Consider the following 56,772-nt stretch of genomic DNA (forward strand, 5'->3'; position numbering starts at 1 on the left):
GTGTAACCGGGAACAACCCGGCTTTCCCTGCGCGATGGGTTACGGCTTATACGTGCTCTCCCCGGCGAGACTGGGCTGTTTTGTCACCGCTTTCGCAAAGATGCTTGCGCACGCTTCACGAGAGGACACCTGCCACCAGGGCGTCAGGCCTGCACGATTTCGCCGTCCGCCACATGCGCTCTCGTCAGCCACGCATGCAACGTCCACCGCATCCCACCACCACGTTCGTGACGATCGCGAGCGCCCCTCGAGCGGGTGAGACGGGAAACTCTATACACTGATCTGACGTTACGATAAACCGAAATATTTTTGCGTGAGAGGCTTGCGCCGTCGGGCAAATCAGTGCTTGGCAGGTGAGGGACGCACTAGCGCGAGGGTTCCCTCCCCCCTTGCGGGGGAGGGTTAGGGAGAGGGGTGCCACACGCCGTACACTCTCCGTACGCATTGCGAAGACAAGCGATGAAAGATTGAAGGAGCGATGCACTCATCGACCATCTCGACCGGGCCCCCCCTCTCCCCACCCTCTCCCGCAAGGGGAGAGGGAGCCTGAGATACGTGCTCACCTGACGCACGATACGGAGGGAGGCATCTTCGCTATTTCGACCGCGCCACCGCCGTGCCGTCCCATTCCGCGTCGGTGGGATTGGCGAGCTGGTGCTGACAGCGGGCAATCATCAGCGTGGACGCGGCGTCGCCGCCGCGCAGCGCCGACGTCTTCTCGAACGCCGAGATCGCCGCGGTGAAATCGCCGGCGCGCCAGGCGGCGAGGCCGGCCTCGTAGGACTGCACCCAATCGGGCGATGCCGCGCCCTCCTCCGCCAGGCCGAGCAGCTCATAGATCTGCAGGCCGCCGGCGCGGCCGTAGACTGCGAGGCGGTCGAGCTCGCGCACGGCGATGCGACTTCCGGCGAGGCGCCGCGTCGCCTCGCCGATGATGATGGTCGAGCCATAGGTCTTGTTGGTGCTCTCGAGCCGGCTTGCGATGTTCACGGCATCGCCGATCACGGTGTAGTTCAGCCGCACCTCCGAGCCGATATTGCCGACCAGCATGTCGCCGGAGTTGATGCCGATGCGGATCCTGACCGCCTCGCCCGTGTCGTCGACCAGGCCGGCGTCCGCGACTGCGCGCTGGCAGGCGAGCGCCGCGCGGCAGCAATCCAGCGCATGATCGGGGTCGGCCGCGGGCGCGCCCCAGAACGCCATCACCGCATCGCCGATGAACTTGTCGATGGTGCCGCCGTCATTCTGGATCGCCGCCGAGACGCCGTCGAAATAGCGCGACAACAGCGGGATGATGCGGTCGCCCATCCGCTCCGACATGCCGGTGAAGCCGGCAAGATCGATGAACATCACGCTCATCGGCCGCACCGCGCCGCCGAGCCGCGCGCCATTGCCGTCGCTGACCAGCCGCCGGACCAGATCGGCGGGGATGTATTTGCGGAACGCGGCGAGCCCCTGCGCCATGTCGCCGATCGCGCTGGAGAGGTTCTCGATCTCCGCGAGATGCGACGGATACCGCGCGACCTTGTCGAGGTCGAAGCGCTCGACATGCCTGATCTCGCCGACCACCTTGATCAGGGGCTGGGCGATCAGGCGCTGCGCCAGCCAGGCCGACAGCAGCCCGGCGCCCACGATCAGCACGGCAAGCCCGATCAGGAGATTGCGGATCGTCATCTTCACCGGGCCCAGGAATTCGGATTCCGGAACCACCGTCACCAGCGACCATCCGGGGAACGAGATCGGCGTCAGCACGGCCTGATAGGCCAGGCCATCACGCGTGACCTGGGAGCGGAACACCTCGCCGTCACCGGGATTGTAGGCCGGGCCCGCCTGCCTGATGGCGTCGACCGCGACCGGCAGCAGCGGATGGTCGGTCTTCAGCGCGGTGATCTCATCGGCATTCGGATCGGGCGAGGCGATCACGCCGCCGTCGCGATCGAGCAGGAACGCGCCGGCGGACTTGCCGACCGTGAGTTGCGACAGGAAGTTCGAGACCCGCGTCAGCTCGATGATGATCGCGAGCACGCCGGTGCGCTTGCCGTCGACGTCGATCGGCACCGCCAGCATCGCCGCCAGCCGCTCGCCGCGGGGCAGCGTGGTCAGCGTCGACCAGTGCTCGTTATTGGCCGCGATCGCATCGCGGAACCAGGGCTGGTCGGTGACGAGGTACTTGCTGTCCTCGACCTTGCTGCTCCTGAGCTTGATATCGTCGCCGGCATAGTCGTACTGGTCGTCCCTGAGCTTGCGGTCGGGCGTGATCGTCAGCATCTCGACGCCGGACTCGCCGAGCTTGTGGCCGGCGAAGAATGCGCCGTCCGGCCAGCCGAACGCGACCCAGGAGATGGTCGGCTGCGATTGCAGCTGCGACAGGAACACGAATTCCCGCTTCCTTGGGTCGTGGGCGTCCAGCACCTTCTCGGTCAGCAGCGTCCGCACCGCCGTCATCGAGGAGCGCGCTTCCGTCGTGATCGATTGCAGCTCGTCGTCGACCGCGGAGACGATCTGGTCGTTGATGGTGTTGGCCAGCGTCTGGCTCACCATTTGTGCGGTGCGCCACCAGAGCAGATGCACGCCGACGGCGCTGACCACGATCGAGGTCAGCACGAGGGCGGAGATGGCGCTGCGGATGCCGATACGCATCGGGAGGGTCCGGATTTCCAGGTTTCCTAACCGCACTACGGAACATATCTGCGTTTGTTTCACCAGCCGGTCCGTTGGACGGCGCCCGGACACGGGCCTGTGACCATAGTTGAAGACGGAGACGACGAAACTTCTGGATTGTTGGCTGCGTACACGCCAAGACAGAGCAGATATCCTCAAAGGTCCATTGATGCACGACGTCTCGATCCCGGCAGCCCTGATCGCCGGTCTTGTCAGCTTCCTGTCGCCCTGCGTGCTGCCGCTGGTGCCGCCCTATCTGATCTACCTGACCGGCGCGACCATCGAGCAGGTCAACCAGGACGGCGCGACCGCAGCGTCCAAGCGCGCTGTGATGGCTGCGGCGCTGATGTTCGTGCTCGGCTTCTCCACCGTGTTCGTCGCGCTCGGCGCCAGCGCGTCCCTGGTCGGCGCCCTGGTGCGCGCCTGGTCGGCCCAGCTCTCGATCCTGGCCGGCGTCGTCATCATCATCATGGGCCTGCACTTCCTCGGCGTGACCCGGATCGGCCTCCTGATGCGCGAGGGACGGATGACGGCGCCGAAGCCGGTCGGGCTGTGGGGCGCCTATGTTATGGGACTTGCGTTCGCCTTCGGCTGGACGCCGTGCATCGGCCCGATCCTGGCGGCGATCTTGTCGATCGCGGCGGCCGAAGCGACCGTGACCCACGGCGCCGCCCTGCTCGCGGTCTATTCGGCTGGACTCGGCATCCCGTTCCTGCTCGCGGCCTTCATGATCAAGCATTTCTCCTCGCTGTTCGCGCGGATGAAGCACCATCTCGACACGGTCGAGCGGGTGATGGGCGTGCTGATGGTGATCACCGGAATCGGCTTCCTCACCGGCGCCGTGTCCAGCGTCAGCATCTGGCTGCTGGATACCTTCCCGGCGCTGCAAAATATCGGCTAGGCTCGCGTAACAAGCGGGCCGCATCAATCGAAACTCCTGCCAGGACGCCGCCGTATCTTTCGGTTCGTGCCTTTGCGCGTTCGCGCTGAACGCCGGCCGCGTCGCGAGATGTTCGGGAGGGGTTTCGCATGAATTTCATCATCAACCTGCTGATTCTGCTGCCGGCGCGGATCGCCTCCTATTTCGCCTGGGCCGGCCCCCTGATCATGCGGATCATCGTCGGCTACACCTTCATGCTCGCCGGCTGGGGCAAGCTCACCAACCTCGCGCAGGTGACCCAGAACTTCGTCGAGTGGGGCATCCCCTTCCCCAACATCCTCACCCCCTTCGTATCAGGCGTCGAATGCTTCGGCGGCATCATGCTGATCCTCGGCCTGTTCACCCGCATTCCCGCCGCGATGCTCGCGGTGGTGATGATCGTCGCGATCAAGTCGGCGAAATGGGGCGACGTCGATTCGCTGGAGACGCTGCTCGGCTTCGAGGAGGCGACCTATTTCGCCGCCTTCATGTGGCTGGCAATTGCCGGTCCCGGCGACGCCTCGCTGGATCGCCTGCTGGTCAATGCGTCAGGGCATCCGAAGGAATCGACATAAGACCGCACCTCACATTCCCGTGACATCGCGAGCCGCGAGCGCAGGCAGCGCGTAGCTCACCGCAATCACGCGATCTTCGGGGGTTGTCATGAAGCTTGTCCGCACCGTCGCCGTCCTCGCTGCGCTCTCGGCGTCATCGGCGCTGGCGGCTGACGGGCCGGCTTGGCGCAACTGGAGCGGCGACCTGTTCGCGCGCGCCGCGTCGGAAAACCGCTTCGTCATCCTCGATCTCGAGGCGGTGTGGTGCCATTGGTGCCACGTGATGGAGACGACGACCTACGCCGACCCCGCGGTGCAGCAACTGCTGGCCGCAAAATACATTCCCGTCCGTGTCGACCAGGACGCCAATCCCGATCTGTCGAGCCGCTACGGCGACTGGGGCTGGCCCGCGACCATCGTGTTCGCCGCCGACGGCACCGAGATCGCGAAGATCAGGGGCTATATCGAGCCGGAACGGATGCAGGCGCTGCTCAAGGCCGTGATCGACGATCCTTCGCCGGGCCCCTCCGTCGGCGAGGCCTTCGAGATCAAGCCCGCGACGTCGGCCTTCCTCTCGAAGCAACAGCGCACCGGGTTGACAAAGGCTGTCGACGAATCCTGGGACGACAAGCTCGGCGGCTGGGGCGAGAACCAGAAATATATCGACGCCGACAGCCTCGACCTCTCGATCTCGCACGCCGAGGTCGGCGACGCTCAGGGCGCGACGCGCGCGCGGCAGACGCTCGATGCGGCGATCGCGCTGATCGATCCGGTCTGGGGCGGCGTGTTCCAGTATTCGGAGGCAGGCTCGTGGAGCCATCCGCATTTCGAGAAGATCATGTCGTTCCAGTCGCAATATCTGCGGCAGTACAGCCAGGCCTATGCAAGATGGAAGGACGCCAGATATCTCGCGGCCGCGCGCGCCATCGAAGGCTACCTCACGGCATTCCTGCTGAGCCCGGATGGCGCCTTCCACGTCAGCCAGGACGCCGATCTCAGCCGCGAGGTCGACGGCCACGAATATTACGCGTTGCCTGACGCCGAGCGCCGCAAGCTCGGCCTGCCCCGCATCGACACCAACCTCTATGCGCGCGAGAACGGCTGGGCGATCTCGGGCCTTGCGGCCTACTACGATGTCACCAACGATCCGAGGGTTCTGGCGATCGCGGAGCGCGCGGCACGATGGGTGCTCGCCAACCGCGCGCGGCCGGACGGCGGCTTCAGTCATGGTGTCAACGATCGCGGCGGCCCGTTCCTCGGCGATACCGTGGCGATGGGGCAGGCCCTGCTCGACCTCTACGCCGCGACCGGCAATCGCGACTGGCTGACGGCGGCGATGAAGGCCGGCGATTCAGTCGCAGGCTTCCGCGACGAGGCCGGCGGTTTCGTCACCTCGAAGATTTCGGAAGGGTCATCGGGCGTGTTCGCGAGGCCGGCGAAACTGATCGACGACCAGGTCCAGGTCGCACGCTTCATGAACATGCTCAACCGCTACGACGGCAACGCTGGTCACCGCGACCAGGCTGCGCACGCGATGCGCTATCTCAGCGCAGCGTCATCAGACATGGCGCGTCCGCTGCCGGGCGTGCTGCTCGCCGACGAGGAACTCGCGGTCGAGCCGACCCACATCACGATCGTCGGGCACAAGGACGACAGCCGCGCCCGGGCCCTGCACGCGATCGCCCGCGCCCTGCCTGCCCGCTACAAGCGGCTCGAATGGCTCGATCTGCGCGAAGGCAAGCTGCCCAACGCCGACGTCGAATACCCCGATCTCGGCGAGCCCGCGGCGTTCGCCTGCTCGAACCGCATCTGCTCGTTCCCCGCTTTCGATGCCGGGGAGTTGCAGGCCAATGTCGAGCAGATGGCCAGGCTGATGCCCGCTGGTGCCGCGCAGAACTGATCCTGGTCAGGCGTTTGTGCGACGCAGCGCGGGCCGCGCCTCGCGCAATGAAATACTCAGGGCATCGTGCGGCTCAACATGGATGGAATGTCCGACGATCAAGAACAAAATTTTCTTTGCAGCCTCTGTAACCAATTCACCCTACGTCCCGTAACTGTCCCCGGATGAGCATTCATATCGCGGCAGCACTGCCCCGGCAGCGCCGCTGCGCGGTGATTGATTGTCCGGCTGTCCATTCTCTGTGCCGCCTGTGATCGCGTGGTCACCGGACGCTCACGGCATGTCTTTTGTTGTCACACAATCATCGAGGAGATCGTCATGAAGCTCAATTCCAAGTCCGGTGCGACGCTCGCAGCTGCTGCCGCCACCCTGTTCCTCGCCGGCGCCGTGGTCTCGACCACATCGACACAGGCGAACGCGGCCATGGGCAAGTGCATGGCCGGCAACGCCTGCAAGGGTCAAAGCGCCTGCAAGGGCGGCGCCAATGCCTGCAAGGGCCTCAATGCCTGCAAGGGCACCGGCTTCTCGATGACGACCGAGAAGAAGTGCGTCGCGGCCGGCGGCTCCTACGTCAAGGGCTGATCGTCCCGCATTTGAGGCAAAGGCCCGGCGTCACCGCCGGGCCTTCGTGCATCCGATGGCCTCAAAAAAACTCGCTTGCCGGTGTAACCAGAGCCGGTCGTTCCCGTATCTAGTCGTTGGGTGCAGCCTTCGGCCGCTGGTGTTGCGGCTGGCGCACCTTCAACCATCGTCCACAAGGAGACGCTCATGAAGGTTACGACCAAGTCCGGAGCCGCACTTGCCGCCGCTGCAGCCACTCTCTTCCTGGCGGGCGCTGTCGTGTCGACCTCGTCCTACGCCGCCGGCGAAGGCAAGTGCATCGGCGCCAACGCCTGCAAGGGCCAGAGCGCCTGCAAGGGCGGCAACCATTCCTGCAAGGGCCAGAACGCCTGCAAGGGCCAGGGCTTCTCGGCCATGACCAAGGACCAGTGCACCGCCGCCAAGGGCAAGTACGAGCCGGCCTGAGCCGAATCGGGTCACGCGGGCCCGGTGTAGGCCGGGCCCCGTTTCCATGATAGTTTCAGTGCGTGCCGTTATCGCGGCGCCAGTAGCGCGGAGACGCCATGAACGTCGCAAGCCGATTGCCCGCTTCCCCGACGGCGCATGCGGAGCGGCCGCAGCAATCGGCCAGGCCGCCCTTCCTCGGTTTCGGCCTCGGCCTGCGCGCACAGCATTACGACGATATCCTCAACGGCAATCCGCCGATCGACTGGTTCGAGGTGATCAGCGAGAACTACATGCTGCCCGGCGGCCAGCCGCTGCGCATCCTCGACAGGATCTGCGAGCGCTACCCCGTGGTGATGCACGGCGTCTCGCTGTCGATCGCCTCCACCGCGCCGCCGAATTTCGAGTATCTGCAGGCCCTGAAGGATCTCGCCAGGCGCGTGCAGCCGAAATGGGTGTCGGACCATCTGTGCTGGACCGGCGTGCACGGCAAGAATCTGCACGATCTGCTGCCGATCCCCTACACCGGGGAGGCGCTCGACCATGTCGTCGGCCGCGTGCAGCTGGTGCAGGATTTTCTCGGCCGCGCCATCGTGCTCGAGAACGTCTCGACCTATGTGCAGTTCAACAATTCCGAGATGACCGAATGGGAGTTCCTCTCCGAGCTGTCGCGCCGCTCGGGCTGCTGGCTGTTGTTCGACATCAACAACGTCTATGTCAGCGCCTTCAACCACGGCTACGATCCACTGGCCTTCCTCAACGGCATTCCCGCCGATCGCGTGGTGCAATTCCACATGGCCGGCCACAGCCACATGGGCACCCACATCATCGACACCCATGACCATCCGGTGTGCGAGGACGTCTGGGACCTCTATGTCGCGGCGCTGAAGCGGTTCGGCCGGGTCTCCACCATGATCGAGCGCGACGACAACATCCCGCCGCTCGACGAGCTGATGGTCGAGGTCAACAGGACCCGCGAGATCGCGGACAGGGTGCTGCCCTCGGGCGCGCTTTCGCGATGAGCGACTTCGCGCGGCAGCAGAGCGAATTCCAGCGCGGCATCCTGGCCGGCGACGATGCGATCCTGGCCGAAATCCTCGACAGCCCCAGGGAGACGCGCGCGACCCTGTTCGGCGTGTATCGCCATGCCTACGGTTCGCGGCTGGTCGAGGCCATGCGCAACGATCACGAGCTGCTGCACCGCTATCTCGGCGACAACACGTTCGACGAGATGGGGCACGCCTATGTCAAGGCGCGGCCGTCGGAGCATCCCAACCTGCGCTGGTTCTCGCAGGGCTTGCCGGATTTCCTGCGGTCCAGCGAGCCCTACAGCAATCACCCCGTGCTGGCCGACCTCGCCGCGCTGGAGCAGGCGCTGAACGACGCCTTCGATGCGCCGGAAGGCGCGGTGCTGGCGCTGGAGGCGATGGCCGGCTTTGCCCCCGAACGATGGAACGGCCTCGTGTTCACGCCGCATCCGAGCGCGCGGCGGATCGAACTGTCGACCAACGCCGCCGCGATCTGGATGGCGCTGAAGGACGAGGAGACTCCGCCTGAGGCGGAAACGCTCACCGAGCCGTCCCGCCTGCTGATCTGGCGCCAGGACACCACGCCGATGTTCCGCGAGCTGCCGGTCGAGGAAGCCATGATGTGGGACGAGGCCGGCAACGGCATTCCGTTCGGCGTGCTCTGCGAGATGCTTGCGACCTATGACGATCCAGATGGCGCCGCGGCGCGCGGCGCGACCTATCTGCACGGCTGGATCATGGCAGGACTTCTGACGGCAGCGTCCGTCCACCCATAAGGGACCCGCGGCATGGGCGCAGGTCACGACAGCCATTTCATCGCGCGCCTCGCCTGGGACGCGGTCGCGCGGCGGGTTGCGGCAGGCAGCCCGGCGATCCTGCCGATCGGCGCGGCGGCCAAGCAGCACGGCTTCCATCTCCCGCTCGACACCGATCGCCGGCAGGCCGAATGGTTCGCAGCTGAAATCGCCGAGCGCATCGATGCGCTGATCTGGCCGACCGTGACTTACGGATACTATCCCGCCTTCGTCGAATATCCCGGCAGCACCAGCCTGTCGTCATCGACCTTCGAGGCTGTCATCCACGAGATCGCCAGCGGGATCCTCGATGCCGGCTGCACCACGCTGTTCGTGCTCAACACCGGCATCAGCACCGAAGCCCCGGTCGAACGGGCCCTGATCCGGCTGGATACATGGAAGGTCCACCATCTGCGCGCCTATGGCGGTCCGCGCTACATCAGCGCCGCCGAGACGCTGAGCCGGCAGAGCCATGGCAGCCATGCCGACGAGCTGGAGACCTCGCTGATGCTGGCGATCGCCCCTGACATGGTCGACATGGCGCGCGCCGAGGCCAGCCCCGCGATGGTGCGTGAGGTGCCCGGCCGCCTGACGCCGACGGACACGCGCTCGCCGAACTTCAGCCGCTCCGGCAGCTATGGCGATCCGACGCTGGCGACTGCGGCCAAGGGCGAGGTGCTGCTGACGGCGCTGCTCGACGACCTGCACAAGCAGGCGGCCGCTGCCATGGACGCGTCGCGATGAGGGGCATCTCGACATATCGCCTGATCGCGGCGGCAATGCTGATCGCGGTCGTGCTGCTCGCCATCTCGTCCTGCCATGTCGTGGCACAGTCCGAGTTCATGCGCGCCGGCGGCATGCCCTACGACGCCTTCGACAAGCTGCCGAAGACTGATCTCGAGATCGGAGGCGCAACCATCCATGTCGGCTTCGCGCCCGGCGAGATGGCATTGCCGAAGGAGACGATTCTCGACTGGGTGAAGACTTCCGCGCGCGCCGTCTCGACCTATTACGGACATTTCCCGGTGCAGTCGCTGCGCCTGCTGCTGGTGCCGGTCGACGGCCCGCGGGTGCGCGGCGGCACCACCTGGGGCTATCGCGGCGCCGCGATCCGCGTGCTGATCGGTCGCTCGTCCAGCGACGACGATCTCAGGCGCGACTGGGTGATGGTGCACGAGATGGTGCACACCGCCCTGCCCGACCTCGACGACCGCTACGCCTGGCTCTCCGAGGGCCTCGCGGTCTATATCGAGCCGGTGGCTCGCGTGCAGGCCGGCGACCTCACCGCGCGCGAGATCTGGCAGGCGATGGTGCGCGACATGCCGAAGGGCCTGCCGCAGGCCGGCGACGAAGGGCTCGACAACACCGACACCTGGGGCCGCAAATATTGGGGCGGCGCGATGTTCTGCCTGCTGGCCGACATCGAGATCCGCAAGCGGACCGGCAACAGGCTCGGGCTGCAGGATGCAATGCGCGGCGTGCTGGCCGCGGGCGGCAATCACGAGAAGGACTGGCCGATCGCGCGCGTGCTCTCGACCGCCGACAAGTCCGTCGGCGTCGACGTGCTGGAGCACCTGCACGACGAGATGGGGCCAAAGCCGGTGACGCCGGATCTCGCCGCGCTGTGGCGCGACCTCGGCGTGAGGATGCAGGGCGAGACGGTCGATTTTGACGACGGCGCGCCGCTGGCCGCGATCCGCAAGGCGATCACCGAACCGCGGTCGCGATAGAACTTCGCGGCGGCACGGGCGCAACTCTGCTGGCTTTTGTCCGCGCGATGGCGGACTATTTCCGCCCCCCGCAGGCACCAGGAGAGATTCGCAGGCGATGGCCAATGATCATGCACCGCACGCCGGCTGGCCGATCTTCCGCTCGCTCGCGAACTTTCAGCCGGGCAACCTGCCGGGCGACCTGATCGCAGGCCTCACGCTTGCCGCGATCGCGATCCCCGAGCAGATGGCGACCGCGCGGCTCGGCGGCTTCTCGCCGCAGATCGGTTTTTTCGCCTTCATGGCGGGATCGCTCGGCTTTGCGATGTTCGGCGCCAACCGCTTCCTGTCCTGCGGCGCGGATTCCACGATCACGCCGATCTTCGCCGGCGGGCTGGCGCTGATGGCGACGGCAGGCACACCGGACTATCAGTCGCTCGCGATGGCACTGGCGCTATTGGTCGGCGCGATCATGGTGGCCGGCAGCCTGTTCAAGCTCGGCTGGATCGCGAACCTGCTGTCGACGCCGGTAACCGTCGGCTTCCTTGCCGGCATCTCCGTGCACATCCTGGTCTCGCAGCTATCAGGCGTGCTCGGCCTCGCATCGCCGGACGGGCCGACGCTCTACAAGCTCGGCGTTCTCGCAAGCGAGTTCGACAAGGCCAACCCCTACACGCTGGTGATCGGTCTCGGCGTGCTGGCGCTGGTCGCCGGCTGCGAGAAGATCAGCGCGCGGATTCCGGGCGCGCTGATCGGCCTGGTCGCGGCCACCATCGCGGTCATCGCCGGCCATCTGGAAGCCAAGGGCGTCAAGGTGGTCGGCACGGTGCCGGGGACACTGCCGACGCCGTCGCTTCCCGACATCGCGCCGGAGCGATGGGTCAAGCTGTCGTCGCTGGCGATCCTGATCGCCGTCGTCGTGATGGTGCAGACTGCGGCGACGACGCGCTCGTTCCTGTCCGATCCCGACAAGCCCGCCGACGTCGACCGCGACTTCCTGGGCGCCGGCGCCGGCAGCCTCATCGCCGGCCTGTTCGGCGCATTCCCGGTCAATGCCTCGCCGCCGCGTACGGGCATCGTATCGGAGACCGGCGGCCGGACGCAGGTCGCGGGCCTGTTCGCTGCGGCGATCGTGCTGGCGCTGCTCGCCTTCGGCGCCACGCTGTTGCAGCACGTGCCGGATGCCGCGCTCGGCGGCGTGCTGCTGTTCGTGGCACTGCGCATCATCCGCGCCAGGCAGATCGCGATGATCTTCCGCCAGTCATTCTACGAATTCCTGCTGGTGGTGGCGACAGCCGCCGCGATCATCGTGCTGCCGATCGAGCAAGGCGTCGCCGTCGGCATCGCGCTGTCGCTGCTGCACGGCATCTGGACCACGACGCGCGGCCGCCTGGTGCAATTCGTCCAGGTGCGCGGCACCACGATCTGGTGGCCGGCGGGCCGCAACGTTGCCGCCGAACCAAGACCGGACATCGCCGTGGTCGGCCTGCAGGCGCCGCTGTCCTTCCTCAACGCCGCGAGCTTCCACAGCGACGTGCTCAAGGTGGTATCGGCCTCGACGCCGAAGCCGAAACTGCTGGTGATCGAGGCCAGCGGCGTGGTCGAGATCGATTTCACCGCCGCGCAGGCCCTGCACGATCTGTTCCGCGAGTGCCGCGACAACGGCGTGACGGTGGCGATCGCGCGGCTGGAATCGACCCGCGCGCAGGACGCCTTCGAGCGCTTCGGGCTCTACGAGATTCTGCCAAGGGACCACGTCTTCCACAGCGTCTACGAAGCGGTGCACGCGCTGGGCGGGCAGGCATAGACAGTGTGTTTCAGAAACAGAGCGGACGTGCCCCGCCCGCCTGACTTGACGATTTAGTACGGTCGTACTAATCTTAGTACATGCGTACTAAGATCAAATCTGCTCCCGCAGAGAACCGGTCGTTGGCCGAGGCTGCTCGCCGCTCGCAGATCATCGATTGTGCGATCGACGCCATCGCCGAGATGGGGTTTGCCAAGGCCTCGGTTGATCAGATCGCCAGGCTGGCTGGCGTCAGCAAGGGCGTCATCACCTATCACTTCCCGAACAAGCAGGAGATTGTGGACGCAATCATCGAGAAGGTGATGGCCGCGGGCCGCGCCCATATGGAGCCGCGCATCATGGCCGAGACGTCGGCGGCCGGACGATTGCGCGCCTATATCGAATCCGATCTGGAATTCATCAACGCCCAACGCAAGCCACTGATCGCCCTCGTCGAGATTGCGATGAGTGCGCGCCGTGCCGACGGTAGCCTGGTCATCGGTCCCGACTCGCTCGCCCAGCGCGCCGCGAACCTCGAAGAGCTGTTGCGCGCCGGTCAGCGGTCCGGTGAATTCCGCCGTTTCAACACGCGCGTGATGGCGCTGACAATCATCCGGGCCATCGACGGCGTACCGCCCTTGTTGGCGCGAGAACCCCACCTTGACGTCAAGCTGCACGCGAAGGAGTTGGCAACGATATTCGCCCTCGCCACCCGGAAGCAATCATGACGACCCCGTCCGCCGCGCTCCATGCCCAGCTTCGGCCCGTGATTCGCGCACAATGGATCAATCTCGGACTTTGCGTGGCGCTCCTTTCGGTGGCCTTCGCTTTACGGCATGGCATTTCGCCGGCGGTCTGGATCCGCTCGACAATTATCCTGGCTGTAAGCCTGTTCATGTTGTTGTGCGGCAATGAGATGCGCCGCGGCCGGCGTTGGGCCTATGTGCGCGCGAAGTGGATTGCGGCCCTTGGCAGCATCGGCTTTGTCGGCGTCGCGGTGCTGCCCGGCCCATTTCCCGCCTGGATGCGCATCGAACAGGGCGCCCAGGCACTGGTGTTCCTGGCGCTCACCTGGATGATGACGCGGCCCGCGCTTGCGTTGTTCTTTCCGCGCGTCAAAGCCCCGATCCATTCCGGCACGGTCAATCCTGTCGCCGACGCGAGCGCTCGCGATGCGAGCTTCGACTATCTGCGCGCCTTCATCGTCCTCCTCGTGCTGCTGCATCATTCGGTGCTGGCATATGCGGTGATGTGGCCGGCGCAACCGAGCACGTTCAACATCTTGCCTGCGCCGATCGTTGATTCCCAGCGCTGGGCCGGGTTTGACCTCCTCGCCGTCTTCAACGACACGTTCTTCATGGCGCTGATGTTCCTGCTCTCAGGCCTTTTCGTTTGGCCAGGCCTCGCGCGCAAGGGAAGCGCGAGGTTCCTGCGCGATCGATTCTTGCGACTGGGCGTCCCCTTCGCAGTCGCCGCGGGAATCCTGATGCCGCTTGCTTACTATCCATCCTATGCGGTCACCGGCGCCGATCCAGGCCTCCTCGCCTATGCTCGCGCCTGGTCATCGCTCGGTTTTTGGCCGGGCGGGCCCACCTGGTTCATCGGGCTGCTGCTCGTCTTCGATGTGGTCGCAGCCGGAGCTTTCATGCTGTGGCATCGCTGGACGGCGAATACGAAGGCTGCGCTGCATGTCGGCCCATATGGCTCCCCGACTGCCTTCGTTGCCATACTCCTTGTCGTGTCAGCGCTGGTCTATGTCCCAATGGAATTGGTGTTCGGTGCGGACCGCTGGCTCGCACTCGGTCCCTTTTCGCTTCAAGCCAGCCGTCCGTTGCTCTATGCGACCTATTTTCTGGTCGGGTTGGGGATCGGCGCCGCCGGCACAGAGGGCGGCTTTCTTGCGCGCAATGCCGGGTTGGCGCAGCGATGGCCGATCTGGGTTTCAGCCGGGCTTGCCGCCTATGCGTTACGGCTCGCCATCATCATTATGCTCGTCCTGCCGGCAGTTCGCGCTCATCAGCCCTTGCCTCTCACCGTGCGCCTTCTCAGTGACCTCACGGTGGTCCTGTGCTGCGGCACAATCAGCTTTGCCTTCATCGCGCTCTTCCGTCGGTTCGCCATCGCGCATCACCCGGTCTTCGACAGCCTCAGCGCCAGTTCCTACGGCATGTACCTCATTCACTACCCGGTCGTCGTCTGGCTTCAGTTCGCGCTGCTTGCGGTCGCGGCAGGTCCACTGGCCAAGGGCTGCCTGGTTTTTGTCGGCTCGGTCGGCCTGAGCTGGGGAATGGTTGTGGCGCTCCGCCGCATTCCGGTGATCGCGCGACTGCTCTGACCTATTCGAGGAGCTCGGCGTCATGCCTCGATGGGTGATCGCATCGGTTTTTGGAGTGTTGGCTTTGGCTGCGGTGGGGCATCTACTCGGCTTTGTCCACCGGGATCACCCGGGGCGAGGTCTGGCAGTATGAGGCTGACCGCAACCCGGTTGGCTTCTTCATGGTTGTGCTCGGCAAATTCCTCGTCCTCTGCTTCTGTATTGCCATCGTCCTCCACGCGGCCGGCATTTTGGCCATGAACCCAGTTGCGGAAATCAAGCGGATGCTTCCATGGTTGCCGGACCGCCATTTCTAAATCGATGCCGGCCACAACGTTCGCTCTCGAAGGCAAAGCGAACGGCACCTTGATCGAGCCCGCGAGGTACAGCGCGCGCACCGTCTCGATGTTTTTCACCTTCATTACGACCTCAGGCGGAACATCTCTCCGCCGAGTGACGACGCAGTAACGCTTCGATTGAGGCGACGGCGTGGTACCCCCTTAAGCTGTGGCCGCGCCGGGCGCCAAACGGCCACCATCACATAACCGTCACATCACTGACATGTACCCGTAGTCCAAATGTCACGTCCCATAGGCCGCGAATTGCATTTCAAAGAGAAAATTTATGAGCGATGTGGCGTACCCCGGTTCGATCGAGCCTGCTCTAGGGAGAGGCCCTGATCTCGAAAAAGGCTTTCATCCTCTGACGGGTATCATCTACCTGGGGGTGATCGGTGCCGCACTCCTGTTCGTCGCATACAGCATCTACGCCGATGTCGATGCCACCGGCATAGGGAAAACCTCCTATCTGGCATTCCTGCTGCTGTTCGTCGCGCTGCTGATCGCGCTCGGCTTCGAATTCGTCAATGGCTTCCATGACACGGCCAACGCGGTCGCTACCGTCATATACACGCGCTCGATGCCGGCCCATGTCGCCGTCATCTGGTCGGGCATGTTCAATCTCATCGGGGTTCTTCTCTCGAGCGGCGCAGTCGCCTTCGGCATCGTTTCGTTGCTGCCGGTCGAGCTGATCCTTCAGGTCGGCAGCAGCGCCGGATTCGCGATGGTGTTTGCGCTGTTGATCGCGGCCATCATCTGGAACGTGGGCACCTGGTATTTCGGGTTGCCGGCTTCGAGCTCGCACACCCTGATCGGATCGATCATGGGCGTCGGCATCACCAACGCGCTGATGCACGGCCGGGATGGTACCTCGGGCGTGGACTGGTCCCAGGCGGTCAACATCGCCAAGGCCCTCCTTCTGTCTCCGCTGTTCGGCTTTGCGCTCGCGGCGATTCTGCTCTATGGGCTCAAAACCATTCTCCTGCGCGCGACTCCGGCGCTTTTTGCCGAGCCAAAGGGCAACCAGCCCCCTCCATGGTGGATTCGAGGCATCCTGATCCTCACATGCACGCTGGTCAGCTTTTTCCACGAGTCCAATGACGGTCAAAAGGGCATGGGCCTCATCATGCTCATCCTGATCGGTACGGTACCGACAGCCTACGCGCTCAATCGTTCCATGCCGGCCAGCCAGATCCAGCAGTTCAGCAGCAACTCGGCTGCCGCGAGCAAAGTCATCGAGAGCAAGAGCGCTGACCACCATATCGCCGGCAACCCACGCCCGGCGGTGACCAATTACATCGCGCTTCGTCAGCTCGACGAGAATACCTATCCGTCGCTGGCAGTACTTATGCACGAGATCAGCAACGAGGTCACACAATACGGATCGCTCGCGAAGTTTCCGGCTGACACTGTCGGCAACACGCGCAACGACATGTACCTGGTTTCCGAGGCCCTCCGCTTCCTCACCAAGAGCGGCGAGAGCGGGCTCAGCGGCAGCGATGTTGCGACGCTCAACAGCTACAAGGGATCGCTGGACAACGCGACCAAGTTCATCCCGAGCTGGGTGAAGGTCGCGGTCGCGATTGCCCTCGGGCTCGGCACGATGGTCGGCTGGAAGCGAATCGTGGTGACCGTCGGCGAGAAGATCGGCAAGACGCATTTGACCTACGCCCAGGGCGCCTGCGCCGAAATCACCGCGGCTGCGACGATAGCGGCGGCGGACGGATACGGCCTGCCGGTGTCGACGACGCACGTCCTGTCATCCGGTATCGCAGGCACCATGACGGCCAGCGGGTCGGGGCTGCAATGGTCAACGATCCGCAATATCGCAATGGCCTGGGTCTTGACCCTGCCGGTCGCCATGCTGATTTCGGGCGCGCTGTACTTCGTCTTTGCCCACCTGTTTTAACCCATCGCAAGCGTCCGCCCTTCGCGGCACGGGAGTTGGTAATGGCGGCCGATGCAGGCTTTAGCGTCTTGACGGGGAACAGTGTCGAGACACGCAGCGTAAGAGCAGGCGACGTGATCTTTCGCGAGGGGGCGCCAGCCAACGAGCTCTTTGTCATCAAGAGCGGCCATGTGCGCATTCAGGTCGGCAACAAGGCCATCGCCGAGCTTTCGGCGGACAATATCTTTGGTGAAATGGCGCTGATCGACAGCGAGCCAAGGAGCGCGACGGCCATAGCCGTCACCGACGTCGAGCTCGTGCCCATCTCGGAAAAGCAATTTCTCTTCCTCGTCAGTCAAACACCCTATTTCGCCCTCAAGGTCATGAGGACGCTCGCCCAGCGACTGCGGGTCATGAACAAGGGCTTCGCCTGACGGCTCCTCGCCCTGGCCCATCCTCCGGCGTCGGGTGCTCCTTCAGCATCCGGCCTTGATCGAGCCCGCTAGGCCGCCGGGACGATCTTTCCGGGATTGAAGATGTTCTGCGGATCCAGCGCACGCTTCAGCGCCCGCATCGCGTCGAGCGCCTCCGGTCCCAGCTCGGCCTTCAGGTATTTCTGCTTGCCCTGGCCGATGCCGTGCTCGCCGGTGCAGGTGCCGCCCATCGCTTGCGCGCGCTCGACCAGGCGGTGCATGAATTCCTCGCCGCGCGCCATCTCGTCCTTGTCCTCGACGTCGCAGAGCAGCGAGCAGTGGAAATTGCCGTCGCCGACATGGCCGACGATCGGCGACAGCAGATTGAGCCGCTTCAGATCATCCTCGGTCTCGGTGACGCAGTCCGCCAGCCGCGAGATCGGCACGCAGACGTCGGTGGCGACGACGCCGACGCTGGCGCCGGGGCGGATCGCCTTCACCGACCAGTAGGCATCGTGTCGCGCCTGCCACAGCTTGGTGCGGTCTTCGGGCTTGGTGGTCCAGCTGAAGTCGCCGCCGCCGCATTCGGCGGCGATGTCGCGGAAGTTCTTCGACTGCTCGGCGACCTCGACCTCGCTGCCGTGGAATTCCAGCAACAGCAGCGGCGTCTCGGGCAAGGACAGCTTCGAGTAGCTGTTGCAGGCCTTCACCTGCTCGGCATTGAGCAGCTCGATGCGCGCGACCGGGATGCCGGTCTGGATCGCGAGGATCGTGGCCTGGCAGGCGCCGCGCACGGTCTCGAACGAGCACGCCGCCGCCGCGATCGTGTCCGGGATGCCGCGCAGGCGGATGGTGAGCTCGGAGATGATGCCGAGCGTTCCCTCCGCGCCGACGAACAGATGCGTGAGATCGTAGCCGGCCGAGGACTTCTTGGCCCGCGTGCCCGTGGTGATGATCTCGCCGTCGCCGCGCACCACCTTCAGCGCCAGCACGTTCTCGCGCATGGTGCCGTAGCGCACCGCGTTGGTGCCGGAGGCGCGGGTCGAGGTCATGCCACCGAGCGAAGCGTCGGCGCCGGGATCGATCGGGAAGAACAAGCCCTGGTCGCGCAGATATTCGTTCAGCGCCTTGCGGGTCACGCCGGGCTGGATCACGCAATCGAGGTCCTCGGCATGGACTTCAAGCACCTTGTTCATGTCGCGCAAATCGATGCAGACGCCGCCGGCCGGCGCGTTGACCTGGCCTTCCAGCGAGGTTCCGGTGCCGAACGCGATCACGGGCACACCGTGCCTGGCACAGATCCGCACCACGTCCTGGATATCGGCAGTTTCCTGCGCCATCACCACGGCGTCCGGCGGCTGGGCCGCCAGCCATGTGGTGGTATGGGCGTGCTGCTCGCGCACCGCCTGCGAGGTGACGAGCCGGTTGCCGAACCGCGCCGCCAGCGCGTCGATCGCGCTCTTCAGCGCCTGCGGTTCGGGTCGCGTCAAATTGCTCGAAATCGTCGTCGCCACGGCAAAATTCCTCCCGGATTTAGCCGACCGTGACAAAGCTTGTATAAGGGGTCAAGAGAGCAAGACTCGAAAAACAGGCACGCGCGCGTCGGAAAGGCTCATGCTCGAAACGGCCGCAAATCGGGATGGATCATGACCTCAGAGACATCGGCCAGGGAGACGCCGCTTCCCCCTGCCCCGTTCAAATCCTCGGTGATGCAGATCGACCCGCAATGGATCGATTACAACGGCCATCTCAACATGGCCTACTACAATGTGATGTTCGATCGCGCCATCGACGAGATGTGGCTGCAGATCGGAATCGGCCCGGCCTACATGAAGGAGCGACACTGCTCGACCTTCACGGCCGAATGCCACGTCCGCTATTTGCAGGAGATCCATCTCGGCGATCCCGTGCAGGTCTCGGTCTATCTGCTCGGCGCCGACGAGAAGCGGCTGCACACGTTCGAGGAGCTGCGCCATGCCACCGAGGGCTGGCTGTCGGCGACCTCGGAGAACCTCACGCTGCACATCGACATGCAGGCGCGCAAGGTAGCGCCGTTTCCGCCTGATATCCGCGCCCGCGCACAGGCGATCGTCGGGAGCTACGCGTCGGTAGCACGGCCCAACGGCATCGGCCGCAACGTGGCGATGCCCTCGAAGTGAATCCTCCAGCGCAGGCTCGCTGCATCTCTCCCGCTTGCGCTGCGGGAGGGAACCCAATTCCGATGCCACCAAGAGGCGACCAGCTAGACGCGCGTGCGGCCGCGCGCCAATCCGATCACCGCCGACACCAGGAACAGGATGATTGCGATGAAGAAGATCGCCTTGGCGATTTCGATGGATGCGCCGGCGATGCCGCCGAAGCCCAGAACGCCGGCGATGAGCGCGATGACCAGGAACGTGACGACCCAGCTCAGCATGATGAAACCCTCTGTGTTTTCGCTTCACTCCCTGCGCGGCCTGTCGCCAGCGCCGTGTCTGCTGGGACAATCCGGCGGCGAAAAGCAGGTTCCGGGCCGCAAAACAGCGAAATTTTCGCTCGCTTCAGGAACCGGGTCGGCGCCAAGCCGCCGGCGAATCCGTTCCCGCATGGCTCGATAAAACCTGTCAAAACGGCCGATGAGGCCCTATATGGCCTGCAATCCCTGCTAAGAAGGCTCCCTTTCACCGTCCCGCGGTGCCATCGTGGGCCCAAAACGATTCGCTTATGACCGAGCCGAGCAAACAGCCCATTCACGGCGTTCCCGAGCACCAGCCGGTGGCTGGCGGCATCGCCGCGCGGGCGCGTGCGGCGGCAGGCGGCCCGCAATATCTCAGCGGCCTCAATCCGGAGCAGCGCGAGGCGGTCGAGACGCTCGACGGCCCGGTGCTGGTGCTTGCCGGCGCCGGTACCGGCAAGACGCGGGTGCTGACCACGCGCATCGCGCATATTTTGAGCCAGGGCCGCGCGCGGCCGCCGGAAATCCTGTCGGTGACCTTCACCAACAAGGCGGCCCGCGAGATGAAGCTGCGGCTTGGCCAGATGCTGGGCCAGGCAGTCGAGGGCATGCCTTGGCTCGGCACCTTCCACTCGATCGGCGGCCGCATCCTGCGCGTTCATGCCGAGCTGGTGCAGCTCAAATCCAACTTCACCGTGCTCGATGTCGACGACCAGGTGCGACTGCTCAAGCAGCTGTTGCAGGCCGAGGGCATCGACGACAAGCGCTGGCCGGCGCGGATGATGGCCGGCCTGATCGACGGCTGGAAGAATCGCGGCCTGATGCCGTCGCAGGTGCCCGCGGGCGAGGCCGCGTCGTTCGGCAACGGCAAGGGCGGCAAGATCTACGCGACCTATCAGGAGCGGCTGAAGATCCTCAACGCCGCCGATTTCGGCGACCTGCTGCTGGAGAATATCCGGCTGTTCCGCGAGAACCCGGATGTGCTGCGCAGTTACCAGAACCGCTTCAAGTTCATCCTGGTCGACGAGTATCAAGACACCAACGTCGCGCAGTATCTGTGGCTGCGGCTGCTGTCGCAGGCGCCGTCGCGGCCGGGTCTTCCGCTTTCAGCAGTCATTCCGGGGCGCCTCGAAGAGGCGAACCCGGAATCCCGAGATCAAGAGGGCTCATCTCGCGAGTCCGGGTTAGCACCTGACAGTGCGCCCCGGAATGACGGCAGCCCGCAGCCTCCCACCAGAAACATCTGCTGCGTCGGCGACGACGACCAGTCGATCTACGGCTGGCGCGGCGCCGAGGTCGACAACATCCTGCGCTTCGAGCACGACTTTCCGGGCGCCAAGGTGATCCGGCTCGAGCGCAACTACCGCTCCACCGGCCACATCCTCGCCGCCGCCTCGCATCTGATCGCGCACAATGAGGGACGGCTCGGCAAGACGCTGCGCACCGAGGATGTCGACGGCGAGAAGGTCACCGTCACCGGCTCCTGGGACTCGGAAGAGGAAGCGCGTGCGATCGGCGAGGAGATCGAGGAGCTGCAGCGCGCAGGCGAGAACCTCAACGACGTCGCGATCCTGGTGCGTGCCTCGTTCCAGATGCGCGAGTTCGAAGATCGCTTCGTCACGCTCGGCCTTTCCTACCGCGTGATCGGCGGCCCGCGCTTCTATGAACGCGCCGAGATCCGCGACGCGCTGGCTTATCTGCGCACCATCAATTCGCCGGCCGACGACCTCGCCTTCGAGCGGATCGTCAACGTGCCGAAGCGCGGGCTCGGCGACGCCACCGTGCAGATGCTGCACGACCACGCCCGCAAGCGCCGCATTCCGCTGTTCGAGGCGGCGCGCGCCGTGGTGGAGACCGACGAGCTGAAGCCGAAGGCGCGAGGCTCGCTGCGCGACCTCGTGATGCAGTTCGACCGCTGGCGGGCGCAGTCCGAGGTGACCTCGCATACCGAACTCGCCGAGATCGTGCTCGACGAGAGCGGCTACACCGAGATGTGGCAGAAGGACCGCTCGGCAGATGCCGCTGGTCGGCTCGAGAACCTCAAGGAACTGGTGCGGTCGATGGAGGAATTCGAGAACCTGCAAGGGTTTCTCGAGCACATCTCGCTGGTGATGGACCGCGACGGCGACGCCGGCGACGAGGCGGTGTCGCTGATGACGCTGCATTCCGCCAAGGGCCTCGAGTTCGACAACGTCTTTCTGCCGGGCTGGGAGGAAGGCCTGTTCCCGAGCCAGCGCACGCTGGACGAGCAGGGCCGCGCCGGGCTCGAAGAAGAGCGCCGCCTCGCTCATGTCGGGCTGACCCGCGCCCGCCGCCGGGCAAAGATCTATTTCGCGACCAACCGTCGTATCCATGGCACCTGGTCGACCACGATCCCGTCGCGCTTCCTCGACGAACTGCCGGCGCACAATGTCGAGATCACGGAATCCAAGGGTGGTTCCGGCTGGGGCGGCAGCGGTGGCTATGGCGCCTCGCGTTTCGACAACCTCGAATCATTCGGCTCGAGCTACTCGACCCCGGGCTGGCAACGCGCCCAGGCCAATCGCCGCGGCGGTCAGAATCGCGGCGGCAGCGGCTTCGAGGAACGGCAGTCCTCTTTTTCAGGTTCGCGCAGCGGCACCTCCGGCGGCTTCGGGCAGGCCAGGCGCGGCCCCATGGTGATCGAGGGCGAACTGGTGGCGAAATCCACCGGCACGGTGTCGGAATTCTCGCTGGATGATCGGGTGTTTCACCAGAAGTTCGGCTACGGCCACGTCGTCAGGATCGACGGCAACAAGCTCACCATCGCCTTCGAGAAGGCGGGCGAGAAGAAGGTGGTCGACAGCTTCGTGGAGCGGGCGTGACGGACTTCGTCTGTTCGTAGCCCTTGACCCCAGTTGAATTCACGGGTTGAGATGGTTCCATGATCCGGGGTGGGCTGTTCCTTTTTGTCGTCGCGCTCACCGCGCCGTCGCTGGCGGCAGCGGAGACGATGAGCTTTGGCGATGCCGCCGCACAATTGGCCAAGGCTTGCGGCGCGGACATCACCGCCAATTGCCGCGGCGTCAATCTCGACTCCAACCGCCTCAAGGAATGCCTGTCGCGCAACCGCGACGTGATGTCGGCCGACTGCAAGGCGACCTATTTCTCGACCTTCGATGCGATCCAGAAGCGGATCGCGGCGCGCATCACCGTCGCCGGAGCCTGCAGGCTCGAGATCGTCAAGGTGTGCGGCGGCTCCACCAAGGAGACCAGCAAGTCGGTCCCCTGCCTGATCACCGCCAAGGGCAAGAGCCGGAATTGCGCCCAGGCCATCACGGACGCGGGGTATCAATGATGCGCCCGCTGACGCGAGGTCTGCGCGACGGCGTCCTGCTCGCTGCGCTGCTGCTGGCGACGGCGCACGCGCCGGCCCGCGCGCAGCAGGTGACGCGCGACGACATCATCGCCAAGCTCGACCATTTCGAGACGCCGGCGGAGATCGATATCCCGGCGCTGAAGCAGCAGGTGCTCGAGCGCTCGCGCACGCGGTCGAAGAACGAGCCGCCGCCGCAGAAGCGGCCGCCGATCGCGCCCAACCTGACCAGCCTGCCGACGGCCAGTCTCGACATCCAGTTCGACGTCGACACGCCGATCGTGCTGCCGGAGTCGTACCAGACCGTCGGCCGCATCGCCGACGCGCTGACGCATGCCTCGCTGTTGCCGTACAACTTCCTGGTCGTCGGCCACATCGAATCGAGCGGCAGGCGCGAGAACAACGCGGTGCTGAGCCAGCGGCGCGCGGACGCGATCCGCGACATCCTCATCAACACCTTCAAGATCTCGGCCAAGCGCGTGCAGTCGATCGGGCTCGGCGAAGAGCAACTGCTGGATCCCGCCCATCCCGGTGCCCCGGTCAACAACCAGATCCAGATCATGACCATTTCCAGGGTCGCCGACACCGAGCCGCCGCCCGCGCATCCGGCACCGGCAGCGCCCGCCGCCAAGAAGCCCGCGAAGAAGCGCTGAAGCGGGCGCTTTTACACACCGCAGGATAGATTTCTAGTCGGCCTGGTGATTGCAGAACGGATCGCGCGTCCCTATCTGCGCTAGGCCCCGTCTCCGCCCGCTTTCGGGCCGCAAATCAGCGCGCCTCAGCCCCATCCCACCACGCCTCCGCCCCCATGTCGCCGATCATCTCCGTTTCCAACCTGTCGAAAACCTACGGCTCCGGTTTCAAGGCGCTGAACAACATCAATCTGGAGATCAACAAGGGCGAGATCTTCGCGCTGCTGGGGCCGAACGGCGCCGGCAAGACCACGCTGATCAGCATCATCTGCGGCATCGCAAATCCGAGCCAGGGCAAGATCGCGGTCGCCGGCCACGATATCGTCAGCGACTATCGCGCCGCGCGGTCGATGATCGGGCTGGTGCCGCAGGAACTGCACACCGACGCGTTCGAGTCTGTGTGGGCCACCGTGAGCTTCAGCCGCGGCCTGTTCGGCAAGCCGAAGAACCCCGCCCATATCGAGAAGGTGCTGAAGGACCTCTCGCTGTGGGACAAGAAGGACAACAAGATCGTGACGCTGTCAGGCGGCATGAAGCGCCGCGTGATGATCGCGAAGGCGCTGTCGCACGAGCCGCAGATCCTGTTCCTCGACGAACCCACCGCCGGCGTCGACGTCGAGCTGCGCAAGGGCATGTGGGAGGTGGTGCGCGCACTGCAGGCGTCCGGCGTCACCATCATCCTGACCACGCATTACATCGAGGAAGCCGAGGAGATGGCCGACCGCATCGGCGTCATCAACAAGGGCGAGATCATCCTGATCGAGAACAAGACGACCCTGATGCAGAAGCTCGGCCGGAAGCAGCTCACGCTGCAACTGCAGGGCAGGCTCGACTGCGTGCCGCCGGCGCTGGCCGCCTACAACCTCGAACTCTCCAGCGACGGCCGCGCGGTGACCTACGACTACGACACCAAGGGTGAACGCACGGGGATCACCAGCCTGCTCAGCGACCTCCGCAATGCCGGCGTCCGCATCTCGGATCTCGACACCAGGCAATCCTCACTCGAAGACATCTTCGTCAGCCTCGTGAGGGCGCCATGAACTTTCGCGCCATCAGGGCCATCTATCTGTTCGAAATGGCGCGCACCTGGCGCACGCTGCTGCAAAGCATCGTGTCGCCCGTGGTGTCGACCTCGCTTTATTTCGTGGTGTTCGGTGCGGCGATCGGCTCGCGCATCACCCAGGTCGAGGGCGTCAGCTACGGCACCTTCATCGTGCCGGGTCTGGTGATGCTGTCGGTCCTGACCCAGAGCATCTCCAACGCCTCGTTCGGCATCTACTTCCCGAAATTCGTCGGCACCATCTACGAGATCCTGTCGGCACCGATCTCCTACCTGGAGATCGTGATCGGCTATGTCGGCGCGGCCGCCACCAAGTCGATCATCCTCGGCCTGATCATCCTGGCCACCGCCGGGCTTTTCGTGCCACTGCATGTCAATCATCCGATCTGGATGCTGACCTTCCTGGTGCTGACGGCCGTCACCTTCAGCCTGTTCGGGTTCATCATCGGCATCTGGGCCGACGGCTTCGAGAAGCTGCAGATGATCCCGATGCTGGTGGTGACGCCGCTGACCTTCCTCGGCGGCAGCTTCTATTCGGTGAACATGCTGCCGTCGGGCTGGCGCACCCTCACGCTGCTCAATCCCGTCGTCTATCTGATCTCCGGCTTCCGCTGGAGCTTCTACGAGATCGCCGACGTCAGCGTTGCCTTGAGCCTCGGCATGACGGTGTGCTTCCTCGTCGCCTGCATGGCGATCGTGGCCTGGATCTTCCGCACCGGCTACCGCCTGAAGAACTGACTTGCGGAAGCAAGTAGCCCTTAGCCCGGTTGGAGCGCAGCGCAATGCGGGCGTTCGATGACCTTTCGACAGCGGCCCCGGATTTCGCTGCGACCATCCTGGCTACGCGGCTCCAACCTGGCTACGCGGCTCCAAGCCGTTATCGATAGCAGTGAAAATATCCGTGGCTGTAATAGCCGCGGCAGCGGTGGTGCCAATGATGACCGGGAATGCCGAGGGCGCCCTCGACCGTGCCAATGGCACCGCCGACGCCGGCGCCCACGGCACCGCCGACCACCCGGCCGACCGGTCCGGCGACCCGGCCGCCCTCGTGGCCACCCTCATGGGCTCCTTCCTGGACGCCGCGGACAAGGCCTTGGGCCCGTCCGGCATGGGGGACGGCCAGCAGCGCCAGAGCGAGGGCTGCGGCGGCAAACACGTGCCGCGCGGGAAGGCCGGCTGGGATAGCGGCCGCGGTCATAAACCTGGTGTTGTTCATCTTGGGTCCTTGAGGCGCGGCGCGAAGGCGCCGCCGGCGGGATTGTGAAACGCCGCAGCGACCAAATGGTTGCGTCGGTCCCGCGACCAGGACAACGCCCCTTGGGCTGGAACGCCGTTCGAAGGCGATGACGGTAAGCAGCAACTCTCTGAAAATGAGTTTCCCTGTTCGCCCCCGCCGCGATGGTCTATGAAGACGCCCGCCAATCCTTTCTCAGGAACGCAGTGTTTTGATGTTCATCCGGTCATTGTTTCTGGGCGCCCTCGCAGGCGCAGTTCTCGGCATCGGCGCCGCGTCCGCTCAGCAGAAGGAGACGCTGCTGGAATCGCAGGAGTCGCTCTACAACAACATCTACGTGTATCAGCGATCGCCGTATGTCATCATGACGTTCGGGCACAACAAGCAGCTCTACACCGAGAGCGTGTTCGACACCGGCGACGACCGCGTCTTGCCGGTGCCCTATACCCAGTTCATGACCGCGGCGCTGATGTATGCCGGGAAAGTGAACTCGATCCTCGAGATCGGATCCGGCGGCGGCCGCATCGCATGGTACCTGCACCGCTCCCTTCCCAACGCCCGCGTGACCTCGATCGAGCTCGACCCCGCAGTGCTGGCGCTGTCGCGAAAATATTTCGGAATCAGGGACGAGCAGAACTTCGACCTCGAGGCCCGCGACGGCCGCGTGTTCCTGTCGCAGTCGAAGGACAAATACGACATCATCCTGATCGACGCCTATCGCGGACCGTTCGTGCCGTTCCATCTCATGACACGGGAGTTCTATCAGATCGTCAAGGACCACCTCGCCGAGGGCGGCGTCGTGGCGCAAAATGTCGATCCCAACACCATGCTGTTCGATTCCGCCGTCAAGACGATCGGCGCGGTGCTTCCGCAGATCGAGTTCTACAAGACGAGCGACGGTTCGGACGACAATATCGTGACCGTCGCCTATGACGGCGCGGAACGCAAGGCGGACGACCTTGCCACAGTCGCGAGCGAGCGCGACAAGGCGTACGACCTGCGCTATTCCCTGGCCAGCATGCTGGCCGAACGCAAGCGCGTCGACATCAACAACACGCAGGCGATCGACGCCAACGCCAAGGTGCTGACCGACGATTTCGCTCCGGTCGATGCGTTGAAAAGTATCGAGCAGCACAACAGGAAGATGCCTTGACGCCGTCCCGCTCGCTCGCGCCGACCATCTACCTGATCGCCTTCATTGCCGGTGGCGTTCTGATGGGCTTCGAGATGCTGGGCAGCCGCTATCTCTTTCCCTATTTCGGCGGCGGCATCGGCACATGGGCCAGCCTGATCTCGACGGTGCTCTGTGCGCTCGCCGTCGGCTATTTCTCGGGCAGCGCCATCGTCGCCCGCCGGCCGTCGCAGCGCGCCATCGGCGCCGCGATCATGATCGCGGCCTGCTGGCTCGCGCTGGTGCCCGCAGCCGCCGATGCCGTCATGCAGAGAATCCTGGACCACATCGGCGACGGCCCCGCAGCGACGCTGTCGGCTTCGACCGCCCTGTTGCTCGTGCCGCTGTCGTTGCTCGGCACCTTTTCGCCGATCGCCGTCAGCCTGCTGACCCGATCGGCCAACGAGGCCGGGCGCGTGGCGGGGCTGGTGTATGGCGTCTCCACCATGGGCAATGTCGCCGGCACCCTGCTGACGACATTCGTCCTGATTCCGTCGATCGGCTCGCGCAACATCACCTATGTCTTTGCGGTGACGCTTGCGGCCTGCGCCGCGTTGCTGCTCATGACGCCTGCGCGGCGGCCAATCGAGGTCTGAACAATGCTGCAACGCCTCCGGTTTCCCCTCGTGCTCGCAAGCGCCCTGCTGTTCCTGCAGCCCGGACCGCTTCATGCCGATGAGGTGAAGATAGACTCCTGGGACGGCAAGCGCGCGCTCGACGTCATCGTTGACCTGTTGCGTTTCACCCCGCGCTCGATGGAGACGGCCGGGCACCAGAAGACGATCGACTACATCACGGCCGAGCTGAAGAAGACGAAATTCGACACCATCACGAGCCAGCGATGGGTCGCGCGGGAGGCGGGCCGCACCATGGCGATGACCAACATCATTGCCCGCTTCAACCCCGCAAATCCGCGCCGCGTGATCGTCGCCACGCACTACGACAGCATCATCAAGGCCTATCGCGATTCCAAAAGTCCGGATGCGCCGATGCCCGGCGCCAACAATTCTGCATCGGGAGTGGCTGTGCTGCTGGAGACCGCGCGCGTGCTGTCGGAAATGACCGATGCGCCGCCTGTCGGGATCGACATGATCTTCTTCGACGGCGAGGAGGGTCCGATCTCGATGGGCGCCGGCGATCCGAACTTCCACTCGATCGGCTCGCCATACTTCACCGAGCACCTTGCCGAATTCTATCCGAAAGCCAGGCCGGAGAAGATGCTCGACTTCGACATGGTCTGCGACCGCGATCTGCACCTGAAAGCCGAGCAGTCCGGGCTCCGCTCGGCGCCGGCGGAGGTGAAGAAGTTCTGGGACATCGGGATGAAGATCGCACCCGGCGCCTTCGAGAAGGAAGCTGCGCCCTATTCGATCGAGGACGACCACACCGCGTTTCAGCTCGCTGGGATTCCGAGCTTTGTCGTGATCGATTTCGAGTACGAGCCGTTCTACAACACCACCGAGGACACGCCCGACAAGTGCTCGGTGCAAAGCCTGGAAGCCGTGGGGCGCACATTGTTGCAGTATCTTTACTTGCCCTGACCGGACACCGGCACGATCACGCCGCCGTGTAACTCTTATGTGGGGGACGCGGGCGCGGGTCGTCAGCCAATTGAAGCGAGGGCCGTGGCGGCGCTCGCGAAAAAGTCAGCACGCCGTGACAGACAAGCCCGTCTTCGGCCTTGTTTGCGCCGCGCGCCGGATTAACGATGCCTCGTCGGGCCTCTGGAACCAAAGCCGGATTCCGGGCATATTGATTGCCGGGGAAGGAGAGCCGGGGCACCGCGATCAGGCCGGGAGGCCAAAGGTAAGATGCGTTCGTTCCTCATTGCTTTCACATCCGTGATGCTTTTCACAGCCGGTGCCGCGCAGGCCAAGGTCGATATCACCATCGACAAGGACAACCAGCAGATGACCGTCGCGGTCGACGGTGTCGCGCGCTATCACTGGCCGGTCTCGACCGGCATCCCGTCGCGCGAAACCCCGAACGGCACCTTCCGCGCTTTCCGGATGGAAGAGGATCACTTCTCCAAGGAATTCGACGACGCGCCGATGCCGCATTCGATCTTCTTCACCAAGATCGGGCACGCCATTCACGGCACCGACTCGGTCAGCCGCCTCGGCACGCCGGCATCGCATGGCTGCGTCCGGCTGTCGCGCGACAACGCCTCGACGCTCTATGCGCTGGTCGAGAAGGAAGGCGTGCTCAACACCACGGTGACGCTGACCGGCTCGGCGCAGGTCGCACTGGCGCGCAATCCGCGTCCGCGCGGCGGCGCCGCCGTCGCCCGCGCACCGCAGGGCTATGACCAGCAGCAGCAGTACAGCGCCGTCGGCGACCCGATGGTGCTGACGCCGCAGCCGCGCACCTATCCGGCGCAGCCGCGCGCCGACGATGGCTACATCTATCCGGCCGACGGCAGCTCGACCGATCAGCGCTACCCCGCGCCACCGTCCGGCCGCCGGTACGATGCACAGGGTTACGGTCAGCAGGGCTATTACGGCCAGCAGCAGTACTACGGCAACCAGGGCTACGCGCCGGCGCCGCAGGGCTACTACCAGCCGCGGCCCGCCTATCAGCAGCAGCGCAGCTACTATCAGGGCGGCTATTATCAGGATTGAGCCACCCGGGCATCAACGTCATCTGAAGGCGCGTTCGCCGCGTTCGGATATCTTCCTGACAGCGTCGACGAAGGCGCTCGCGACCGGTTCGAGGATATCGGGACCGGTCTCGGCGAGATCATCGGCCGGCGTATGAAAGCTGCGATGGCGGCCGGCGAGCCCGAGGAAATTCGGGTAGCCCGCCGCATGGACGTCGCGCAATTCCCCGATCGCCTGCTGCTCCGCCACCATCCGCCTGGCGTCGATCCCGGTCAGCGTCTCGCCAGCCAGCGTCACCGCCGACGGGCTCAGGACCAGGGCGCGCTCACCGTCCGGGCGAACGGTCCTGCTGTCGCCGGCAAAGGCGTAGCACGCGTTCGATGAGCCGAAATGCACCCAGGCCAGGGTGTCCCCTGGCGGCGGCGCGCCATGCCTGAGGAACAACTCCATCCCGCCATGACCGATCTCGTGGCCGACGGTGGCAACGAAGATGAAGTTGCCCGCCCACTTCTCCGCGGCAACCGTGCGGGCCAGCGCCAGGAAATTGGCAATGCCCGGCCCGCGCTCGCAGACGCAGCCGTACCAGCCCGTCAGCGGTGTCGAGACCACGATCGCCGGGCCACTGGCATCGCCGAGCCGGGCCACCACGTTGCGGCCGGTAACATTGGCCTCATAGTGTCCGGTGACGTCGAGCGTGATATCGGCGCCGGACGCAACGGCCCGCGCGAACGCCGTCCTGTCCTTGCCGGCGACGACGATAACGGGCACCGGCCAGGGCTTGTCCTCCTGCGTCACGTTATAGGCGAAGCGGTCATCCGCGGGATTGCCGATCGTGAGCAGGATCGCGGCCGGCCCCGCGCGGCCGCCTGTGCGATCGCCGCGCGATGGGTGGAGCCGAGATAGGCGTCACGGTCGAACGGCAACTCGAGCAGGAGCACCTTGCCGGCGGCGTCGCCGTCGCGCACCAGCGGCGCGGTGAGCCGGAAGCTCGCCTTGCCGTCCGGCGGCCACCAGAACGGAGTGGCCTCGACCGTTACGCCACCGGCCTCGGCAGTCGCGTGCTCCACCACATATTGCTTGCCCAGCACGACCGGCTGGAATTCGACGCGGAAGCCCGCAGCCTGCAATTCGCCGGCGATCCAGTCCGTCGTGGCGCGGTCGCCGGGCGAGCCAAAACGATGCAGACCGAACGAGGCGTAGCGGGCCACGTCCCGGTAGAGGCTGGCGCCGGACAGCGCCTGCTGTGCCGCGGCTGAATATCCTGATGTCATTGCTGCCACCATCGCGATGAGGATCCGCCATCCCGGCATTGCATCGCCCCTCCCGGCGTCGTGTTGTGTCGCATCTCGGTCGCGCTACTATCACCGCTCTTGCGGCCGGTTCACCTGCTTGTGACCCCTCGCCGCACCACACCCGCGAGGCTTGCCGGGGCCTGTCGCCGCCCCGTCATGTGATTGTAAGAATAGCCCGATATCCGGCAGCAATAGCGCGCGCGGCCTCCGGAGGCCATGGACCGCGGAGTGCCTGACGACGTCGGAGCCGGAGCGCCTCAGGTTACGCAGGATCGGGGAATACCATGAAACGCGGCATCGTCGTCCTTTGCCTATGCGCTGTGGCGCTGGCTGCCTACTACACGACGGACAGATGGGCCATCCGCCACACCATGATGACGTTCCATGACGTGCTGCGTGAAGACCGCAACGTCACGGTCGACGTCGCGGTCCGTCGCGACCGCGAAATGCAGGCGATGGCCGAAATGGTCGAGCTCCCGGTTGCGATCCTGAGCCACGGCAACACCGTCAAGAACACCGAGTACTCGTTCCTGACCAACCTGTTCGCCTCACGCGGCTACCTCGTGATCAGCGTTCAGCACGACCTCGACACCGATGCGCCGATGGTGACCAGGGTCGGCGAGGAATATGTCGGCCGGCGCATGCAGTACAATCGCGGCGACTTCAACATCATGTACGCGATCGAGGAGCTCAAGAAGATCTACCCGAACGCGGACTATCGCCACCTGACGCTGATCGGACATTCCAACGGCGGCGACATCTCGATGTATTTCGCCAGGCAGCACCCGGATATGGTGAAGAAGGTCGTCACGCTGGACAACCTGCGCGTTCCCTTCATCACCGACGGCAAGATCAAGATCCTTTCGTTCCGCTCCAGGGATCCGGTGTTCAAGGCGGACCCGGGTGTCGTTCCCGACGACGAGATCTGCGCCAAGGCCGGCATCAAGGTTGTCAGGACCGAGTTTCAGCACAACGAGCTCAGCGATCGCGGGCCTGACAACGTCAAGTCGTCGATCGAGGCCAAGGTGCAGCAATTCCTCGACGAGAACGACGGGCCGCCGCCTTCGCCGGTCCCGCTGCTGGCCGCGGCGGCACCGAACGCGGCCAACGCGACCGAGGCCGGGAAGAAATAGCCGGCAACGACCGGCGCAGCCTGATCGTCGCAAGTCTCAAGCCCGCGCCCGAAATTCGCCGCGGGCTTTTTCGTGACGCTCTCCCTTGCGGCGCGCAAGTGTCACGATCGAAAACAAGGGCAAGCCGAACACACTTTGCGATCGGAGCACGATGCAATCTCCGGAAGAGGACTTGAATTTGTTCCCGTTTTGTTCCAGACTGCTTTTCTCGTTGTTTCGTTGTGGGACTGCCCCGATGTTCGGTTCGTTTCCTCGAGCGCTGCGCGCGGCGCATCTCGTCGCTTGTGTAACATTGCTTGTGTCGCCGGCTTCAGCCGATCCTGCGAATGCGCAAGGGGGCCGTCAGACGCCGCCCCCCGCGCTCGTTCCGACGTTTGAATCGCTGCCTCATACCGCATTGCCGACGGCGCGCTTCGAGGGCTGGTGCGGCCAGAACGGCCGATACATTCTCGACGAAAACGGACAGTTGAATGCCTATGAGGCCGGTACCAAGGTCGCGGCAGTAGCCGTTTCGCCCGGTCACGCGTGGCAGTGCAGCCGCGACGGACGGCAACTGATCAACATCAGCATACCGCATGTGTTCATGGTCGATATCGCAAGCGGCGACAGTCAGTGGATTGCGTCGTATGACGAGAAGACTTTTGGTAACGTAGCGTTCTCGCCGGATTTCAAGAGCGTCGCAAGCTCCACTCCGTTGGAACTAAAGCCGCAGGCGCCTCAGCTCAAGGTCATTCTGGTCAGAGATAAGAGCACAGCAGGCAAGACGGAACGGCCTGATTGGATCAAATGGAGCGAGGATGGCTCGGAGATTGCCGTGGTCTATCCGACGTCCGTCGATATTCTGGACCGCGACGGCGTGACGATCGCCTCCATGACGAAACGAGGCAATGGATGGGTCAAGGACGGATGGTTCGAAAAGGATCAACGAGCGCTGACACTCTTTATGGAACAGGAACAGCCTCCGGGATTCATTCTGAAGTGTAGCGTCGCTGGAAAGAGGTGCCTCGCACGCACGCGAATTGAGTCCGTCTCATTCGGTGGGCGAGGAACTGTGGGCACCGTAATCCCATTGGGCAGGCCTCCAGTGCGGGAAGACGACTCGATCCTCATCTCGAAGGAATACGCTGCCGAGATCAGAAGCGCCAATTCCAGACTTCTCGTACGTCAGGTGTTCTCGACAAGGACCGGTCTTTGGCCGTTTCATATCGCGGTGTCCCCTTCCGGAAAGTGGTCTATCCTGACGTGGGACGACGAAAATCAACCAGGGTGCGTCTACGGACAGGGCGACGCCGCCCTTTATAAATGCGGGCAGGGAATGCTCGTGGATTTAACCAAGGTGATTAAATGACTGATCGATATCGTCCCTACGTTCCTCCAAAGCCTGCGCGACCGTTCGAACGAAGCTCCGATTACAAGCCGAGGATACATCCCGTAACGCACGAGGAGAAATTCCATGCCGGCGTGATTATCGCGCCAGCGACGATTGTCGCCTCGGTAGGTCTAGAGCGATTTCCGTTCCGATGAAGTCGGAGCGGTACTCCGGATTCGCGTTACTGCTCGCCGTCGCGCAGACGCCGGTAGACCGCGCCCAGCACGTTCGAATAATCGTCGGTCCAGACCCGCTGCTTCTCGTCGGCTTCGGTCTCGGCCCAGACGTCGGACGAGGCCAGCTTGCCGACGTCGGCCTCCTCGCGCGCGGACACCACGACCGAGGTCGCGAAGATGTACTCGTTGTCGCGGCCTGAATCCTCGCTGTAGACCCAGCTCTTCATGTCGTTGGCATCGGCAATGCCGACCACGACGCTGGCGAGCTCGAGATGCCGGTTGGAGACGTGCATCACGACCGCTCCCTGCGGGGCCAGCTTCTGCTTGTAGATCGCCATCGCCTCCTCGGTCGCGAGGTGGATCGGGATCGCATCCGACGAATAGGCATCGATGATGATGAGATCGTAGACGCCGTCGGGTTCCTTCGCGAAGGTCAGCCGCGCATCGCCGATCACGGGCTTCAGGTTGGGCTCGCAGCTCTGGATGTAGGTGAAGTATTTCGGGTCGCGCGCGGTATCGACCATGCTCTGGTCGATCTCGAAAAACCTCCAGTCCTCGCCCGGCTCCGACGCGCAAGTCAGTGTGCCCGAGCCGAGGCCGATCACCGCGACCTTCAGCGGCGCGCCCTTGCGCTCGCGGATCGCCGATATCGCCTGCCCGATGCCGCCGTCCTTGTGATAGTAGCTGATCGGCTCCGGCCGCCCGGTGACCGGCGTGCCGTCGTCGTTCCTGAACTTCTCGGCGCCGTGGATCGTGGTGCCGTGCATCAGCACGTGATACTGGCCGTTCGGGGTCACCACGATCTTGTGCACGCCGAAGAAGCTGCGCACGGTGTCGACGCGGCCCTCGTCGGCGGGATAGAAGCGCAGCAGCGCCAGCGCGACCGCGACCGTGGCGAAGATCTTCCAGCGGCTGGCGTTGAGCGTCAGCGCCAGCAGCGCCGACAGCACGCCGACCGCGCCGATCACCCAGACCCGCCGGTCGTCGAGCCAGTTGAAGATCGGTCCGGCGGAATAGGATGGCGCGATCAGCGCCGCCGCCAGCACTAAGAAGAACCGCCAGTACCACGTGTTCCAGCGCGGCAGGCGCTCGGCGCCGCCGGGCGGCCGGCACAGCGCGGCCAGCGCCAGCAGGATCGGATATTCGGCGACCCACGAGAAGGCGAACGGCGCGATCAGCCCCGCGAACAGGCCGCCGAGCATGCCGCCGAACGACAGCGCGACGTAGAAGCCGGTGAGATATTCCGCCGCGGGGCGCGTGCGCGCCAATTCGCCGTGACAGGCCATCGCGATCACGAAGAAGCAGAGCTGGTGGCCGCCCAGCGTCAGCAGCAGGTTCTGCTCGCCGCCGACCGCAAGCAGGATGATGACGCCTGATATCGCCAGCGGCTGGGCCAGCAGCATCCATCGGTGCGGCAGCAGCGGGCGCGACTGGAACACCAGCACCCAGGTCAGGAGATACAGCGACAGCGGCAGCACCCAGAGCAAGGGCGCTGCAGCGACGTCGGTCGAGATATGCGCCGTGACCGCGATCAGCAGGCCCGATGGCACCGCGGCGAGGAAGATCCAGCGCGCGCGCAGGACCCAGGACGGCGCCGGAGCGCTCGTTTCGTCAGCCCGCATGTCGAGCGCAGCGGCACCGGCCGGCGAGCGCAGCAGCAGCGCGCCGCAACCCGCGATCAGCACGATCAGGAGGCCGTAGCCGCCGGTCCAGATCAGGTTCTGGCTGCGCAGCGTGAACATCGGCTCCAGCAGCACCGGGTAGGACAGCAGCGCCAGGAAGCTGCCGATGTTCGAGGATGCATAGAGGAAATACGGGTCGGGCCCGCCGGGATGACCGGTGCGCACGAACCAGGCCTGCAACAGCGGATTGTTGGCGGCGAGCGCGAAGAACGGCAGCCCGATCGAGACCGCGAACAGGCCGAGCAGCCAGACCGCATAGCCCGAGTTCGGCGGCTCGCCCCAGCCGCTCCTGATCGCCAGCGGCAGGGTCAGCAGCGCCATGACGAGCAGAGCCAGATGCACCACGACCGGGATGACGCGGCTGTTCAGCTTCATCAGCAGATGCGCATAGGCGTAGCCGCCGAGCAGCAGCGACTGGAAGAACACCATCGCCACCGACCACACCGCGGGCGAGCCGCCGAGCCGCGGCAGCACCATCCTGGTGAACAGCGGCTGCACCGAGAACAGCAGCAGCGCGCTGACGAAGATCGCAGCGGTGTAGACAACCAGCACCAGCCGGTTTCGCGAAGCGGACGGCACAGACGACATGAAGGCTCCGGCGTGAACCCGGCGCACGCCGGAAGCGGCAGGTCCGGCGGCACCGTGCCGGCAGGCTGAATTGAGCATATGGCAACATCACGGGCAAGAAACCGCACTCACGCGGACTTGACGAAGGGCCGCCTGCGGCGCGAAAGCTCGCTTGTCATTCCTCCTTCCTGAAGCGGACATGAACGAAGCTGAGGTCGTCATCATCGGAGCGGGGCACAACGGCCTCACCTGCGCGGCCTATCTCGCGATGGCGGGCTTGCGGGTCCGTGTCGTGGAACGGCGCAAGGTGGTCGGCGGCGCCGCGGTGACCGAGGAGTTCGTGCCGGGCTTCCGCAATTCGGTCGCGTCCTACACGGTGAGCCTGCTCAACCCGCAGATCATTGCTGATCTGAAACTTGCCGGGCACGGTCTGAGAATCGTCGAGCGCCGGGCCCAGAATTTTCTCCCGGCGCCTGATGGCAGCTACCTGCTCACCGGCGAGGGCCGGACCCGGGAGTCGGTCGCACGATTGAGCGGGCGCGACGCCGCTGCCATCGAGACGTTCTCGCAGGAGCTCGAGGCGATCGCCGATGTGCTGCGGCAATTCGTGCTGCGCGCGCCGCCGAACATCGTCGAGGGCTTCGGCATCGGTGCGGTCGGCGAAGCGGTCAATGCGCTCGGCTCCGCCAACATCCTGCGCCGGCTGTCGCTCGAGCAGCAGCGCAGCCTGCTCGACCTGTTCACGCGCTCGGCCGGCGAGATGCTCGATGAGCGATTCGAGAGCGACCTCGTCAAGGCGCTGTTCGGCTTCGACGCCATCGTCGGCAATTATGCAAGCCCCTACGCGGCCGGCTCGGCCTATGTGATGCTGCACCACGCCTTCGGCGAGGTGAACGGCAGGAAGGGCGTCTGGGGCCACGCCATCGGCGGCATGGGCGCGATCACCCAGGCGATGGCGCAGGCCGCGCGCGGCCATGGCGTCGAGATCGAGACCGACGCGGGCGTCCGCGAGGTCATCGTCGAGAAGGATCGCGCATGCGGCGTGATCCTCGACAATGGCGAGACCATCCGCGCGAAATACATCGTCTCGAATGTCAATCCGAAGCTGCTCTACACGCAGCTGGTGCCGGCGGGCGCACTGGCGCCCGATTTCCTGACCCGGATCGGGCACTGGCGCAACGGCTCCGGCACGTTCCGGATGAACGTCGCGCTCGGCGCGCTGCCCTCGTTCACCGCCCTGCCCGGCCCCGGCGACCATCTCACCGCGGGCATCATCATTGCACCAAGCCTCGGCTACATGGACCGCGCCTGGCAGGATGCGCGCGAATTCGGCTGGAGCCGTGCGCCGGTCGTCGAACTCTTGATCCCCTCGACCCTCGACGACAGCCTGAGCCCGCCGGGGCAACATGTCGCGAGCCTGTTCTGCCAGCACGTCGCGCCGCAACTGCCCGGCGGCAGATCATGGGATGACCATCGCGAGGAGGTCGCCGACCTCATGATCGCGACCGTCGAACGCCATGCTCCCGGCTTCGCGGCCAGCGTGGTCGGCCGGCAGATCCTGTCCCCGCTCGATTTGGAGCGGCAGTTCGGCCTGCTCGGTGGCGATATCTTCCACGGCGCGCTGACGCTGAACCAGCTGTTCTCGGCGCGTCCGATGCTCGGCCATGCCGATTACCGCGGCCCCCTGAAGGGCCTCTATCACTGCGGCTCCGGCGCCCATCCCGGCGGCGGCGTCACCGGTGCCCCGGGCCACAACGCCGCGCGGGCGGTCCTGGCGGATCACCGCGCGTTCTTCGCGTAGGCGCCGCGCAGGAGCGTTCCGGCAGGCGGTGGAAAGCCTGTGGAGAAGCAGTGGATCGACAGCGGACAACATCCTGCGTCCGAGCGGGACGAGCGGTGGAGATGTCGTTGGACAGGCCTGTGGACCACGCCCCCGCAAACCCGCCGCAACGCCTCTGATGCCCTGTTGACCGCCCCACGGACATTCTGTGGATATCCGATCGCTTTCCCGGAGACATCGGCCCACCAGACCGGCGCGACAGGCTTGCCCGATGCGCCGAGAGCGGCGTCCGTCGTTCGACGACTTCAGTGAGCTAGCGCTGAGCTGGTGTTGCAGGCGAATTCAGCGTGGCGACGGTCGAGGCCGTCCTGCCGTTCACAGTGCTAGCGACGCTCGCGAATTTTGAGTTCAAGGCAGTACCGAGTTGCGTCGCGCCCACCATGACCGCAAGGGCGATGAGCGCTCCGATCAGACCATACTCAATGGCAGTGGCCAGCTCGACGATGCCAGCTTCGTTCTTCAAAAACCGATCGAGAAGCGTCTTCATGGAAGCGCCTTTCCCTGCCTGGTTTCGCCCGGGACGGGACATGCCCCGCACCGGTATCAGTATTGATACGGAAATCATCTAAGGTTGCATGAACCGGCCGGCGCCAATTCGCGCGATAATCGAGCGAAATCAGAGTTGAAATTCAGACAAAATCGACATCAAGGACATGCAAATCGAGCTCAACTGTTGGCTGAAGCAGACTCGCGCGGCAAAAAGAAAACACCGGGCGACGAGGTCGCCCGGTGTGCTGAGAACGCCATCCGGCGTTGACTACTTCAGCGAGGTGCTGATCGTGCTGAAAGTTCCGCTCAATGCCGTGCCGACGCCGTTCACGGCGGCGATGATGGCGATGGCGATGCCGGTCGCGATCAGGCCGTATTCGATGGCGGTCGCACCGGATTCATCCCGCAAAAATCTAACGATAAAGGTTCTCATGCTAGTCCTGCCCTTGCTGGTCTTATCGGACCGGTTCAGTTCCGGTTCCGGAACCGTACTATTGCGGGCAAAATCTAAGGTTGTTTGAACGAATAGCATGTCAATTCGCGCGACAATCGAACGAAATCAAAGTTGAAATTTAGGCAAAATTCGCATTACCGGTATTCCGATGACACCCCCCACCCATCGCGCCAGCGTCACGCTGGCGGACGAAACAACTGCAAAACGCGTCGTCGACGCGCTTTCCGAGCTGTATTTCGAGGAACAGGCGGCGTTTGCAGCGTTCGAACGGCCCGATCTCCGCTGGGACGTCACAGTCCATTTTGCCGAGGCGCCGGACCAAACCCTGCTTCGCGAACTGGTCGGCCACGCGGCCGGACCAGATGTCGCATCGACTATCGTCTATGACACCGTGGAGGCGAAGGATTGGGTCAAGGCCAGCCTGGAGGACCTCGTCCCGGTCCCGGCCGGCCGCTTCATCGTCCACGGCCAGCATGACCGGACACGGATACCGCCCAACAAGCTCGGCATCGAGATCGAGGCGGCGCTTGCCTTCGGCACCGGCCATCACGGCACCACCCGCGGCTGCCTGCTGCTGCTCGACCATGTGCTGAAGGCCTATCAGCCGCGCCGCGTGCTCGATCTCGGCACCGGGACCGGCGTGCTGGCGATCGCCGCCGCCAAGGCACTGCATGGCCGGGTGCTGGCGAGCGACATCGATCCACCGTCGGTGAGGGTCGCCGAGGAGAATGCGCAGCTGAACGAAACGGGGCATCTGGTGGACGTGATCCGCGCCACGGGCTTTGCCGCCCCGCAATTTGCCGCGGACGGGCCGTTCGACCTCGTGCTTGCCAACATCCTCGCCAACCCGCTGCGGCAGCTCGCCGGGCCGATGGCCCTGCACCTCGCCTCGAGGGCGCAGGTGATCCTCTCGGGCCTGCTGACCCACCAGGCGCCGGCGGTGATTGCCGCCTATCGCGCCCGCGGGCTGGTGCCGCTGCGCCATCTCAGGATCGAAGGCTGGAGCAGCCTGTTGCTGCGCGCCGCGAAATGACGATCTCGAGCAGGGCGTGCGGCGACTGCACGCTCTGCTGCAAGGTCATGGCCATCGAGGAACTGGCAAAACCCGCGAATGCGTGGTGCCCGCATTGCAAGCCCGGGCACGGCTGCCGCATCTACGCCGACCGGCCGGCGGAGTGCCGGTCCTTCAGCTGCGTCTGGCTCGTCAATGAGCTGCTGGAGGAGCACTGGAAGCCGGCGAAATCCAGGCTCGTGCTGACCACGTCGGAGGACGGTCTGGAGGTTCGATGCGACCCCGGCTTTCCCGATGCCTGGCGCAGGCAGCCCTACCGCAGCGAGATCCATGAATGGGCGGTTTCCGGCGAGCCGCTCGACATGACCGTCGTCGTGATCGTCGGCCAGCGGATGACGCTGGTGACGCCGGAGCGCGAGTTCGATCTCGGAATTGTCGGTCCCGACGAGCGCATCGTGCGGGAGCTGGAAGGCACCAGGGTCGTCAATGCCACGGTGGCAAAGGCGTCGGACCTCGAGCCGTAATGGCTGGATAGCTAGTTGATAACTGCCTGATAGTTACCTGGGCGCAGGAGGATCGCGACTGACGATCACGACCTTGTCCTGCACGACCTTGCCCTGCTTCAGCATTCGTTTGCCGCGCGCTTCGACCAGGCGCTCCAGGATCTGGACGATGACACCACGCTGCTTCTGCTCAATGGGGTCGATCGGGCCGCGGGAAACCGGCGGCGAAATCTTCTCAAAGGTGAAAACAGGCATGGTGCATCTCCTCGCCGTTGAGTTGAGACACTCCTGGACACTCCCGATATTCCGACAAAACGGCTTGCCCTGGAAACCGTTCCGGCTTTTCTAATGTTGTGACAGCGATTCAAGCACAAGTTATGCCAAAATTGTGGCCATGCTGGGCGGGTCGCGGACCTGCCGCCGGATCGGATCAGAGCGAAAGAGAGTGCGAAGGCAATGTTCGAAGCCCACTTCCAGACATTCGAAGAACCCGAAGGCGGCGTGGCGCTGACCGCGCGCCTGGGCGCGCTGCGCGAGGAGCTCGCTCGGCGCAAGCTGACGGGCTTCGTCGTTCCGCGCGCCGATCAGCAGCAGAATGAATATGTCGCCGCGTCCGAGGAGCGGCTGGCCTGGCTGACCGGCTTCACCGGATCGGCGGGGCTGGCGATCGTGCTGAGCAAGGAAGCCGCGCTCTTCGTCGACGGCCGCTACACCCTGCAGGCCGGCAAGCAGGTGGACCGCAAGGCCTGGGAGATCGAGCCGCTGGTCGATCCGCCGCCGGAGCACTGGCTGACGCGGCATCTGGCGGCCGGCGACCGCCTCGGATTTGACCCCTGGCTGCACACGTCAGCGGCAGCCGAACGGCTGGCCGCCGCCTGCGCCAAGGCCGGCGCGGAGCTGGTCGCGGTCGATTCCAATCCGGTCGACACGATCTGGACCGAACGGCCGGCGCCGCCGCTCGGCCGGGTCACGATCCATGGCGCGCAGTTCTCGGGCGAGATCGAGGCCGAAAAGCTCAAGCGGATCCGGCTCGAGATCAACAAGCTCGGCGTCGACGCGCTGGTGCTGTCCGACAGCCACGCCGTGGCCTGGACCTTCAACATCCGCGGTGCCGACGTCTCGCATACGCCGCTACCGCTGTCCTACGCGCTGGTGCCGAAGGAAGGACGACCGCTTGTCTTCATCGATCAGCGCAAGCTCTCCAATTCGGCCCGTGACCATCTCGAGCAATCGGCCGCCGTCGAGGCGCCGGCCGCATTGACGTCGAAGCTCACCGAGCTCGCGAAGCGGGGTGCATCGATTGCGCTCGACAACGCGACCGCAGCCGATGCGTTGAGCCGCCTGATTTCAGGCGCCGGCGGCAAGCCGGTGCGCGGCAACGATCCCGTCAGCCTCCTGAAGGCGGTGAAGAACCTCACGGAGATCGAGGGCACGCGCACGGCACATCAGCGCGACGCGGTGGCGCTGACGCGCTTCCTCGCCTGGATCGATCGCGAGGCTACGTCGGGCGGGCTAACCGAGATCGATACGGTCGAGGCGCTGGAGACGTTCCGCCGCCAGACCGGCGCGCTGAAGGACGTCTCGTTCCCGACCATTGCCGGCACCGGTCCGAACGGCGCCATCGTGCATTACCGCGTCACCCGCAAGAGCAACCGCCGGATCGACCCCGGCGACCTCCTGCTGATCGATTCCGGCGCGCAATATGAGGACGGCACCACCGACGTCACCCGCACCATCGCGATCGGGCAGCCGACCGACGAGATGCGCGACCGCTTCACCCGCGTGCTGCGCGGCCATGTCGCGATCGCGCGGGCGATCTTCCCCGACGGCACCACCGGCGCGCAGCTCGACACGCTGGCGCGGCAATATCTCTGGCAGGCCGGGCTCGATTTCGAGCACGGCACCGGCCACGGCGTCGGCAGCTACCTGTCGGTGCATGAAGGGCCGGCGCGGATCTCGAAGCTCGGCACCACGCCGCTGAAGCGCGGCATGATCCTGTCCAACGAGCCCGGCTACTACAAGACCGACGCCTACGGCATCCGGATCGAGAACCTCGAGCTCGTGATCGGCACCGACATTGTCGGCGCCGAGAAGCCGGTCAACGCATTCGAGACGCTGACGCTGGCGCCGATCGATCGCCGCCTGATCGATGTCGGCATGCTGGGTGCTGGAGAGCTGGCATGGCTCAACGACTACCACGCCCGCGTCGCCGCGGTGGTGCGCCCGCATCTCGACGACAACGCGACGAAGCTGTGGCTTGATGAGGCGACGGCGACATTGAAGTAGCGCGCGCAAGCGCCACAAACTCGACGTCGTCCCGGCGAGGCCGGGACGACACACTTTTTTGTTGCGCGAGGCGAAATATCCTCCGCGCCTCCCGGAATCGGCATGGGCGCATGCTGAAACACCCGTATTCCGCGCAAATGAGATAGCTACAGTCCGATTCACACAACGGAAACGGACCTGAATGCACGGCGTGATGGGCAAGCCGCCCGGCGCGGCCAAAGACAGCATCGCGACATCGCGGGTCGTGCTGCTGATGCTCGTCCTGATGACGGGCGTGGCGCCGATCTCGCTCTACATGCTGGTGCCGGCACTGCCGGTGCTTGCGACCACGTTCGGCCGCGACATCTCCGTCGCGCAGATGACGGTGTCGCTGTACATGGTCGGCATCGCGCTGTCGCAGCTCATCATGGGACCGCTGTCGGACAAGTTCGGACGGCGCCCGGTCTTGCTCGCCGGGCTCGGCCTGATGGTGATCGCCGGCGTCGGCTCAGTGTTCGCCGAAACCCTGCCGCAACTGATCGCCGCGCGGTTCTTCCAGGCGCTCGGCGGCGCCAGCGGCATGGTGATCAGCCGCGCCATCATCCGCGATCTCTATCCGCGCGAGCGGGTCGGCGCCATGATCAGCCTCGTCGTCGCCGCGCTGATGATCGCGCAGATGGTGAGCCCGTTGACCGGCGGTCTGCTGGAGACCGCGTTCGGCTGGCGCGCGATCCTGTATTTGATCACCGCCGCGTCCCTTTCGATCGCGATCTTCATCGCGGTGGCGCTGCCCGAGACCCGGCGCGATCGCGCCGACAGCCCGAGCTTCCGCGGCGATCTCGGCAAGCTGATGCAAAGTCGCGCCTTCGTCGGCTACATGCTGTGCCAGGTGCTGGCCTCGCAGATCATCTTCGCCTTCGCCGGCGGCGGCCCCTACATCGTGGTGACGCAGATGGGCCGCAGCAGCGCCGAATATGGCGCGTGGTTCGCGAGCACGGGCTTTGCCTATCTCGTCGGCAATCTCCTGTGCGTGCGCTTCGCGCCCCGTCATTCGCTGGAGAGACTGATCTGGTTCGGGCTCGCGCTCCAGCTCGGCGGCAGCTTCCTGAACCTGACCTGGAGCTTTGCCGGCCTGAACCAGGCGCCGCTCTGGCTGTTCGGCACCCAGATGATCGTGATGGTCGGCAACGCCTTCGTGATGGCCAATTCGGCCGCCGGCGCCATCAGCATCCGCCCCGAGGCCGCCGGTACTGCATCGGGTGCGATGGGCTTCCTGCAACAGGGCATCGGCGCGCTGATCTCGCAATTCGGCGCCTATCTCGGCGGCCACTCCGCCAGCACGCTGCCGCTGACCTCCGCGCTGTTCGCGATCTCCGTCGCCTGCGCCTGCTCGATGATCTTCATCGTGCCGCGACGGAATGTCGTGGTCAGCGAGGAACTGATCGAGCAGGCGGAGGAGGACGAGGCGGGGATCATGTGAGGTGCAACTGCGCCCCTACTCCCCGATCAGCTTCAGCCACTCGTCTTCGGTCAGTACAGTCACGCCATGCTTCTGCGCTTCGGCGAGCTTCGAGCCGGCGCCGGGACCTGCGACCACGTAGTCCGTCTTCTTCGACACTGAGCCCGCGGCCTTGGCGCCCAGCCGCTCGGCGGTCGCCTTGGCTTCGTCGCGAGTCATCTTTTCGAGCGAGCCTGTGAACACCACGGTCTTTCCCGCGACCGCCGAATTGCTCTTCGGCTTCTCGGCGTCGATGATCTCCGCCAGCTCTCCGGTCAGCCGCTCGACGATGCCACGATTGTGCTTTTCGCCGAAATAGTCGGCGATGCTCTTGATCACCGTGTCGCCGATCTGGTCGAGCGCATCCATCTCGGCGATCGCCTCCTCGTCACCCCTGGCGACCTTGAGACAGGCGTCGTGGAACGCGTCCCAGGATCCGTAGCCGCGGGCCAGCGCCAGCGCGGTGGTCTCGCCGACATGGCGCATCCCGAGCGCGTAGATGAAGCGCTCCAGCGAGATCCTGCGGCGCTCCTCGATCGCGGCGAACAGGTTGCGCACCGAGGTCTCGCCGTAGCCTTCGATCTGCTCCAGCTTCAGCCTGGCGTTGCGCTTCGGCAGCGTGAAGATGTCGCCAGGCTCCTTCACCCAGCCTTCGTCGAAGAAATATTGCAGCTGCTTCTCGCCGAGGCCGTCGATGTCGAAGGCGCGGCGGGACACGAACAGCTTCAGATGCTCGATCTTCTGGAACGGACAGGCGAACTCGCCGCTGCAACGCAGCCGCGAGCCCTCCTCGCCGGTCGCGGTCTCCTCGCGCACCACGTCGGTGTGCAGCGGACACGGGCACTTCTTCGGGAACTGGAATTCGCGGGCAGCCTTCGGCCGCTTGTCGATCACGACGTCGACGACCTGAGGGATCACGTCGCCGGCGCGCTGGACCACGACAGTGTCGCCGATCCTGATGTCGCGGCCCTCGCGCAAGCTCTCGCCCTTGTTGCCGATGCCCTTGATGTAGTCCTCGTTGTGCAGCGTGACGTTCTGCACGATCACGCCGCCGACGCCGACCGGCTCCAGCTTGCCGACCGGCGTGAACGAGCCGGTGCGCCCGACCTGGATCTCGATGTCGCGCAGCACGGTCATGGCGCGCTCGGCCGGGAATTTATGTGCTATCGCCCAGCGCGGCGTGCGCGAGACGAAGCCGAGCCGCTCCTGCCAGTCGATCCGGTCGACCTTGTAGACGACGCCGTCGATGTCGTAGTCGAGCTCGGCGCGCTGCTCCTCGATCCTGCGGTGGAACGCGATGAGCTGCTCGACCGAATGGCACAGCCTGGTGAGCGGATTGGTCTTGAAGCCGCAGCGCTCGAACCAGTGGATCATGCCGGTCTGCGTCTCCTCCGGCAGCTCGCTCATCTGGCCCCAGGCATAGGCGAAGAAACCGAGCGGACGGGAGGCGGTGATCGTCGGATCCTTCTGCCGCAGCGAGCCGGCGGCCGAATTGCGCGGATTGGCGAAGATGGTGCTGCCTTCGGCCTTCTGCCGCTCGTTCAGCGCCAGGAACGCCTTCTTGGTCATGTAGACCTCGCCGCGCACCTCGCAGATCTCGGGCACGTTGCGGCCCTTCAGCTTCTGCGGCACGTCCTCGAGCGTGCGGATATTGGCGGTGACGTCCTCGCCCTCGGCGCCGTCGCCGCGGGTTGCCGCGGTAACGAGCTCGCCGCCCTCGTAGCGCAGCGACATCGACAGGCCGTCGATCTTGGGCTCGGCGGAGAAATCGATCCGGTCGTCCGGCAGCTTCAGGAAGCGCACGATGCGGCCGACGAAATCCACCACGTCCGCTTCCGCAAACGCATTGTCGAGCGACAGCATCGGGATGGAATGGCGAACCTTCTTGAACCGCCCCGACGGCGCCGCGCCGACCTTCTGCGACGGCGAGTCCGAGGTGACGAATTCGGGGAAGCGCTTCTCGATCGCGTTGTAGCGCTGCCGCAGCGCGTCGTATTCGGCATCGGTGACGCTGGGCGCGTCGTCCTGGTAGTAGCGCTTGTCGTGGCCTTCGAGCTCCAGCGCGAGCCGGGTCAGTTCGACCCTGGCCTGCGGCTTGGTCAGCTTGGCGACGTCGACCAGCGCTTTCTTCGCCTTGGCGGCCATGAGAAGCTAACTCGCTGCCCTGAGCAGCCGTTCCGCGGCCGCCCTCGCCTCCGCGGTGATCTCGGCACCGGCCAGCATGCGCGCGATCTCCTCGCGGCGATGGTCGGCGGCGAGCGCGTTGACGCGGGTGGCGACGCGCCTGCCCTTGTCGAGTGCGTCCTTGGAGATCAGCAGGTGCTGGCTGGCGCGGGCGGCGACCTGCGGCGCGTGCGTCACCGCCATCACCTGCACCTTGCCGGCAAGCCGCGACAGCCGCGAGCCGATCGCATCCGCCACCGCGCCGCCGACGCCGGTGTCGATCTCGTCGAACACCAGGGTGGGTGCCGAGCCTCGATCGGCCAGCACGACCTTCAGCGCCAGCAGGAAACGCGACAGCTCGCCGCCGGAGGCGACCTTCATCAGCGGTCCCGGCTTCGTTCCAGGATTGGTCTGAACCCAGAACTCGACCCGGTCGATGCCCTGCGGACCCGGCGCGGCCGCGTCGGTGTCGACCTGGGTCATGAACCTGGCGCGGTCGAGCTTGAGGGGCGCGAGCTCGGCATTGACGGCCTTGTTGAGCTTCTCGGCCGATTTGATCCGCGCCGCCGACAGCTTTGCCGCGGCCGCGCCATAACGCCTGTCAGCCTCGCCGGCAGCCGCCTCCAGCTTCTTCAACTGATCGGCGCCGGCATCGATCAACGCGACGTCACCAGCGTATTGCGCGGCGAGCGCGGCCAAGAGATCGACCGGCGTCGAATATTTGCGCGAGGCCGCGCGCAGCGCAAACAGCCGCTCCTCGATGCGCTCGAGCTCGGCCGGATCGAAATCGGTCGCGGCGAGCGCCGCGTTGAGATGCTGGTCGGCCTCTTCAAGCGCGTTGATCGCGACATCGATCGCCTTCACCGCGGGCTCGATCAGCGCGGGCGCGTTGGCGGCGCGCCGCTCCAGCCGCCGCACCGCGGCGGAAAGCGACGCGACCGGCGAATGCGACCCGCCGATCGCCTCCTGCGCCTCGCGCAGGTCGGTCGCGATCTTCTCGCCCTGCATCATGGTGGTGCGACGGTTGGCGAGCTCAGTCTCCTCGCCCTCCTTCGGCGCCAGCGCCTTCAACTCCTGGGAGGCATGGCGCAGATAGTCGGCCTCGCGCGCGGCACGCTCCATGCCGGCGCGATGCTCGTCGAGTTCGGCATTGGCGGCGCGGCGTGCGTCCCACAGCGCTTCCAGCGCCTCGACGTCCTTCTCGAGGCTGGCGAAGGCGTCGAGCAGCTGGCGATGGGTGGAGGCATCGACCAGCGCGCGTTCGTCATGCTGGCCGTGGATCTCGACCAGGGCCGCGCCGACCGCCTTCAGGGTCTGCACGCTGATCGCCTGGTCGTTGATGAAGGCGCGGGTGCGGCCGTCGGCGAGCTGCACGCGGCGCAGGATCATCTCACCGGTATCGTCGAGCCCGTTGTCGGCGAGGATCTTCGCCGCAGGATGGCTCTTCGGTATATCGAACACAGCGGTGACCTGGCCCTGCTCCGCGCCGTGGCGGACGAGGCCGGCATCGCCGCGGCCGCCGAGCGCCAGCGCAAAGGCATCGAGCAGGATGGATTTGCCGGCGCCGGTTTCGCCGGTGAGCACCGCAAGGCCACGGGAAAATTCGATATCGAGCCGTTCGATCAGGACGATGTCACGGATCGACAGACGCGCAAGCATGCGAGGACAATTCCTAGCCGAGGCCCACCTTCTTGAAGGTCCTGCTGATCCAGGAACCCTGATTCTCGCTCGGCTCGAGACCGCCGGACTTTACTAGATTATAGGCGTCCTTGTACCAGCGGCTGTCGGGAAAATTGTGCCCAAGCACGGCGGCCGCAGTCTGCGCCTCGCCGGTGATGCCGATCGCCATATAGGCCTCGGTGAGCCGGTACAGCGCCTCCTCGACATGGCGCGTGGTCTGATACTGCGTGACTACGGTCTTGTAGCGGTTGATCGCGGCGGTGAAGTCGCGCTTCTCAGCGTAGTAGCGGCCGACCGCCATCTCCTTGCCGGCGAGCTGGTCGCGCGCGGCTTCGATCTTGGACTTCGCGGTGGTGGCGTATTCCGAGGTCGGATATTTGCGCACCACCTCTTCCAGCGCAGCGATCGCCTTCTCGGTGCGGCCCTGGTCGCGGGAAATATCCGGAATCTGGTCGTAGTGCGATGCCGCGATCAGGTACTGGGCATAGGCGGCATCCGGGCTGCCCGGATGCAGCGTGACGTAGCGGGTGGCCGAGCCGATGCAGCTGTCATAGTCGCCGGCCTGATAGTAGGAATAGGCCGACATCAGGAGCGACTTGCGGGCCCACTCCGAATAGGGATGCTGGCGGTCGACTTCCTCGAACTTCTTCGAGGCAGACTTCAGATCCTTCTTCTGGTTCATCATGTACAAGCCCTCATTGTAGAGCTTGTCCGCGGGCTCATCGACGAAGGTGTCGTCCTTGGCCATGAACTTGTCCCACAGCGCGCCGGTGCCGCAGCCGCCGAGCGGCAGCCCGAGCACAATCAGGCCCGCCGCGAAACGCAGCGCGCGCGCGGCCTGTCTGAGGCCGGAGACGTCAGAAGATTTGCGTGGTTCGAGCGCCATACGCTTTGCCGACATGAAATATAAAACCTGACGCCTGTGATGCGGTTAACGGCGGAGCCCACTCCATCCATGAACCGCGATCATGGACTTGAATATTCCCCATGAATATTCCCGGCCGATAGTCCCGTCCGTTATTCCCCAAGCCATTGGCGCCGTGTCATGCAACCGCAGGCTCGTCTAGCCGAAAAAAGGTCCTTGACCAACCGAATACGGAGCCATTTCGCCCGGATTAAGGCGACCGGACACACATGCCAACGGCTGCAACAACGCAAGGAATTTCGCGCGGATAGCGTCCGGCCGAGCCGATCAGGAGACGTCCGGGCCGTACGCCGGGGCGATCAGGCCGCCCACCGTGCCGGCACCGGCTTCGACGTGGCTGCGCGACGGCCGCCGCGCGGTCTCCGATTCAACCACCCGCCAGGCGCTGCGATCGGCCAGCAGGGTCTTCAGCACGGCGTTATTGAGCTTGTGGCCACCGCGGCTCGAACGGTAGATGCCGAGCAGCGGCAGACCGGCGAGCGCGAGGTCGCCGATGGCGTCCAATACCTTGTGGCGGGCGCATTCGTCACTGTAGCGGAGGCCTTCGGTGTTGAGCAGGCGGGTCTCGTCGAACACCACCGTGTTCTCGAACGAGGCACCGAGCGCGAAGCCGGCGCCCCACAGCCGGGCGACGTCGTTCATGCAACCGAATGTGCGGGCACGCGCGACGTCACGGCGGAACCGCTCCGGCGACAGGTCGAAGGAATAGCTCTGGCGGCCGATCACCGGATTGGTGAAATCGATCTCGATCTCGGCGCGGAACCCGCCGGCGAACGGGCGCAGCTCGCCCACGGAGTCGCCGATCTTGACCTGCACCGGCTTGAGCACCTGGATGAAACGGCGGACGGCGGGCTGGGACACGATGCCCGCCTGATCGATCGCGGCGACGAACGCGGCGGCACTGCCGTCCATGATCGGAACTTCGGGACCATCGACCTCGATGGTGGCGTTGTCGATGCCCATGCCACGCAGCGCGGCCAATACATGCTCGGCGGTGGACACCAGCGGCCCTTGGCGGTCTCCCAGCACCGTTGCAAATTCAGTTGCGATCACGGCATCGGCAGTGGCCTGAATTTCGCGGTCAGCGCCCTCAAGGCCCGTGCGGATAAAAATAAAACCCGCATCGACCGGTGCAGGTCCCAAGGTTAGATGGACAGGAAGACCGGAATGTACGCCGACGCCAGTCACAGTGGCTTGCGACCGAAGCGTTGTTTGGCGGTTCAACTTCATTCGATAATGCCCACTACCCGACTTCACTCAATTCAAGTGGCCAATTTCCCCAAGGCCGACTCGCTTGAGCTCCCCAAGTCACGGCAGACCATAGTCACGGCCCTAAAGCGCGCCAACTCACGCTTCTTTACCGATTGTTACCCCATCTCCGCCGCATTGGCGCCCAAGGTTAACCAAATTGCGACAAGGGAAAGGGTCGTCTCGAAAGCGACATTTGACCACGCAAAGGATAATTAATCCTTTAAAATCAGGTGTTTGCTCACCAAACCGTGACCACCCATCAGCCTAAAGACGAAGGCCCCGGCGGTTCCCGCCGGGGCCTTGTTGGTCGCCAGAGTTGTAACAAACTTCAGTTTGCCTGCCGGCGCAGGAAGGCGGGGATATCAAGATGGTCGTCGCCCTGTGGCGCCGGGGCAACAGGTGCGGGACGGCCATGGGCGTCCAATCCCTGCGGCGCGGGCCGCTTTGCATATTCCGATACCGGCGGTTCGTTGGCCGCGATCTGTTGCGCGACGCTGCGAGCCTGCCGACGGTCGGGCAACGGCGGCATCGAGGGGGCCGGGCCGGAGGCGCGGGCCGCGATCGGCGGCTCGGACTCCTCGTCGCGGCGGCCGAGGCCGACATTGGCGAGCCGCTGCAGCAACGACAGCCGGGTCTTCTGCGGATGTTCCTCCTCACCGTCGCCGCGGGCCTGGCGGATCTCGGCCTGTGCCGGCATCGGAAGATCCTCGAACTTCGGCATCCGCGGCGCGCGGACCGGGGAGCGCTCGGCGGCCTGCGGGATGAAGGTTTCGGGCGGCATCGGCTCGTGATGCTCGACCTTGGCGTCATGGTCGGGGAACAGCGACGGCTTCTGGGCGATCGGGCGCACGGTGACGTCGCCATAGGAGGCCGGCTGCATCGCTGCCGGGGCAACCGGCTCCGGGGAGACCGCGGCAGCGATCGCCGCCAGCGCAGCGCGCTCGACGTTGTTGGTCGCCGGGCGCGGCTGGGGTGCGGCGGCCGGTGCCGGAGCTGCGATCGGGGCGACGGTGACACCGGTCGCCGGTTCCAGCTTCTGCGCGCGTTCGGCAAGACGCTGATTGTCGGCGCGCAGGCGCGCCGTCAGGTCGGCGAGCCGGCTCTCCGGCGAACCGTTGGACTGCTGCTGGGCGGGCGCCTGGGCGCGGGCGATGGCAGCCTGCTCGATGCCGGTCGCGACCACCGAGACGCGGATGACGCCGTCGAGCGATTCGTCGAAGGTCGCGCCCACGATGATGTTGGCGTCGGGGTCGACCTCCTCGCGGATACGGGTCGCGGCTTCGTCGACCTCGAACAGGGTGAGGTCCTTGCCGCCGGTGATCGAGATCAGAAGGCCGCGGGCGCCCTTCATCGAGCTGTCGTCGATCAACGGGTTGGCGATCGCGGCCTCGGCCGCGGTCAGCGCACGCTTCTCGCCGGTGGCCTCGCCGGTGCCCATCATCGCCTTGCCCATCTCGCGCATCACGGCGCGGACGTCGGCGAAGTCGAGGTTGATCAGGCCCTCCTTCACCATCAGGTCGGTGATGCAGGCGACGCCGGAGTAGAGCACCTGGTCGGCCATCGCGAAGGCGTCGGCGAAAGTGGTCTTCTCGTTGGCGACCCGGAACAGGTTCTGGTTCGGAATGATCAGCAGCGTGTCGACCACCTTGTGCAGTTCGGCGATGCCGGACTCCGCGGTGCGCATGCGGCGCTGGCCTTCGAAGTGGAACGGCTTGGTCACCACGCCGACCGTGAGGATGCCCATCTCGCGCGCGGCCTTGGCGATCACGGGTGCTGCGCCGGTGCCGGTGCCACCGCCCATGCCTGCGGTGACGAACACCATGTTGGCACCGGTGAGATGATCGCGGAGTTCGTCGATCACCTCCTGCGCGGCAGCTGCGCCGACATCGGGCTGCGAACCGGCGCCGAGGCCCTGGGTGACCTGGGTGCCCATCTGGATGATGCGCTGCGCCTTCGACATGGTCAGCGCCTGCGCGTCGGTGTTGGCGACGACGAAGTCGACCCCCTGCAACCCGGCGGTGATCATGTTGTTGACGGCGTTGCCTCCCGCGCCTCCGACGCCGAAGACAGTGATCCGCGGTTTCAGCTCGCTGATGTCAGGGGGGGTCAGATTGAGTGCCATGGTTGCCTCTCTCGATTACGCGCGCGTTGGTTCGCCCCGGCCGGCGGCCGCGGGAGTTGGTGAAAATGCTGTGAGCCGGGATGCGGTCATCAGAAGCCCTCGCGAAGCCATCGTCCGACCTTTCCGAAGTAACCGTCTGTCCCTGTCTTGAGCTGCCGCGTGCGCCGCGGTTCGACGTGTTCCAGGTGAGCGTATTGCGGGTAGACCAGGAGGCCCGCGGGCACCGAGAACGAAGCGCCCTTGGCTTCGTTGGGCAGCCGGCCGAAGCCGAGCGGGCGGCCGATGCGGACCTGACGGTTCAGGATGCGGGTGGCGAGCTCGACGGTACCGGTGAGCTGCGAGGCGCCGCCGCTCAACACCACGAGCGCCCTCGGCTCGGCCGCAAAGGGGGAATCCGCGAGCCGGTCACGGACCATCTCAAAAATCTCCTCGGCACGATGCCGGACAATGTTCGCGATCGTGGCGCGGGATACGATCTGCGGAGTCTCCCGATCATCGCCTGCGGTGGGGACCGACATCAGCTCGCGGGAATCCGAGCCGCCGGGCAGCACCGTGCCGTATAAAGTCTTGATTCGCTCGGCATCCGCAATGCACGCCCCGATGCCGCGCGCAAGATCCATCGTGATGTGTTGCCCGCCGAGCGCAAATCCGGATGCGTGCACGAAGCGTCCGCCGGAATAGGTCGCGATCGTGGTCGAACCCGCGCCCATCTCGACGACGGCGGCGCCGAGATCGGCCTCGTCATCGGTCAGGACCGACAGGCCCGCGACATACGGACTCGCCGCCATCGCTTCGACGTTGAGATGGCAGCGCTCCACCACCAGCATCAGGTTCTTGGCGACGGTCGCGTCCGACGTCACCACGTTCATGTCGACGCCGAACTGCCGCGCCACCATGCCGCGCGGGTCGCGGATGCCCTTGACGCCGTCGAGTGCGTAGCCCACCGGCAGCGCATGCAGAACGGTGCGGCCCGCGCCGGTGGCGTGGCGCATGCCGGCCGAGGTGACGCGGCTGATATCGTCTGATGTGACCGAGCCGCCGCGGATATCGGCGGCCGCCTCAACGAGCTGACCGTGCAGACGGCCGCCGGACACCGACAGCAGGACGGACTCGACGCGAACCTTGGCCATGCGCTCGGCCAGCGCCACGGCATGGCGCACCGCCTTCTCGCATTCGGCGAGATCGACCACCGCGCCGGCCTTGACGCCGCGCGACTGGATCTGGCTGTAGCCGATCAATTCCACCGCATGCGTACGACCGCGCAGCGCCTCGTTCGGCGGCGACGGCGTCAGTCGCGCGATCATGCAGGCGATCTTGCTGGAACCGACGTCGAGCGATGCCACCAGCGCGGTGCGCTTCTGCATCGGACGCGTCTTCGGAGTGAGATTGCGGTCGAGGCCGGTCATGCGGAGTCTCCGGCCTTCTTCTTGGTCTTCTTGTCCTTGAACAGCTCGTCGCGTGCCTTGCCGGCGTCCTCTGACAGCTGCACGATCAGGCGGTCGGGCAGGCGCATGTCGACGGCGACGATGTCGCGCGAGAACAGCTTCTCCTCCTTGTCGAGCTTGGAGAGCGCGGCGAGTGCGTTGCCGACGTCGTTCTCGGGAAGGCGGATGTCGAGGCCGTCCTTCAGGCGCAGGTTCCAGCGCCGTTCTCCGACGAAGATCGCAGCCTTGGTCACGTCGCGCACCAGCGGGTAGCGGTCGAGCAGCGCGAGGAAATCCCTGGCGCGGCTGTCGGCGCCCTTGCCCACCACCAGCGGCAGGTTCAGGAAGCGGCGCGACACGTAGGGCTCGAGCACCGCGCCATCGGACGCGATCACCGAGAGATGGCCGTCCTGCTGCCACAGTGCGAACGCGCTGCGCTCGACGATGTCGATCTGCAGCCGGCCGGGATAGAGCTTCAGGATCGTGGCGTCGGCGATCCAGGGATTGGCCTTCAGGCGGTCGCGCACCGTGTCGGCATCGAGGAACAGCAGCGACGAGCGGCCGTTGACGCCGCCGATCGCGAGCACCTCGTCCTGGGTGAGCTGCTTGCGGCCGTTGATGCCGACGGTGGTGATGCGGAAGCCCGCGGCGTTGGCCAGAGCGTTGCGGGTGTCGCTCAGCGCGGCGGTGAATTCGTCGACGTGACCGCCCCTGACGATGCCGAAGCCGGCGCTGCCGAGCAGGATCGCGAGCGTTGCAGCGAGGCCGGCGCGGCGCGGCAGATAGCGTTCGACCAGCTGGATCAAATGGTTCGACGGCTCGCGGTCGATCACCGGCCGAGGCCTGGCAGGACGAGCGCGACGGCGCGCCAGTCGCCTTGCGGCATGCTCGCGCAACAGCACCACCGCTTTAATAGCGGCGGCTTTCAGGTCAGCTTGAGGCCCCGGCGATCGCAGCGATCGGGTGAGGCGTCCTGCACCGTCCATTGCACGAGCTCGTCACATGTTGTGCCCGCAAAAATCCCGCGGGTCCCGGCACAGGTGACCTCTCGGCAAGACCGGTGGGATTAGAGTGACCCCCTGTTCCCTGGTTGCGTTCCTCGAAGCGGGTATCCGCGACAGCTCACGCCCCGGCAGCCAAGCGCTACATGCGCCGCCAGCGTTAACCTTCGGGCTTCCTGGTAAACAAACGGTAAACCGGACCCGCCGATGGCGTGTTTTGGTCAACGCTGTGAGTACTTTGGCGCGAACTCGTTCACATTTTAGCAATAGGGTGCGGTTCCATCCTGCCTGCGGGTCGCGGATCCCGGCCTCAACCCCGCACGCGTCGCCGACCGAGCTCGACCTGGTCGTTCAGAAAATCGGCGAAGCCAATGCCCTGCGCCTTCAGGGCCTTCGGGTACAATGATGCCGCCGTGAGACCAGGCAGCGTGTTGGTTTCGAGATAGACCGGCCCCTTCGGCGACACGATGAAGTCGCTGCGGGAGTAGCCGGAGCATGACAACGCATGGTGCGCCCGCACCGCGGCGTCCATGATCGCGGCGCTAACCTCGGGCGCGAAGCGTCCTGGACAAATCTCCTGCGTCGATTTCAGGAGATACTTGGCAGTGTAGTCGAAGGCGCCCTCCCCCGGCACGATCTCGATCGGCGGCAGCGCGAACACCGCGCCGTCGGACTGCTCGAGCACGCCGCAGGTCGCCTCCACGCCGGATATGAACGGCTCGATCAGATAGTCCTCGGCGCGAGCGGCATTGCGGACCGCGACAAGATCCTGCCTGGCGTTGACGAAGATCAGCCCGTAGCTCGAACCATCCTTCGCGGGCTTTGCAATCAGCTTGCCGTGTTCGGCGAACGCCTCGTCGATCCGTTCGACGGCGATGCCCTGCGGCGCGTTGAGGCCGGCAATCGCGGCGAAGCGCTTGGCCGAGGGCTTGTCGAAGGCAAGATGCGACGCGGCCGAACCCGAGCCGGTGAACGGGACGCCGCGCATCTCGCACATTGCCTGCAATTCGCCATTCTCGGCGCGGCCGCCGTGCAGGCCGAGCACCAGCGCCCGCTCCTCCTGCTTCGCGTTGTCAAGCGCTTGCGGCAGGTCGATGCCGCGACCATCGGGCTTGAACTCGATCTCGAACGGCCGGGCGTGACCAAGCAATCTCTCTGACGAGACCTCGTGGACGGTATCATCGACATCCCAGAACCAGAGGTCAGCGTCCGGCAGCGCGCGATGCAGCGCCTGCGCGCTTGCCACCGAAACCAGTCGCTCCTTGTTGGAGCCGCCGAACAGAATGGTGACCCGCATCAGTTCCTTCCGATCCCGATCCGCTTGATTTCCCAGTGTAGCTCGATTCCGCTGGATTGCTTCACCCGTTCGCGCACCGTCTCGCCCAATGTTTCGATGTCGTGCCCGGTGGCGTTGCCGGTGTTGATCAGGAAATTGCAGTGCATCTCCGAGACCTGGGCGCCGCCGACCTTCAGTCCGCGACAGCCGGCCGCATCGATCAGTTTCCAGGCGCTGTCGCCGGGCGGATTCTTGAAGGTCGAGCCGCCGGTCTTCTCGCGGATCGGCTGCGCGGTCTCGCGATGGGCCTGCACCTCTTTCATGCGGGCGCGGATGGCCTCCGCATCCGCGATGCTTCCACGGAATCGCGCCGAGGTGAAAATGATGGAGGGATCGACGCCGCTGTTGCGATAGACGAACTTCATGTCGGCATTGCCGAAGCTGTGCCTGGTGCCGTCGCGGCCGATGCCGGTGGCCTCGACCAGCACATCCCTGGTCTCGCCGCCATTGGCGCCGGCGTTCATCCGCAATGCGCCGCCCACAGTGCCGGGAATGCCGAAGAAGAACTCCATGCCGCCGATCCCGGCCGCTGCCGCCGTCTCCGCCACGCGCTTGTCGAGCGCTGCGGCGCCTGCGGCGACGATATCGTCGCTTGCACTGGTCTCGCCGAACGCGCGCGGCGCCAGCCGGATCACGACGCCGGGCATGCCGCCGTCGCGCACGATCAGATTGGAGCCGACGCCGACGACATAGACCGGCAGCTCCTGCGGCAGATGCTTCAGGAAATAAGCGAGATCATCCTCGTCCGCCGGCGTG

At 65.2% G+C, this 56,772-nt stretch carries 51 protein-coding genes and 1 pseudogene (1 of these 52 only partly in view); 31 read left to right on the forward strand and 21 right to left on the reverse strand.

All coding sequences use genetic code 11. The features are described 5' to 3' along the window. Window positions 1-594: 594 nt before the first annotated feature. Window positions 595-2,640, reverse strand: a complete 2,046-nt coding sequence (locus tag JQ586_RS32310; protein ID WP_212398686.1) for an adenylate/guanylate cyclase domain-containing protein — start codon at window positions 2,638-2,640, stop codon at window positions 595-597. 190 nt (window positions 2,641-2,830) lie between these two features. Here JQ586_RS32310 and JQ586_RS32315 point away from each other — a divergent pair, with 190 nt between their 5' ends. The 12 genes from JQ586_RS32315 (at window position 2,831) to JQ586_RS32370 (ending at window position 14,691) form a co-directional block, all read left to right on the forward strand. Beyond that, window positions 2,831-3,562, forward strand: coding sequence for a cytochrome c biogenesis CcdA family protein (locus JQ586_RS32315; RefSeq protein WP_212398687.1), 732 nt, complete (start codon window positions 2,831-2,833; stop codon window positions 3,560-3,562). A 128-nt stretch (window positions 3,563-3,690) separates the two neighbouring features. Beyond that, a complete protein-coding gene (locus JQ586_RS32320; RefSeq protein ID WP_212398688.1) occupies window positions 3,691-4,155 on the forward strand; it encodes a DoxX family protein in 465 nt (154 codons plus the stop codon). Window positions 4,156-4,243: 88 nt separating this feature from the next. After that, window positions 4,244-6,034, forward strand: a complete 1,791-nt coding sequence (locus tag JQ586_RS32325) for a thioredoxin domain-containing protein (protein WP_212398689.1) — start codon at window positions 4,244-4,246, stop codon at window positions 6,032-6,034. Between the two features lie 318 nt (window positions 6,035-6,352). Then, window positions 6,353-6,616 carry a hypothetical protein gene (locus JQ586_RS32330; RefSeq protein ID WP_212398690.1) on the forward strand — a complete coding sequence of 88 codons (264 nt, stop codon included), beginning with the start codon at window positions 6,353-6,355 and terminating at the stop codon, window positions 6,614-6,616. 186 nt (window positions 6,617-6,802) lie between these two features. Further along, window positions 6,803-7,060, forward strand: coding sequence for a hypothetical protein (locus JQ586_RS32335; RefSeq protein ID WP_212398691.1), 258 nt, complete (start codon window positions 6,803-6,805; stop codon window positions 7,058-7,060). A gap of 98 nt (window positions 7,061-7,158) precedes the next feature. Beyond that, complete coding sequence (locus tag JQ586_RS32340; protein WP_212398692.1) at window positions 7,159-8,061, forward strand: DUF692 domain-containing protein; 903 nt, start codon at window positions 7,159-7,161, stop codon at window positions 8,059-8,061. After that, the gene (locus JQ586_RS32345; protein ID WP_212398693.1) at window positions 8,058-8,843 is read left to right on the forward strand and encodes a DNA-binding domain-containing protein; all 786 of its coding nucleotides are present in this window, start codon (window positions 8,058-8,060) and stop codon (window positions 8,841-8,843) included. The genes JQ586_RS32340 and JQ586_RS32345 overlap by 4 nt, the downstream gene beginning before the upstream one ends. A 12-nt stretch (window positions 8,844-8,855) precedes the next feature. Further along, window positions 8,856-9,605, forward strand: coding sequence for a creatininase family protein (locus JQ586_RS32350; RefSeq protein ID WP_212398694.1), 750 nt, complete (start codon window positions 8,856-8,858; stop codon window positions 9,603-9,605). Further along, entirely contained in the window at window positions 9,602-10,591 is a 990-nt protein-coding gene (locus JQ586_RS32355) for a hypothetical protein (RefSeq protein ID WP_249148487.1), read from the forward strand. The genes JQ586_RS32350 and JQ586_RS32355 overlap by 4 nt, the downstream gene beginning before the upstream one ends. Before the next feature lie 97 nt (window positions 10,592-10,688). Further along, entirely contained in the window at window positions 10,689-12,377 is a 1,689-nt protein-coding gene (locus JQ586_RS32360) for a SulP family inorganic anion transporter (RefSeq protein ID WP_212398695.1), read from the forward strand. A gap of 80 nt (window positions 12,378-12,457) precedes the next feature. After that, window positions 12,458-13,084 carry a TetR/AcrR family transcriptional regulator gene (locus tag JQ586_RS32365; RefSeq protein ID WP_283815506.1) on the forward strand — a complete coding sequence of 209 codons (627 nt, stop codon included), beginning with the start codon at window positions 12,458-12,460 and terminating at the stop codon, window positions 13,082-13,084. After that, window positions 13,081-14,691 carry an acyltransferase gene (locus JQ586_RS32370; RefSeq protein WP_212398697.1) on the forward strand — a complete coding sequence of 537 codons (1,611 nt, stop codon included), beginning with the start codon at window positions 13,081-13,083 and terminating at the stop codon, window positions 14,689-14,691. Before JQ586_RS32365 ends, JQ586_RS32370 begins: the two co-directional genes overlap by 4 nt. Window positions 14,692-14,711: 20 nt before the next feature. Here JQ586_RS32370 and JQ586_RS32375 read toward each other — a convergent pair whose 3' ends face one another. After that, entirely contained in the window at window positions 14,712-15,092 is a 381-nt protein-coding gene (locus JQ586_RS32375) for a hypothetical protein (RefSeq protein WP_212398698.1), read from the reverse strand. Between the two features lie 202 nt (window positions 15,093-15,294). Between JQ586_RS32375 and JQ586_RS32380 the strand changes: the two genes are divergently transcribed. Together JQ586_RS32380 and JQ586_RS32385 are read left to right on the forward strand one after the other, a co-directional pair. Further along, window positions 15,295-16,917, forward strand: a complete 1,623-nt coding sequence (locus JQ586_RS32380; protein ID WP_212398699.1) for an inorganic phosphate transporter — start codon at window positions 15,295-15,297, stop codon at window positions 16,915-16,917. A 41-nt stretch (window positions 16,918-16,958) separates the two neighbouring features. Then, window positions 16,959-17,330, forward strand: a complete 372-nt coding sequence (locus tag JQ586_RS32385) for a Crp/Fnr family transcriptional regulator (RefSeq protein ID WP_212398700.1) — start codon at window positions 16,959-16,961, stop codon at window positions 17,328-17,330. Between the two features lie 68 nt (window positions 17,331-17,398). On the opposite strand, the gene JQ586_RS32390 is transcribed toward JQ586_RS32385, so the two are convergent. Then, complete coding sequence (locus JQ586_RS32390) at window positions 17,399-18,823, reverse strand: FAD-binding oxidoreductase (protein ID WP_212398701.1); 1,425 nt, start codon at window positions 18,821-18,823, stop codon at window positions 17,399-17,401. 132 nt (window positions 18,824-18,955) lie between these two features. Between JQ586_RS32390 and JQ586_RS32395 the strand changes: the two genes are divergently transcribed. After that, window positions 18,956-19,468 carry a thioesterase family protein gene (locus tag JQ586_RS32395; RefSeq protein ID WP_212398702.1) on the forward strand — a complete coding sequence of 171 codons (513 nt, stop codon included), beginning with the start codon at window positions 18,956-18,958 and terminating at the stop codon, window positions 19,466-19,468. Window positions 19,469-19,551: 83 nt separating this feature from the next. Here JQ586_RS32395 and JQ586_RS32400 read toward each other — a convergent pair whose 3' ends face one another. After that, window positions 19,552-19,725 (reverse strand): DUF1328 domain-containing protein, encoded by a 174-nt coding sequence (locus tag JQ586_RS32400; protein WP_212398703.1) that lies wholly within the window; start codon window positions 19,723-19,725, stop codon window positions 19,552-19,554. Between the two features lie 287 nt (window positions 19,726-20,012). Here JQ586_RS32400 and JQ586_RS32405 point away from each other — a divergent pair, with 287 nt between their 5' ends. From JQ586_RS32405 to JQ586_RS32425, 5 genes are all read left to right on the forward strand, one after another. Further along, window positions 20,013-22,586: an ATP-dependent helicase gene (locus JQ586_RS32405; RefSeq protein WP_212398704.1), complete on the forward strand. Its 2,574-nt coding sequence runs from the start codon at window positions 20,013-20,015 to the stop codon at window positions 22,584-22,586. Between the two features lie 59 nt (window positions 22,587-22,645). Next, a complete protein-coding gene (locus tag JQ586_RS32410; RefSeq protein ID WP_212398705.1) occupies window positions 22,646-23,059 on the forward strand; it encodes a hypothetical protein in 414 nt (137 codons plus the stop codon). Then, window positions 23,056-23,730, forward strand: coding sequence for an OmpA family protein (locus tag JQ586_RS32415; RefSeq protein WP_249148488.1), 675 nt, complete (start codon window positions 23,056-23,058; stop codon window positions 23,728-23,730). The genes JQ586_RS32410 and JQ586_RS32415 overlap by 4 nt, the downstream gene beginning before the upstream one ends. Before the next feature lie 155 nt (window positions 23,731-23,885). Then, window positions 23,886-24,809 carry an ABC transporter ATP-binding protein gene (locus tag JQ586_RS32420; RefSeq protein ID WP_212398706.1) on the forward strand — a complete coding sequence of 308 codons (924 nt, stop codon included), beginning with the start codon at window positions 23,886-23,888 and terminating at the stop codon, window positions 24,807-24,809. Next, window positions 24,806-25,567, forward strand: a complete 762-nt coding sequence (locus tag JQ586_RS32425; RefSeq protein WP_212398707.1) for an ABC transporter permease — start codon at window positions 24,806-24,808, stop codon at window positions 25,565-25,567. The genes JQ586_RS32420 and JQ586_RS32425 overlap by 4 nt, the downstream gene beginning before the upstream one ends. A 139-nt stretch (window positions 25,568-25,706) precedes the next feature. Here JQ586_RS32425 and JQ586_RS32430 read toward each other — a convergent pair whose 3' ends face one another. Then, a complete protein-coding gene (locus tag JQ586_RS32430) occupies window positions 25,707-26,045 on the reverse strand; it encodes a hypothetical protein (RefSeq protein WP_212398708.1) in 339 nt (112 codons plus the stop codon). Between the two features lie 232 nt (window positions 26,046-26,277). Between JQ586_RS32430 and JQ586_RS32435 the strand changes: the two genes are divergently transcribed. The 4 genes from JQ586_RS32435 to JQ586_RS32450 all read left to right on the forward strand — a co-directional run bounded on the left by JQ586_RS32435 (window position 26,278) and on the right by JQ586_RS32450 (window position 29,855). Then, window positions 26,278-27,216 carry a spermidine synthase gene (locus tag JQ586_RS32435; protein WP_212398709.1) on the forward strand — a complete coding sequence of 313 codons (939 nt, stop codon included), beginning with the start codon at window positions 26,278-26,280 and terminating at the stop codon, window positions 27,214-27,216. Beyond that, window positions 27,213-27,830, forward strand: a complete 618-nt coding sequence (locus tag JQ586_RS32440) for a fused MFS/spermidine synthase (RefSeq protein ID WP_212398710.1) — start codon at window positions 27,213-27,215, stop codon at window positions 27,828-27,830. The genes JQ586_RS32435 and JQ586_RS32440 overlap by 4 nt, the downstream gene beginning before the upstream one ends. A 3-nt stretch (window positions 27,831-27,833) precedes the next feature. Further along, window positions 27,834-28,775 (forward strand): M28 family peptidase, encoded by a 942-nt coding sequence (locus JQ586_RS32445; protein ID WP_212398711.1) that lies wholly within the window; start codon window positions 27,834-27,836, stop codon window positions 28,773-28,775. 270 nt (window positions 28,776-29,045) lie between these two features. Further along, window positions 29,046-29,855: a L,D-transpeptidase gene (locus tag JQ586_RS32450; RefSeq protein ID WP_212398712.1), complete on the forward strand. Its 810-nt coding sequence runs from the start codon at window positions 29,046-29,048 to the stop codon at window positions 29,853-29,855. A gap of 18 nt (window positions 29,856-29,873) precedes the next feature. On the opposite strand, the gene JQ586_RS40755 is transcribed toward JQ586_RS32450, so the two are convergent. Next, on the reverse strand, window positions 29,874-30,602 hold the full coding sequence (locus JQ586_RS40755) for a hypothetical protein (RefSeq protein WP_249148489.1): 729 nt from the start codon (window positions 30,600-30,602) through the stop codon (window positions 29,874-29,876). A gap of 23 nt (window positions 30,603-30,625) precedes the next feature. Next, on the reverse strand, window positions 30,626-31,105 hold the full coding sequence (locus JQ586_RS40760) for a hypothetical protein (RefSeq protein WP_249148490.1): 480 nt from the start codon (window positions 31,103-31,105) through the stop codon (window positions 30,626-30,628). 305 nt (window positions 31,106-31,410) lie between these two features. Between JQ586_RS40760 and JQ586_RS32460 the strand changes: the two genes are divergently transcribed. Together JQ586_RS32460 and JQ586_RS32465 are read left to right on the forward strand one after the other, a co-directional pair. Further along, a complete protein-coding gene (locus JQ586_RS32460) occupies window positions 31,411-32,259 on the forward strand; it encodes an alpha/beta fold hydrolase (RefSeq protein ID WP_212398713.1) in 849 nt (282 codons plus the stop codon). A gap of 235 nt (window positions 32,260-32,494) precedes the next feature. Continuing rightward, window positions 32,495-33,607 carry a hypothetical protein gene (locus tag JQ586_RS32465; RefSeq protein ID WP_212398714.1) on the forward strand — a complete coding sequence of 371 codons (1,113 nt, stop codon included), beginning with the start codon at window positions 32,495-32,497 and terminating at the stop codon, window positions 33,605-33,607. Window positions 33,608-33,809: 202 nt separating this feature from the next. Here the strand turns inward: JQ586_RS32465 and JQ586_RS32470 are convergent, their stop codons facing one another. Continuing rightward, window positions 33,810-36,074: a fused MFS/spermidine synthase gene (locus JQ586_RS32470; protein ID WP_212398715.1), complete on the reverse strand. Its 2,265-nt coding sequence runs from the start codon at window positions 36,072-36,074 to the stop codon at window positions 33,810-33,812. Window positions 36,075-36,252: 178 nt separating this feature from the next. On the opposite strand from JQ586_RS32470, the gene JQ586_RS32475 reads away from it, so the two are divergent. Continuing rightward, entirely contained in the window at window positions 36,253-37,854 is a 1,602-nt protein-coding gene (locus JQ586_RS32475; protein ID WP_212398716.1) for an NAD(P)/FAD-dependent oxidoreductase, read from the forward strand. 292 nt (window positions 37,855-38,146) lie between these two features. Here the strand turns inward: JQ586_RS32475 and JQ586_RS32480 are convergent, their stop codons facing one another. After that, window positions 38,147-38,380: a Flp family type IVb pilin gene (locus tag JQ586_RS32480; protein WP_212398717.1), complete on the reverse strand. Its 234-nt coding sequence runs from the start codon at window positions 38,378-38,380 to the stop codon at window positions 38,147-38,149. A 270-nt stretch (window positions 38,381-38,650) separates the two neighbouring features. Next, the gene (locus JQ586_RS32485) at window positions 38,651-38,815 is read right to left on the reverse strand and encodes a Flp family type IVb pilin (RefSeq protein WP_212398737.1); all 165 of its coding nucleotides are present in this window, start codon (window positions 38,813-38,815) and stop codon (window positions 38,651-38,653) included. A 169-nt stretch (window positions 38,816-38,984) separates the two neighbouring features. On the opposite strand from JQ586_RS32485, the gene JQ586_RS32490 reads away from it, so the two are divergent. Together JQ586_RS32490 and JQ586_RS32495 are read left to right on the forward strand one after the other, a co-directional pair. Next, on the forward strand, window positions 38,985-39,869 hold the full coding sequence (locus JQ586_RS32490) for a 50S ribosomal protein L11 methyltransferase (protein ID WP_212398718.1): 885 nt from the start codon (window positions 38,985-38,987) through the stop codon (window positions 39,867-39,869). Then, window positions 39,866-40,372, forward strand: coding sequence for a hypothetical protein (locus tag JQ586_RS32495; protein WP_212398719.1), 507 nt, complete (start codon window positions 39,866-39,868; stop codon window positions 40,370-40,372). Before JQ586_RS32490 ends, JQ586_RS32495 begins: the two co-directional genes overlap by 4 nt. Before the next feature lie 33 nt (window positions 40,373-40,405). Here the strand turns inward: JQ586_RS32495 and JQ586_RS32500 are convergent, their stop codons facing one another. Further along, window positions 40,406-40,606, reverse strand: coding sequence for a hypothetical protein (locus JQ586_RS32500; protein ID WP_212398739.1), 201 nt, complete (start codon window positions 40,604-40,606; stop codon window positions 40,406-40,408). A 201-nt stretch (window positions 40,607-40,807) separates the two neighbouring features. Here JQ586_RS32500 and JQ586_RS32505 point away from each other — a divergent pair, with 201 nt between their 5' ends. Both JQ586_RS32505 and JQ586_RS32510 read left to right on the forward strand, forming a co-directional pair. Continuing rightward, window positions 40,808-42,637: an aminopeptidase P family protein gene (locus JQ586_RS32505; protein WP_212398720.1), complete on the forward strand. Its 1,830-nt coding sequence runs from the start codon at window positions 40,808-40,810 to the stop codon at window positions 42,635-42,637. A 181-nt stretch (window positions 42,638-42,818) separates the two neighbouring features. Then, a complete protein-coding gene (locus JQ586_RS32510; RefSeq protein WP_212398721.1) occupies window positions 42,819-44,096 on the forward strand; it encodes a multidrug effflux MFS transporter in 1,278 nt (425 codons plus the stop codon). A gap of 15 nt (window positions 44,097-44,111) precedes the next feature. Here the strand turns inward: JQ586_RS32510 and ligA are convergent, their stop codons facing one another. From ligA to murB, 10 genes and pseudogenes are all read right to left on the reverse strand, one after another. Next, window positions 44,112-46,259: an NAD-dependent DNA ligase LigA gene (gene ligA / locus JQ586_RS32515; protein WP_212398722.1), complete on the reverse strand. Its 2,148-nt coding sequence runs from the start codon at window positions 46,257-46,259 to the stop codon at window positions 44,112-44,114. 6 nt (window positions 46,260-46,265) lie between these two features. Then, on the reverse strand, window positions 46,266-47,936 hold the full coding sequence (gene recN, locus JQ586_RS32520; protein ID WP_212398723.1) for a DNA repair protein RecN: 1,671 nt from the start codon (window positions 47,934-47,936) through the stop codon (window positions 46,266-46,268). Between the two features lie 13 nt (window positions 47,937-47,949). Then, complete coding sequence (locus JQ586_RS32525) at window positions 47,950-48,858, reverse strand: outer membrane protein assembly factor BamD (RefSeq protein WP_212398724.1); 909 nt, start codon at window positions 48,856-48,858, stop codon at window positions 47,950-47,952. Window positions 48,859-49,149: 291 nt separating this feature from the next. Continuing rightward, complete coding sequence (lpxC, locus tag JQ586_RS32530; RefSeq protein WP_212398725.1) at window positions 49,150-50,112, reverse strand: UDP-3-O-acyl-N-acetylglucosamine deacetylase; 963 nt, start codon at window positions 50,110-50,112, stop codon at window positions 49,150-49,152. Between the two features lie 349 nt (window positions 50,113-50,461). After that, window positions 50,462-52,255 carry a cell division protein FtsZ gene (ftsZ, locus tag JQ586_RS32535; protein ID WP_212398726.1) on the reverse strand — a complete coding sequence of 598 codons (1,794 nt, stop codon included), beginning with the start codon at window positions 52,253-52,255 and terminating at the stop codon, window positions 50,462-50,464. 89 nt (window positions 52,256-52,344) lie between these two features. Beyond that, window positions 52,345-53,661, reverse strand: a complete 1,317-nt coding sequence (gene ftsA / locus JQ586_RS32540) for a cell division protein FtsA (RefSeq protein WP_212398727.1) — start codon at window positions 53,659-53,661, stop codon at window positions 52,345-52,347. Continuing rightward, the gene (locus tag JQ586_RS32545) at window positions 53,658-54,665 is read right to left on the reverse strand and encodes a cell division protein FtsQ/DivIB (protein ID WP_212398728.1); all 1,008 of its coding nucleotides are present in this window, start codon (window positions 54,663-54,665) and stop codon (window positions 53,658-53,660) included. The genes ftsA and JQ586_RS32545 overlap by 4 nt, the downstream gene beginning before the upstream one ends. Then, window positions 54,605-54,898, reverse strand: a pseudogene (locus JQ586_RS40765) (D-alanine--D-alanine ligase); the annotation flags it as partial. The pseudogene JQ586_RS40765 and the gene JQ586_RS32545, both read right to left, overlap by 61 nt. A 92-nt stretch (window positions 54,899-54,990) precedes the next feature. Further along, the gene (locus tag JQ586_RS32550) at window positions 54,991-55,977 is read right to left on the reverse strand and encodes a D-alanine--D-alanine ligase (RefSeq protein WP_212398729.1); all 987 of its coding nucleotides are present in this window, start codon (window positions 55,975-55,977) and stop codon (window positions 54,991-54,993) included. Beyond that, window positions 55,977-56,772 carry the 3' portion of a UDP-N-acetylmuramate dehydrogenase gene (gene murB / locus JQ586_RS32555; protein ID WP_212398738.1) on the reverse strand. Its footprint extends 128 nt past the window's final position, so the window shows 796 of its 924 coding nt (coding positions 129-924); its start codon lies off the right edge, out of view — the gene reads right to left on this strand; the stop codon is at window positions 55,977-55,979. Before murB ends, JQ586_RS32550 begins: the two co-directional genes overlap by 1 nt.

The organism is Bradyrhizobium jicamae (assembly GCF_018130215.1).
Taxonomy (GTDB): Bacteria; Pseudomonadota; Alphaproteobacteria; order Rhizobiales; family Xanthobacteraceae; genus Bradyrhizobium; species Bradyrhizobium jicamae_A.

Excerpts from the sequence above, each read along its gene's own strand:
- ftsZ (WP_212398726.1), bottom strand. The coding sequence starts at position 52,255 with ATGGCACTCAATCTGACCCCCCCTGACATCAGCGAGCTGAAACCGCGG.
- JQ586_RS32325 (WP_212398689.1), top strand. The coding sequence starts at position 4,244 with ATGAAGCTTGTCCGCACCGTCGCCGTCCTCGCTGCGCTCTCGGCGTCA.
- JQ586_RS32480 (WP_212398717.1), bottom strand. The coding sequence starts at position 38,380 with ATGAAGACGCTTCTCGATCGGTTTTTGAAGAACGAAGCTGGCATCGTC.
- JQ586_RS32400 (WP_212398703.1), bottom strand. The coding sequence starts at position 19,725 with ATGCTGAGCTGGGTCGTCACGTTCCTGGTCATCGCGCTCATCGCCGGC.
- JQ586_RS32405 (WP_212398704.1), top strand. The coding sequence starts at position 20,013 with ATGACCGAGCCGAGCAAACAGCCCATTCACGGCGTTCCCGAGCACCAG.
- JQ586_RS32345 (WP_212398693.1), top strand. The coding sequence starts at position 8,058 with ATGAGCGACTTCGCGCGGCAGCAGAGCGAATTCCAGCGCGGCATCCTG.
- JQ586_RS32335 (WP_212398691.1), top strand. The coding sequence starts at position 6,803 with ATGAAGGTTACGACCAAGTCCGGAGCCGCACTTGCCGCCGCTGCAGCC.
- recN (WP_212398723.1), bottom strand. The coding sequence starts at position 47,936 with ATGCTTGCGCGTCTGTCGATCCGTGACATCGTCCTGATCGAACGGCTC.
- JQ586_RS32460 (WP_212398713.1), top strand. The coding sequence starts at position 31,411 with ATGAAACGCGGCATCGTCGTCCTTTGCCTATGCGCTGTGGCGCTGGCT.
- JQ586_RS32360 (WP_212398695.1), top strand. The coding sequence starts at position 10,689 with ATGGCCAATGATCATGCACCGCACGCCGGCTGGCCGATCTTCCGCTCG.
- JQ586_RS32310 (WP_212398686.1), bottom strand. The coding sequence starts at position 2,640 with ATGCGTATCGGCATCCGCAGCGCCATCTCCGCCCTCGTGCTGACCTCG.
- JQ586_RS32495 (WP_212398719.1), top strand. The coding sequence starts at position 39,866 with ATGACGATCTCGAGCAGGGCGTGCGGCGACTGCACGCTCTGCTGCAAG.
- JQ586_RS32470 (WP_212398715.1), bottom strand. The coding sequence starts at position 36,074 with ATGTCGTCTGTGCCGTCCGCTTCGCGAAACCGGCTGGTGCTGGTTGTC.
- JQ586_RS32550 (WP_212398729.1), bottom strand. The coding sequence starts at position 55,977 with ATGCGGGTCACCATTCTGTTCGGCGGCTCCAACAAGGAGCGACTGGTT.
- JQ586_RS40760 (WP_249148490.1), bottom strand. The coding sequence starts at position 31,105 with ATGACATCAGGATATTCAGCCGCGGCACAGCAGGCGCTGTCCGGCGCC.
- JQ586_RS32525 (WP_212398724.1), bottom strand. The coding sequence starts at position 48,858 with ATGTCGGCAAAGCGTATGGCGCTCGAACCACGCAAATCTTCTGACGTC.
- JQ586_RS32380 (WP_212398699.1), top strand. The coding sequence starts at position 15,295 with ATGAGCGATGTGGCGTACCCCGGTTCGATCGAGCCTGCTCTAGGGAGA.
- JQ586_RS32350 (WP_212398694.1), top strand. The coding sequence starts at position 8,856 with ATGGGCGCAGGTCACGACAGCCATTTCATCGCGCGCCTCGCCTGGGAC.
- JQ586_RS32510 (WP_212398721.1), top strand. The coding sequence starts at position 42,819 with ATGCACGGCGTGATGGGCAAGCCGCCCGGCGCGGCCAAAGACAGCATC.
- ligA (WP_212398722.1), bottom strand. The coding sequence starts at position 46,259 with ATGGCCGCCAAGGCGAAGAAAGCGCTGGTCGACGTCGCCAAGCTGACC.
- JQ586_RS32370 (WP_212398697.1), top strand. The coding sequence starts at position 13,081 with ATGACGACCCCGTCCGCCGCGCTCCATGCCCAGCTTCGGCCCGTGATT.
- JQ586_RS32485 (WP_212398737.1), bottom strand. The coding sequence starts at position 38,815 with ATGAGAACCTTTATCGTTAGATTTTTGCGGGATGAATCCGGTGCGACC.
- JQ586_RS32505 (WP_212398720.1), top strand. The coding sequence starts at position 40,808 with ATGTTCGAAGCCCACTTCCAGACATTCGAAGAACCCGAAGGCGGCGTG.
- JQ586_RS32415 (WP_249148488.1), top strand. The coding sequence starts at position 23,056 with ATGATGCGCCCGCTGACGCGAGGTCTGCGCGACGGCGTCCTGCTCGCT.
- JQ586_RS32500 (WP_212398739.1), bottom strand. The coding sequence starts at position 40,606 with ATGCCTGTTTTCACCTTTGAGAAGATTTCGCCGCCGGTTTCCCGCGGC.
- JQ586_RS32410 (WP_212398705.1), top strand. The coding sequence starts at position 22,646 with ATGATCCGGGGTGGGCTGTTCCTTTTTGTCGTCGCGCTCACCGCGCCG.
- JQ586_RS32445 (WP_212398711.1), top strand. The coding sequence starts at position 27,834 with ATGCTGCAACGCCTCCGGTTTCCCCTCGTGCTCGCAAGCGCCCTGCTG.
- JQ586_RS32365 (WP_283815506.1), top strand. The coding sequence starts at position 12,458 with ATGCGTACTAAGATCAAATCTGCTCCCGCAGAGAACCGGTCGTTGGCC.
- JQ586_RS32545 (WP_212398728.1), bottom strand. The coding sequence starts at position 54,665 with ATGGACGGTGCAGGACGCCTCACCCGATCGCTGCGATCGCCGGGGCCT.
- JQ586_RS32425 (WP_212398707.1), top strand. The coding sequence starts at position 24,806 with ATGAACTTTCGCGCCATCAGGGCCATCTATCTGTTCGAAATGGCGCGC.
- JQ586_RS32385 (WP_212398700.1), top strand. The coding sequence starts at position 16,959 with ATGGCGGCCGATGCAGGCTTTAGCGTCTTGACGGGGAACAGTGTCGAG.
- JQ586_RS32490 (WP_212398718.1), top strand. The coding sequence starts at position 38,985 with ATGACACCCCCCACCCATCGCGCCAGCGTCACGCTGGCGGACGAAACA.
- JQ586_RS32420 (WP_212398706.1), top strand. The coding sequence starts at position 23,886 with ATGTCGCCGATCATCTCCGTTTCCAACCTGTCGAAAACCTACGGCTCC.
- JQ586_RS32320 (WP_212398688.1), top strand. The coding sequence starts at position 3,691 with ATGAATTTCATCATCAACCTGCTGATTCTGCTGCCGGCGCGGATCGCC.
- ftsA (WP_212398727.1), bottom strand. The coding sequence starts at position 53,661 with ATGACCGGCCTCGACCGCAATCTCACTCCGAAGACGCGTCCGATGCAG.
- JQ586_RS32395 (WP_212398702.1), top strand. The coding sequence starts at position 18,956 with ATGACCTCAGAGACATCGGCCAGGGAGACGCCGCTTCCCCCTGCCCCG.
- JQ586_RS32465 (WP_212398714.1), top strand. The coding sequence starts at position 32,495 with ATGTTCGGTTCGTTTCCTCGAGCGCTGCGCGCGGCGCATCTCGTCGCT.
- JQ586_RS32315 (WP_212398687.1), top strand. The coding sequence starts at position 2,831 with ATGCACGACGTCTCGATCCCGGCAGCCCTGATCGCCGGTCTTGTCAGC.
- JQ586_RS32340 (WP_212398692.1), top strand. The coding sequence starts at position 7,159 with ATGAACGTCGCAAGCCGATTGCCCGCTTCCCCGACGGCGCATGCGGAG.
- JQ586_RS32355 (WP_249148487.1), top strand. The coding sequence starts at position 9,602 with ATGAGGGGCATCTCGACATATCGCCTGATCGCGGCGGCAATGCTGATC.
- JQ586_RS32330 (WP_212398690.1), top strand. The coding sequence starts at position 6,353 with ATGAAGCTCAATTCCAAGTCCGGTGCGACGCTCGCAGCTGCTGCCGCC.
- lpxC (WP_212398725.1), bottom strand. The coding sequence starts at position 50,112 with ATGAAGTTGAACCGCCAAACAACGCTTCGGTCGCAAGCCACTGTGACT.
- JQ586_RS32375 (WP_212398698.1), bottom strand. The coding sequence starts at position 15,092 with ATGAAGGTGAAAAACATCGAGACGGTGCGCGCGCTGTACCTCGCGGGC.
- JQ586_RS32450 (WP_212398712.1), top strand. The coding sequence starts at position 29,046 with ATGCGTTCGTTCCTCATTGCTTTCACATCCGTGATGCTTTTCACAGCC.
- JQ586_RS32475 (WP_212398716.1), top strand. The coding sequence starts at position 36,253 with ATGAACGAAGCTGAGGTCGTCATCATCGGAGCGGGGCACAACGGCCTC.
- JQ586_RS32435 (WP_212398709.1), top strand. The coding sequence starts at position 26,278 with ATGTTCATCCGGTCATTGTTTCTGGGCGCCCTCGCAGGCGCAGTTCTC.
- JQ586_RS32430 (WP_212398708.1), bottom strand. The coding sequence starts at position 26,045 with ATGAACAACACCAGGTTTATGACCGCGGCCGCTATCCCAGCCGGCCTT.